The sequence below is a fragment of the Mycobacterium nebraskense genome, assembly GCF_002102255.1.
GTDB lineage: Bacteria > Actinomycetota > Actinomycetes > Mycobacteriales > Mycobacteriaceae > Mycobacterium > Mycobacterium nebraskense.
Window position 1 is genome coordinate 1 of the sequence record NZ_LQPH01000071.1, and the last position, 55,894, is coordinate 55,894.

The following is a 55,894-nucleotide window of genomic DNA, read 5'->3' on the forward strand; positions in this document are numbered from 1 at the left end:
CATCCCGCCAACCGGACTCACACCAGCAAAATCCACACCGACCAGCGTAAGTCCACTTAAGCAGATAAGCAGTACATGCGTTCGATAACAAGCCGCAGAGCGCGGCTTTGTGGATGAATCGCCGACTGTGGATAACCGGCGGCCTGACGTGCCAGGATGAGACAAGGCCAGTGCCGCAACAACCGGTCGAGTGGTGTGCCAATGCCTGGTATGGACAAGCCCACGGGGCGGGTCGTCGCCCTGATCGTGCTGCTGCTCGTCGTCTCCGCCGCCCTGCGCGGCTATCTGCCGGCCTCGCACCACGCCGTGCACGGCGAGCCAACCAATAACCCGGCGGCGCTGGTACTCGTCGTAGCCGCCCTTGGAGTGACTCTCGCGCTGGTGGCCGTCGCGGTCATCGCGCGGTTGCGCGACCCGCGCGCGGCGGCGCCGCAAGCCGGCCAGCTGTCCGAGATGCTTGGCACCGGCAGGGGACGGCCGAGCTGGCGCGTGTTGCTGATCGGGCTGGCAATCATCGTTGCCTGGCTGCTGATCGTCTTGGTGGCGTCCCGCCTGTTGGGACCCCACGGTGTCGGTCAGGCGCAGCCCCCGCCGGCGACCGGCGCTCCGCCGGCCGAGCACGCCAACGCCCCGGCGTTGGGGCGGCCACATCCGCAGAACGGGGACATGTTCGGCATCCTGCTTGCCGCCACCGTCCCAATGATGCTGATCATCGTCACCGGAACGGTCGTCATGTCACGGCGACGGTGGCGCGCGGCTACGCCGGGCCCCGTCGCCGATGATCACGCCGAATCCCCGGCGCCGCCGACCCGTTCGGAATCACTGGCGCGGGCGGCCGAACGCGGGCTGGCCGAGATGACCGACCTCAGCCGGGAACCCCGCGAGGCGATCATCGCCTGTTATGCGGCGATGGAACGTGAACTCGCCAATGTGCCCGGCGCCGTCCCGCAGGACTTCGACACCCCGACCGAGGTGTTGGCCCGGGCGGTCGAACACCATGCGCTGCACGCCGATAATGCCGTGGAATTGGTGAACCTGTTCGCCGAGGCGCGATTCAGCCCGCACGTGATGAACGAGGGCCACCGCGACGTGGCGGTGCGCGTTCTCCAGGTGGTCCTTGACGAACTGGGCTCACGGAGCCTCGTATGAAAAAAACGCTGGCCCTTGGCATCTGCCTCATCGTCGGGATCGAGCTGCTGGCGCTGATACAGCACGATCGGCGGTTCGTGCTGGCCGCATCGGGCGGTGCCCTGGCTCTGGTGCTGCTCACCGTCCGTCGCGTCGTGGGGCGCGGAATCCGACCCGAGACCGAAGCGGATCCCGACGATCTCGGGGATTCGTTGCGCCGCTGGCTTTCCAACACCGAAACGACGATCCGGTGGTCGGAGTCCACCCGGGTGGACTGGGACCGGCATCTGCGCCCGATGCTCGCACGCAGATACGAGATGGCGACCGGCCAGAGACGATCCAAAGACCCCATGGCATATCAGGTGAGCGGCCAAATGCTCTTCGGGACCGAATTGTGGGAATGGGTTAATCCGAACAACGTCGCGCGGACCGGCGACCGGCGGCCCGGTCCCGGCCGTGCGGCGCTGGAAGAGATTCTGCGAAAGTTGGAACAGGTATGACGCTGCCGGCGGCAACAACCACAGCGCACTGCGAGGCGGTGCTCGACGAGATCGAGCGCGTGGTGGTGGGCAAGCGCTCCGCGCTCACTCTGATTCTCATCGCGGTGCTCGCCCGCGGCCATGTCCTGATCGAAGACCTGCCCGGTCTGGGCAAAACGCTGATCGCCAGATCGTTCGCCGCCGCGCTGGGGCTGCAATTCACTCGCGTGCAATTCACCCCGGATCTGCTGCCCGCGGACCTGCTCGGCTCGACGATCTATGACATGCAATCGGGCCGTTTCGCTTTCCGGTCCGGACCCGTCTTCACCAACTTGTTGCTGGCCGACGAGATCAACCGCACGCCGCCCAAGACGCAGGCGGCGCTGCTCGAGGCGATGGCCGAAGTCCAGGTGAGCATCGACGGCGAAACACACCAGCTGCCAAAGCCGTTCATCGTGCTCGCGACGGACAATCCGATCGAGTACGAGGGCACCTATCCGCTGCCGGAAGCGCAGCTCGATCGGTTCGCGATCCGCCTGGAACTGCGCTACCTCTCCGAGCGCGACGAGACCGCGATGCTGCGCCGGCGGCTGGACCGCGGGTCGGCGGAGCCGACCGTCAATCAGGTCGTGGATGCGCACGACCTGCTCGCGATGCGCGAATCGGTCGAGCAGGTGACCGTGCACGAAGACGTGTTGCACTACGTGGTGTCGCTGGCCAACGCCACGCGGCACCATCCGCAGGTGGCGGTGGGCGCCAGCCCGCGCGCCGAGCTCGATCTGGTTCAACTCGCCCGCGCCCGTGCGTTATTGCTCGGCCGGGACTATGTGATCCCCGAAGACGTCAAGGCGCTCGCGGTCCCGGCGGTCGCGCACCGGATCACCCTGCGCCCGGAGATGTGGGTGCGGAAAATTCAGGGTGCCGACGTCGTCGGGGAGCTGCTGCGCCGCTTGCCCGTGCCCCGAACCAGCGGGGGTCCCGGGGGCGCCGGATGAGTGCGGCATGACCCAGTCCGCAGTCGAGTTCCGCTGGCGCGCATCGCACTTGACCCGCGCCATCGCCAGTTGCGCGGGGTTTGCGCTCGCGGTCGCGGTGATCGGCGCGCGGTGGCAGCTGATCGCCTTCGCGGCGCCGCTGCTCGGCGTGCTCTGCTCGATCAGCTGGCAACGGCCCGTGCCGACGATTCGCGTGCACGGCGATCCCGATTCGCAGCGGTGCTTCGAAAACGACCGGGCGCGGGTGCGTATCTGGGCGACGGAAGAGGGCGAGGCAACGGGGTTTTCGGCGGTCGAGGTCACGGCCCCGCCCGTCGAGGGGATGCAGCTGGAAATTCTCGACTCGGAGTCCCGCCACGCCAAAGCCGTTGCGGTAACCGCGCAACGCTGGGGTCGGTACTTCATCCGGGCCCGGGTCGACGCGGTCGCGCGCGGTGGGCTGCTGTCGGGGACGGCGACCGTTGACGCCGCGGAAGTGATCGTGTTTCCTCTCACGCCTCCGCAGTCGACGCCGATCCCGCAGACCGAGCTGCTCAACCGCCTGGGAGCCCACCTGACCCGGCATATCGGCCCCGGCGTCGAATATGCCGACATTCGCGCCTACGTGCCCGGAGACCAACTGCGCGCGGTGAACTGGCCGGTGAGCGCGCGGCGCGGCCAACTGCACGTCACGCAGCGCCTGACCGACCGCGCCGCCGACGTGGTGGTGCTGATCGATACGTATCGGCAACCGGCGGGCCCGGCCACGGACGCGACCGAGCGCGTCGTACGCGGCGCTGCGCAAGTCGTACAGACCGCGTTGCGGCACGGGGACCGCGCCGGGATCATAGCCCTGGGCGGCAATCGCCCGCGCTGGCTGGGCGCCGACATCGGGCAGCGCCAGTTCTATCGGGTGCTCGACACGGTGCTCGGGGCCGGCGATCGATTCGAGAACACAACGGGCACTTTGGCGCCCCGCGCGGCCGTTCCGGCGGGTGCGATCGTCATCGCGTTCTCCACGCTGCTCGATACCGAATTCGCGCTCGCGTTGATCGATCTGCGCAAGCGTGGCCACGTCGTCGTCACCGTCGACATCCTGGACAGCTCTCCTTTCGAGGGCGAGCAGGATCCCCTGGTGGAGCGGATGTGGGCGCTGCAGCGCTCCTCCATGTATCGCGACATGGCCACCGTCGGTGTCGACATCGTGTCGTGGCAAGGAGATAGCGGGTTGGAGCAGTCCATGGGAGTACTGCCGGACCGCCGCCGGCGGGTGCGGGGACGGCTCCGTGGCTAGCGATGACACGGCAACGCCGCCGCGGCTGTGGGCCCTGGTGTTCTCTGTCGCGTTCGGCCTGCTGATGGTGGGCTTGGCCGCCGACGGTTCGCACGGGCTCGCCGTGGCCGCGTGGGCGGCGGCTCTGGGCGCGGTGGCAGGGGCAACGGTATTTCGTCCTGCCGCAACGCTTGCCGTGTTGCTGTCAGTGGTCACCATCGGGCTGTCCGACCCGCCGCTGGTGTTCGTCGCACTGTCCGGCCTGTGCGCCGCCGCGTACCTGGTCTGCCGCCACGCGTTCGGCGCGTCGGCCGCCGTCGTGATGGGGAGCTGGCCGACAGCCGTTGGCGCCGTTGGCTTTACGTTCGCCGGGTTGGTCGCGACGTCGTTCCCGCTGCAACTGCCGTGGCTGCCGTTGGCCGCGCCGCTGGCGGCGCTGGCCGTTTATGTGCTCGCCGTGCGGCCGTTCCTGAGCTGACTTTCAGTGCAGCAGCTGGGCGGCCTGATCGGCCAGGTCGAGCAGCGGCTGCGGGAAGATGCCCAGCACCACGGTGACCGCGGCGCATACGGCAATCGCGGCCTTGCTCAGAATCCCCGGCGCCACCACGTGTGGGGTGTCGTCGGTTGCCTCGGTGAAGAACATCGACACGATCACCCGCACGTAGAAGTAAGCGGCGATTCCGCTGGCGACCACACCGATGATCACCAGCGGCGCAGCGCCGCCCTGGGCGGCGGCCTTGAACACGGCGAGCTTGCTGACGAACCCACTCGTCAACGGGATGCCGGCGAAGGCCAGCAGGAACATCGAAAACATCACGCCCACAATGGGGGAGCGCTGCCCGAGCCCCGCCCAGTGCGACACGGTGGCGTCTTCGACGCCGTCGGCATCGCGGATCAGGCTGACGATGGCGAACGCCCCGACGGTGCTGAAGCTGTAGGCGAGCAGGTAGAACAGCGTGGACGAAAGGCCCGCCTGGTTGTCGGCGATCACGCCGGTGAGGATGAACCCGACGTGGGCGACCGACGAATAGGCCAGCATGCGCTTGACGTCGGTCTGGTTGACCGCGGTGATGGTACCCACCGCCATGGTGAGAATCGAGATGGTCCACAGCACCGGCCGCCATTGATCGTGCAGTGGCGGCAGCGCGACGTAGACCACCCGCAGCAGCGCGCCGAAGGCCGCGACCTTGGTGGCCGCCGCCATGAACCCGGTGATGGGAGTGGGCGCACCCTGGTAGACGTCCGGAATCCACGAATGGAACGGAACCGCACCCACTTTGAACAACAGGCCGACCGACAGTAGCGCGACTCCCACCAGCGCCATCGAGGTGTCTCCGTGCGCCGCCAGCGCGTCCCGGATGCCGGTCAGCAGCAGCGTGCCGGTCGCGCCGTACAGCAACGCCACGCCGTACAGGAAGAACGCCGACGAGAACGCACCCAGCAGGAAGTACTTCATGGCCGCCTCCTGCGACAGCAGGCGCCGATGACGGGCCAGGCCGCACATCAGGTACAGCGGCAGCGAAAGAACTTCGAGCGCAACGAACATCGTCAACAGGTCGTTGGAGGCCGGGAAGACCATCATGCCGCCGACGGACAGCATCGCCAGTGGGAACAGTTCCGTCTGCGCGGCCCCGGCCCGCTCCGCGTCACGCTCGGCGTCGCTGCCGGGAACCGCGGACGCCTGCGGGGTGAAGGAGTCCAGTCCGACCGATCCGGCGGCTCCCACCCCCGCGGCGACCTTGCTGTCCGCCTTGGCTTGCGTGCGTTCGGCGATGAAGATGACCGACAACACCGCGACCAGCAGCACCGTGCCCTGCAGGAACAGAGTGGTTCGGTCAATGGCCATCGCGCCCAGCACCGCCGCGCGGCCGGAGGCCGGAATCGACTCGGCCACTTCCACGGTCGCCACGAATGCCGCGGCCAGACCGGCCAGGGCGAGGGTCACCTGGGCGCCGTAGCGAACCCGCCTGGGCAGAAACGCTTCCGCGAGGACGCCGACGACCGCGACGCCGAACACGATGAGCGTCGGGCAGAGCAGAAAGTACTCGATGCTCGGGGTGGGAAGGGTCATTATCGCGGTCCTTCGGCTGTCCGGGGTACGCGGTTGACTGCCGGCACGCTCGGCGCGGGATCGTGCTGACCGATGGTGGTCATGGTGTTCTCGACGGCGGGGTTGATGATGTCGAGCACCGGCTTGGGGTAGACGCCGAGGACGAGCAGCAGCGCGATCAGTGGTGCGACGACGATCAATTCGCGCGCCCGCAGGTCACCGATCTTCTCGTTGCCGGTGGCCACCGGTCCGGTCATCATGCGTTGGTAGAGCCACAGCATGTAGATGGCGGACAGCACCAGCGCGGTGACACCGAAGGCGGCGGCCAGCCAGTACCGGTTGAAAGTGCCTAGCAGGACCAGGAATTCGCTGATGAATGGTGCCAGGCCGGGTAGCGACAGGGTGGCCATGGCAGAGACGAGGAAGGTCCCCGCCAGGATGGGCGCCACCTTCTGCACCCCGCCGTAGTCGGCGATCGCCCGGCTGCCGTGCCGCGATATCAGGAAGCCCGCGATCAGGAAAACCGCTGCCGTGGACAGGCCGTGGTTGAGCATGTACAGCGTCGACCCGCTCTGCCCCTGGCTCGTCATCACGAAGATGCCCAGGATGATGAACCCGAAGTGGGAGATGGAGGTGTAGGCGATCAGGCGCATGATGTCGGTCTGCCCGATGGCCACGACCGCGCCGTAGATGACCCCGATGACGGCCAGCACGATGATCAGGGGGCGGAAATAGGTTGAGGCGCCGGGGAACAGCTGCAGGCAGTAGCGCAGCATGCCGAAGGTGCCGACCTTGTCCATTACCGCCATCATCAGCACTGCGGTCGCCGGGGTGGCCTCGACGGCGGCGTCGGGCAGCCACCGGTGGAACGGCCACAGCGGCGCTTTGATGGCGAACGCGAACATGAAGCCCAGGAACAGCGCCTTGAACACCGCGGAGTCCGCACCGTAGCGGCCGGAGGCGACGCCGGCCACGATCTCGCGGAAGTCGAAGGTGCCCGAACCGTGCTCCGCGGTCACCACGTAAAGCCCGATCACCGCGGCCAGCATGATCAGCCCGCCGAACAGGTTGTACAGCAAGAACTTCACCGCCGCGCGTGACCTGCCGGCCCCGCCGCCGAAGCCCCCGATCAGGAAGTACATCGGGATGAGCATGGCCTCGAAAAACACGTAGAACAGCAACACGTCCAGCGCGACCACGGAGATCAGCACCATCGACTCGATGGCGAGCGTCAGGGCGACGTAGGCGTGCACGCCCCGGGGGCTGCGTTCGCCGCCGTCGTTCCAGCCGGCCACCTGCAGCACCGGGATCAGCACCGCGGTCAGCAGTACCAGCACCACGGCGATGCCGTCCACACCGAGGGAGTAGGTGGCCCCGAACGCCGGTATCCAGGAATGGCTTTCGACGAATTGGTAAGCGCTGCCACCGGTCTTGAAGCCGAGGGTGATGACGATCGCCACCGCCAGCGTCAGGATGCCGAAGACAAGGCCGGTCCACTTGGCGAGCCGGCGCAGCCCCGGTGGCAGCAGGATGACGAGCACCGAGCCGGCCAGCGGCACCAGCCACAGGATGCTCAGCCACGGAAGGTTGTTCACCACAGTTTCACCGCCAGGATCAGCGCGATCACCAGGACCGCGCCCGTCAGCATCGACAATGCGTAATTGCGGGCGAAGCCGGTTTGCAGCCCCCGCAGGCGATTCGAAGTCCGGCCGACCAGCGCGGCCAGTGCGTTGACGGAGCCGTCCACGCCCGCGTTGTCGACGTCGACAAGCGCCTGAGTCAGTTCGGCTCCGGGGCGCATGAACACCTCCTCGTTGAAGGCGTCGCCGTAGAAGTCCCTGCGGGCGGCCGTCGTCACCGGCGACACCGAGAGCGGCGCCACCCTGGGGATTTCCGCGGTCGCGTACAACCGGTAGGCCACCGCGATCCCGATCGCGACGACGCCCAGCGCGAGGGCGGTGCTCACCCAGGCCGGCAACGCCTGGGTGACCTCTTCGTGCTTCCCGACGACCGGCTCGAGCCAGCGCTGCAGGGTGCCCCGCCACGCCAGCAGCCCGCCGGAGACCACGGAGCCGACGGCGAGCAGGATCATCGGCCACGTCATCAGGCCGGGCGCCTCGTGGGGATGGGTGCCAGGGGCCCAACGCTTTTTGCCGAAGAAGGTCATCAGCATCACGCGGGTCATGTAGAACGCGGTGACGCCCGCGCCCAGCAGCGCGGCCCCGCCCAGCACGTAGCCGCGGGCGTCGCCGGCGCCCAGCGCGGCCTCGATGATCGCGTCCTTGGAGAAGAAGCCCGCGAACGGCGGCACGCCGATGATGGCCAGATAGCCGAGGCCGAAGGTGGCGAAGGTGATTGGCAGCGCGGCGCGCAAGCCGCCGTAGCGACGCATGTCCTGTTCCTCGTGCATCGCGTGGATCACCGCGCCGGAGCCGAGGAACAAGCCGGCCTTGAAGAAGCCGTGGGTGAGGAGATGCATGATCGCGAACGCGTAGCCGGCCGGGCCGAGGCCGGCGGCCAGCACCATGTAGCCGATCTGGCTCATCGTCGACGCCGCCAGCGCACGCTTGATGTCGTCCTTGGCGCAGCCGATGAACGCCCCGAGCAGCAACGTGACTGCGCCGACGATGACCACGGCGGTTCGAGCATCGGGCGCCAGGTTGTAGAGCGGGTTGGACCGCACGATGAGGTACACGCCGGCGGTCACCATGGTGGCGGCGTGGATCAGGGCGGACACCGGGGTGGGGCCCTCCATGGCGTCACCCAACCACGCCTGCAACGGGACCTGCGCGGACTTTGCGCAGGCACCCAGCAGCAGCAGCAACCCCATCGCCGTCAGCGCACCCCGGCCGGCACCGGGCGCACCGGCGAACACCCCGGCGTAGGACAGCGTGCCGAAAGTGCTGAACATCAAGAACATTCCGAGAGCGAGCCCGGCGTCCCCGACCCGGTTCATCACGAACGCCTTCTTGGCCGCGGTAGCCGCCGTCGGCTTGTGGTACCAGAACCCGATGAGCAGGTAGGACGCCAGGCCGACGCCTTCCCAGCCGACGTAGAGCACCACGTAGTTGTCGGCGACCACCAGCAGCAGCATCGAGGCCAGGAACAAGTTGAGGTAGCCGAAAAACCTTCGGCGGTCCGGGTCTTCGGCCATGTAGGCGACCGAGTAGATGTGGATCAGCGACCCGACCCCGGAGATCAACAGCACGAAACACACGGACAGCTGGTCGATCTGCAGGCCGAGGTCCACCTGCAATTGGCCGACCGGGATCCAGGTGAACAACGTCTGGTGGATGACCCGGTCGTCAGCACCGCGACCGAGCAACTCGTTCAGCAGGCTCAGGCCCACGCCAAATGCCCCGAGGGCGGCGGCGCAACCCAGCCAATGGCCCCAGGGATCGGTGCGTCGCCCGCCGAACAACAGGATCGCGGCACCCGCCAGCGGCAGTGCCACCAGCAGCCAGGTGTAGTGAGTCATGTTGGCGTTGTCAGCCTTTGAGTAGGTTCGCGTCGTCGACCGACGCCGATTTGCGGGCCCGGAAAATCGTCATGATGATGGCCAGGCCGACGACGACCTCGCACGCGGCCACCACCATCGTGAAGAACGCGATCATCTGGCCGTCCAGGTGGCCGTGCATCCGCGCGAACGTGACGAACGCCAGGTTGACCGCGTTGAGCATCAGCTCGACGCACATGAACATCACGATGGCGTTGCGTCGCAACAACACCCCCGAGGCCCCGATGGTGAACAGCAAGGCCGAAAGGTACAGGTAATTCGCCGGATTCACGACGCACCGCCTTGTGACAAACTCGGGCTGGGTGGACGAGAGGGAGTTTCCTTGCCGTCGGCGCCGCGGCTGCGCAGGATCGGCGACACCGACAGCTCCGAGTACGACCCGTCTGGCAGCAGGGCCGCCACATCGACGGCGTTGTGGCGCGCGTAGACGCCGGGGCTGGGCATCGGGGTGGGGTGCCCACCGGGCTGGAACCGCTCCTGCGAGAGCTCCCGCTGCGTCTTGCGGCGCTCGAAACGCTCGCGGTGTGCCAGCACCATCGCCCCGACCGCCGCGGTGATCAGCAGCGCGCTGGTGAGTTCGAACGCCCAGACATACCGGGAGAAGATCAGCGCCGCAAGCCCTTCCACATTGCCGTTGGCGTTGGCGGTCGTCAGCCCCGCGAAGCCACCCGTCGCGGCGGTGCCGATCGCGGCGATCAGCAGAACGCCGAACCCGACACCGGCCAGCACCGCGGCGATGCGCTGTCCGTGCAGCGTCTCCTTCAAAGATTCCGCGGAGTCCACGCCGATCAGCATCAACACGAACAAGAACAACATCATCACCGCGCCGGTGTAGACCACGACTTGGACGACACCCAGAAACAGCGCGTCCTGGATCATGTAGAACACCGCGAGGATGATCATCGTCATCGCCAGGAACATCGCCGAGTACACGGCGTTGACCGCCAGCACCACCCCGACCGCGCCGATCAACGCCAGCGCCCCCAGCACCCAGAACGCCACCGCTTCGCCGGTGGAGGTGCGGACGATCGTGTCGGAAGCCAGATTGGAAGCCAGGAGCTGGCCCGTCACCGCAGTCACCGGGAGTCTCCGACCGTATCCGTCTCAAGCACGCCGTCCGCCGTCACATTGCCTTGGTAGTAGTCCTTGTCGGTGGCGCCGGGTGCCCGGGGGTGCGGCGGCGCGGTCATGTCGGGGAGCAGGGGGGCCAGCAGCCGGTCCTTCTCGTAGATCAGGTCGGCGCGGTTGTCGTCCGCCATCTCGTAGTCGTTGGTCATCGTCAGCGCCCGGGTCGGGCAGGCCTCGATGCACAGACCGCAGCCGATGCAACGCAGGTAATTGATTTGATAGACCCGGCCGTAGCGTTCACCCGGCGAATACCTGAGCTCCTCGGTGTTGTCCGCGCCCTCGACGTAGATCGCGTCGGCCGGGCACGCCCAGGCGCACAGCTCGCACCCGATGCACTTCTCCAGGCCGTCCGCGTAGCGGTTGAGCTGGTGACGGCCGTGATAGCGCGGCGCGACGGGGCCCGGCTTCTCCGGATACTCTTCGGTGACATGTTTTTTGAACATCGATCCGAACGTCACGCCGAATCCGGCCACGGCGTCCAAGAACTTAGCCACGTGCTTTCTCCTTGCTCGCAGTCGCCAGGGACTTCATCGGCAGCGGCGGTGTCGGGAATACCGGTGTGGAGGTCTCTCCGGCCGGGAGTTGCTTGGCCTGGCGGCGGAGCTGTCGCTCCAGCGCACGAATACCGGGCGCGCTGAACGGTTTTCGCAGCAACAGCACCAGTGCCGTGGCGAACACGATGCTGCTGACCACCAGCAACGGGGTCCAATGCGCGTAGCCCTGGTTCTGCAGCGTGCGAATCACCGCCGCGATCAGCACCCAGACCAGCGAGGCCGGGATCAGCAGCTTCCAGCCGAGCCCCATGAACTGGTCGTAGCGCAGCCGAGGCAATGAGGCCCGCAGCCAGAAGTAGATGAACAGGAAGGTCCACATCTTGGCCGTGAACCAGAGCACCGGCCACCACCCGGTGTTGGCGCCGGCCCACATGTCGATCGGCCATGGCGCATGCCAGCCACCAAAGAACAACACGGTGGCCAGCGACGAAACCGTCATCATGTTGACGTACTCGGCCAGCATGAACATCGCGAACTTCAGCGACGAGTACTCGGTGTGGAATCCGGCGACCAGCTCACCCTCGGCCTCGGGCAAATCGAATGGCGCCCGGTTGGTTTCACCGACCATGGAGATCAGGTAGATCACGAACGACGGCAGCAGCAGGAATACGTACCAGACCCGGTCTTGCGCGGCCACGATCTGCGATGTCGACATGGTGCCGGCGTAGAGGAACACCGCCGCGAACGACAGCCCCATCGCCACCTCATAGGAGATGACCTGGGCGGTGGAGCGCACCCCGCCGAGCAGAGGGTAGGTGGACCCGGACGCCCAGCCGCCGAGCACGATTCCGTACACGCCGATCGCCGACAGCCCCAGGATGAAGAGCACCGCGACCGGAAGATCGGTGAGTTGGAGCGGTGTGCGGTGGCCGAACACCGAGACCACCGGGCCGAACGGGATGAAGGCGAAGGCGGTGAACGCGGGGATGGTGGAGATGACCGGCGCCGCGAAGTAGACGAACTTGTCGACGCCGCCCGGGGTGATGGTTTCCTTGAGCGCCAACTTGATTCCGTCGGCCAGGCTCTGCAGGACGCCCCACGGTCCCGCCCGGTTGGGCCCGGGGCGCAGCTGCATCCAGCCGAGGATCTTGCGTTCGAGCAGGATCGCGACCAGCACGTTGAGCATGAGGAACACGAAGATGGCCAGCGCCTTGCCCAGCACCAGCCACCAGGTGTCGTGTCCGAAGGCGGTCAAACCGGTCATGAATGCACTCCGATTTTCACTGTGCTGCCCAGCGTTACGCCCAGCTGCCGGTGTACGGCCGAACCCGGCGAGTTCAGCGGAAGCCACACCACCCGGTCGGGCATGTCGGTGATGATCAGCGGCAGGCTGATCGATCCGCGCGGCGTACTGATGGTGACCGCGTCACCGTCGGCGGCGCCGATCTCGGCCGCCGTGTCGGCCGACAGCCGCACCGCGGGTGTGCGCGCGGTGCCGGCCAGATGCGGTTCGCCGTCTTGCATTCGGCCGTTGTCCAGCAGCATCCGCCAGCCGGTCAACACAGCTTGTCCCTTTTCAGGCCCTGGCCGGGCCTGGTCCGCCTGCGGGGTCGCGACGGCGGGCCCGGCGGCCCAGTCGCCGTCCCAGGTGCCCAGCGCGGACAGCTCCGCGCGGGCCGCTTCGACAGTCGACAGCCCCAGATAAACGCCCATTTCGTCGGCCAGCGCGTCGAGCACCTGGTGGTCGGATTGGCTGGCTTGCTGGGCGCTACCGCGCAGGGCCGGTTCGAACGGGCGATAGCGGCCCTCCCAGTTGACGAAAGCGCCGGCCTTCTGCGTCGTCGGTGCGACCGGAAACACGACGTCGGCACGCTCGGTCACCGCGCTGTGCCGCAGTTCCAGGCTGACCACGAACCCGGCCGCGTCCAGCGCGGCCAGCACGGCTTCGGGGTCGGCGAAGTCGTCGGGTTCGACACCGCCGACCAGCAAGGCGCCCAGCGTCCCGTCGGCAGCGGCGGCCAGGATGCCGTCGACGTCACGCCCACCGGCGGAAGGCAATTCGGAGACGTGCCACGCCGCGGCGATCTGCGCGCGGGCGGTCTCGTCGGCAAGTGGGCGGCCACCCGGCAGCAGGGCGGGCAGCGCGCCGGCCTCCAGCGCCCCACGCTCGCCGGCCCGGCGCGGCACCCACGCCAGCCGCGCCCCGGTGGCGTCGGCGAGCCGGGCAGCGGCGGACAATCCGCCGGGCACGGTGGCCAGGCGCTCCCCGACCATGATGACCGCGCCGGGAGAGGACAGCAGGTCGCCCACCTCGCCGGTGGTCAGCCCGTCCAGCGCCGCAGCTTCAGCCCCCGGAACGGTTTTGATGAGCCGTCCGGACATCTTCACCAGTGCCCGGGTGGCGAACGGCGCAACCGCATACACCGGTAGCCGGTGCTTGCGGGCGGCCTTGCGCAGCCGCAGGAACACGATGGGCGACTCGTCTTCCGGCTCGAACCCGACCAGCACCACCACCGGCGCCGATTCCAGATCGGAATAGCTGACGTCGCGCCGGCCGGCGATGCGCGACGCCAGGAAGTCGGCCTCCTCGGCCGAGTTCGGGCGCGCGCGGAAGTCGATGTCGTTGCTGTCCAACACGATTCGGGCGAACTTGGAGTACGCGTAGGCGTCTTCCAAGGTGGCCCGCCCACCGACCAGCACCCCCGTACGCCCGCGGGCCGCATCGAGTCCCCGAATCGCCGTCGCCATCGCGTGCGACCACGACGCGGGCACCAGTGCGCCGTCAGCGTCGCGGATCAGGGGAGTGGTGATCAGGTCGTGCTGGGTCGCGTAGGTGAACGCCCACCGGCCCTTGTCGCAGTTCCACTCCTCGTTGACCTCGGGGTCGTCGCCGGCCAGTCGGCGCAGCACCTTGCCGCGCCGGTGGTCGGTGCGCTGTGCGCACCCGGACGCGCAGTGTTCGCAGACGCTGGGGCTGGACACCAGGTCGAAGGGGCGGGCCCGGAAGCGGTAGGCGGTTCCGGTCAGCGCGCCCACCGGGCAGATCTGCACCGTGTTGCCCGAGAAGTACGAGTCGAACGGCTCATTGGCGTAGATCCCGACCTGCTGCAGGGCGCCCCGCTCCTGCATGTCGATGAAAATGTCGCCGGCGATCTGCTCGGAGAACCGCGTGCAACGGGCGCACAGGATGCAGCGCTCACGGTCCAGCAGTACCTGGGCGGAGATGTTGATCGGCTTGGCGAACGTGCGTTTGACGTCGGTGAAGCGAGAATCCGCGCGGCCGTTGGACATCGCCTGGTTCTGCAGCGGGCACTCGCCACCCTTGTCGCACATCGGGCAATCCAGCGGATGGTTGATGAGCAGCAACTCCATCACACCGTGCTGGGCTTTGTCGGCGGCCTCCGACGTGAGCTGCGTGCGCACGACCATGTCGTCGGTGGCGACGGTGGTGCACGACGCCATCGGCTTGCGTTGCCCCTCAACCTCGACCAGGCACTGCCGGCATGCGCCGACCGGCTCGAGCAGCGGGTGGTCGCAGAACCGCGGGATCTGGATGCCCATCAACTCGGCCGCGCGGATCACCAATGTGCCCTTGGGCACGCTGATTTCGTTGTCGTCGATGGTCAACGTCACCATGTCCGGCGGACGCACCTCGTCGCCGGTTTGAGTCTTGGCGGCCTGGGTCATGAGCGCCGCTCCTTCCCCCACAAGTGGGTGGTGCCCCCACCCCCGCAAGTGGGTGGTGCCCCCACTGCATCGTCGCCGGTGCGTGTCATTCGGGCATCATGCCTTTCCGTTCGGCGTCAGCATGGAGTCTCGGGGGTCGAACGGGCATCCACCGCCTTCGACGTGAGCCACGTATTCGTCACGGAAGTACTCGATCGACGACATCACCGGGCTGGCGGCACCATCGCCCAACGCGCAGAACGCCTTTCCCAAGATCGAATCCGAGATATCCAACAGCTTGTCGATGTCCTCGGGAGTGCCCTTGCCGGTTTCCAGCCGCTCGTAGATCTTGTCCAGCCAGAAGGTCCCCTCCCGGCATGGTGTGCACTTGCCGCACGACTCGTGCTTGTAGAAGTACGTCCAACGCTGCACCGCGCGCACCACGCAGGTGGTCTCGTCGAAGATCTCCAGCGCCTTGGTGCCCAGCATCGACCCGACCCCGCCCACACCCTCGTAGTCCAACGGCACGTCGAGGTGCTCGTCGGTGAGCAGGGGGGTGGACGACCCGCCGGGCGTCCAGAATTTGAGCCGGTGCCCGGCCCGCACCCCGCCGGCGTAGGCGAGCAACTCGCGCAGCGTGATACCCAGCGGGGCCTCGTACTGGCCCGGGCGGGCGACATGCCCGGACAGCGAATACAGCGTGAAGCCAGGGGATTTCTCGCTGCCCATCGACCGGAACCACTCGACGCCGTTGAGGATGATGGACGGCACGCTGGCAATCGTCTCGACGTTGTTGATCACCGTGGGGCAGCCGTAGAGCCCCGCCACCGCGGGGAACGGCGGCCGGAGCCGCGGCTGGCCGCGCCGGCCTTCCAGCGAATCGAGCAGCGCGGTTTCCTCTCCGCAGATGTAGGCGCCGGCGCCGGCATGCACCACCAGCTCCAGGTCGAAACCCGAGCCGTTGATGTCGCGGCCCAGGTACCCGGCGGCGTAGGCCTCGGCCACCGCGTTCTGCAGGCGGCGCAACACCGGGAGCACTTCCCCGCGCACGTAGATGAACGCGTGGCTGGCCCGGATCGCGTAGGCGGCGATGATGACGCCCTCGACGAGCACGTGCGGCGTCGCCAGCATCAACGGAATGTCTTTGCACGTACCGGGTTCCGACTCGTCGGCGTTGACCACCAGGTAGTGCGGCTTGGCGGCCGCGCCGGTGTCGCCCTGCGGGATGAACGACCACTTGGTTCCGGTCGAGAAGCCGGCGCCGCCCCGCCCGCGCAACCCGGAATCCTTGACGGTGGCAATTACGTCGTCGGGCGCCATGGATAGCGCCTTCCTCATGGCCTCGTAGCCATCGTGACGACGGTAGGTCTCAAGGGTCCAGGACTCGGGGTCGTCCCAGAAGCGGCTGATGACTGGGGTGAGAGGCGTGGCCTGAGAGCTTGTCATGACTGGCTTTCTGGGGGAGTCGGCGCCTGCATGCCGAGTTCCTTGGCCACCTTCAGTCCGGCCAAGGTGGCCTCACCCGCGCCGCCCTGGCCTTGGTCGGGCCGCTGGTCGGGCAGGCCGGCCAGAATGCGCGAGGTCTCGCGGAAGACGCACAGCGGGGCACCGCGCGTGGGCGGCTTGGGCGTGCCCGAGCGCAGGGAGTCGACGAGCTCGCGGGCCGACTCCGGTGTCTGGTTGTCGAAGAATTCCCAGTTGACCATCACCACCGGCGCGTAATCGCAGGCGGCGTTGCACTCGATGTGTTGCAGGGTGACCGAGCCATCTGAGGTGGTCTCGTCGTTGCCGATGCCCAAATGCTCCTTCAGGGCGTCGAATACGGCGTCGCCGCCCATGACGGCGCACAGCGTGTTGGTGCAGACACCGACCAGGTAGTCGCCGGTGGGTCCGCGTCGGTACATCGTGTAGAAGCTCGCCACCGCCGACACCTCGGCGCCCGTCAGTCCCAGCTGCTCGCCGCAGAACTCCAAACCCGCCGGCGTCAGGTAGGAGTCCTCGGCCTGCACCAGGTGCAGCAACGGCAACAGCGCCGAGCGCTTGTTGGGGTAGCGGCCGATGATTTCCTTGGCGTCGACTTCCAGCCGTGCCCGCACCTCCGGTGAATACGATTGCGGCGCACCCTCGACGACGAACGCGTTGGGTTCGTCGGGCGGTGGTCCGAGCCGGATGAAGACCGGCTGTCCTTGCGGGCCGGTCATCGGTCCACCCCACCCATGACCGGGTCGATGCTGGCGACCGCGGTGATCAGGTCGGCCACCATTCCGCCCTCGCACATCGCGGCGACCGACTGCAGGTTGGTGAACGACGGGTCGCGATAGTGCACCCGGTAGGGGCGGGTACCCCCGTCGCTCACCATGTGCACGCCCAGCTCCCCGCGCGGCGACTCCACCGCGGTGTAGACCTGGCCGGCCGGAACCCGAATGCCCTCGGTGACCAGCTTGAAGTGGTGGATCAATGCCTCCATCGAGCTGCCCATGATCTTGGCGATGTGCTCGGGTGAGTTACCCATGCCGTCCGGGCCGACCTTCAAGTCGGCCGGCCAGGCGATCTTGCGGTCCTCGACCATGGTCGGGCCCGGCTTCAACTTGTCCAGACACTGCTCGACGATCTTGATCGACTCCCACATCTCCTTGACGCGAATCATGTAGCGCCCGTAAGCATCACATGTGTCCGCGGTGATCACGTCGAATTCGTAGTTTTCATATCCGCAGTAAGGTTCGCTCTTGCGCAGGTCGTGCGGCAACCCGGTGGCACGCAGGATCGGCCCGGTGATGCCCAGCGCCATGCAGCCGGTCAGGTCCAGGTAGCCGACGTCCTGGGTGCGGGCCTTCCAGATGGCGTTTTCGTTGAGCAGATCGCCCATTTCGCGCAGCACCTGGCGCAGCGGCTTGAGGGCTTCGGTGATGTCGGACTCCGCGCCCGGCGGCAGGTCCTGCGCCACGCCTCCCGGCCGGATGTAGGCGCTGTTCATCCGCAACCCGGAAATCTTCTCGAACAGGGTCAGGACGATCTCGCGGCCGCGGAAACCGACGAACATCGGGGTCATGGCGCCTAATTCCATGCCGCCGGTGGCCAGCGCGACCAGGTGCGAGGAGATCCGGTTGAGTTCCATCATCATCACCCGGATGACGTTGACCCGCTCCGGTATCTGATCGGTGATGCCGAGCAGTTTCTCCACGCCCAGGCAGTACGCGGTCTCGTTGAAAAACGGTGACAGGTAATCCATCCGGGTCACGAAGGTGACGCCCTGGGTCCAGTAGCGGTATTCGAGGTTCTTTTCGATCCCGGTGTGCAGGTAGCCGATTCCGCAGCGGACCTCGGTGACCGTTTCGCCCTCGATCTCGAGGATCAGCCGCAGCACCCCGTGCGTGGAGGGGTGCTGCGGCCCCATGTTGACGACGATCCGTTCGCCGGGGTCCGCTTTGCGCGCGGCGTCGACGATCTGGTCCCAGTCCTGGCCGCCGGCGACCAAGACGGTCTCACCGGCGCCACCATCGTGCGTCGAGTCAGTGATTGTGCTCATCAGTTGTACGCTCTCCGCTCGTCGGGCGGGGGTATCTGCGCTCCCTTGTATTCCACCGGGATGCCGCCCAGGGGATAGTCCTTGCGTTGCGGATGGCCATGCCAGTCGTCGGGCATCTCGATGCGGGTCAGCGACGGGTGTCCGTCGAAAATGATGCCGAAGAAGTCGTAGGTTTCGCGCTCGTGCCAGTCGCTGGTCGGGTAGACCCCGTACAGCGAGGGGATGCGCGGATCACCGTCCGGCGCAGCCACTTCCAGGCGGACGCGACGATTGTGCGTGATCGACTGCAACGGGTACACCGCGTGCAGTTCGCAACCTGTCTCGTGGGGGTAGTGCACCCCGCTGACGCCCAGGCACATCTCGAAACGCAGCTCCGGCTCGTCGCGAAGGTGCTTTGCCACCCGGGGGAGTGCCTCGCGGCGCACGTGCAGGGTCAGCTCGTCGCGGTACACCACGACTTTTTCTATAGCGTCGGAGAATTCGACGTCGGTGTTTTTGAGCGCCTGGGCCAGTTTGTCGACCACGTCATCGAAGTAGCCGCCGTAGGGCCGGGGGCTGCTGCCCGGGAGCGTGACCTCACGCACCAGACGCCCGTAGCCGGACGTGTCGCCCGAGCCCTTGGCGCCGAACATGCCGCGGCGCACGTCGATCACTTCTTCGTCGGCCTGGCTGATTGCCTCTTTGGGGTCTTGGTCCGGCGAGCTCATCGCAGCAGCCCGCGCATCTCGATCGTGGGCCTGGCCGACAGCGCCGCCTGCTCGGCCTCGGCGATGGCTTCTTCGCGGTTGACGCCCAGCGGCATCTCTTGAATCTTCTCGTGCAGCTTGAGGATTGCGTGCAGCAACATCTCCGGGCGCGGCGGGCAACCGGGCAGGTAGATGTCCACCGGAACCACGTGGTCCACGCCCTGCACGATCGCGTAGTTGTTGAACATCCCGCCGGACGACGCGCACACGCCCATGGCCAGCACCCACTTCGGCTCGCCCATCTGGTCGTAGATCTGGCGCAGCACCGGTGCCATCTTCTGGCTCACCCGCCCGGCCACGATCATCAGATCCGCCTGCCGCGGCGTCGCCGAGAACCGCTCCATGCCGAACCGCGCGATGTCGAATCTTGGCCCGGCCGTTGCCATCATCTCGATGGCACAGCAGGCCAACCCGAACGTCGCCGGCCACAACGAGTTCTTGCGGACATAGCCGGCCACCTTCTCGACCGTTGACAGCAGAATCCCACCGGGCAGCTGTTCCTCGAGACCCACGTCTACCTCAATCCCACGTCAGGCCGCCGCGGCGCCACACATAGGCGTACGCCACAAAGACCGTGAGCATGAACACCACCATCTCGACCAACGCGAACGTTCCCAGCGCGTCGTAACTGACCGCCCAGGGATACAAGAACACGATTTCGATGTCGAAGACGATAAAAAGCATTGCGGTCAGGTAATACTTCACCGGGAACCGCTGCCCGGGCGTCGCATGCGGGCCACTCACCGACGTTTCCGTGGGCTCGATGCCGCATTCGTATGGGGCCATCTTCGACTTGTTGTAGCGCGACGGGCCGGCCAGGCTCGCGATGGCAACCGATCCCACGGCAAAGGCCGCGGCTATCGCTCCGAGCACCAGGATGGGTATGTAGACGTTCAACTGGCTCCAAGATCTCCTCGTACGGGCCGCCGGTGCGGCGGCCGGGCGGGGGCCGGGCTGCTGTGACATACCCGGGCCGCGGGCCATCACAGTGACCTCCACAACATAGCGTCGCGAAGACGAGGGTGTTTTGTCGGGGTGGGGGTATTCGTTTCGTTTTTGTGTCGCCGCAACCGGGCAGCTCGTGGCCGCGTGCGGCCGGCGTCGCATCAAGGGGGGCTTCGCGCCCGCCGGTGGGGCGGTGATCGCGGTATTACCGCAGCTAGAAAGCGCTAGCGAGTGGGCGTGCGGAGCAGTCCGAGCACCGTGCGGCCGAGGACGATGGGATCCAGGGGATGCGGCACCGCGGCCTCGGCCCGCGACCAGTTGGCCAGCCAGGCGTCGTCCGGGCGGCCGGTGAGCACCAGGATCGGCGGGCACGTCGCGAGTTCGTCTTTGAGTTGTTTGGCGATTCCCATGCCGCCGGTGGGCGTGGCCTCCCCGTCGAGAATGGCCAAGTCGATGCCGCCCTCGTCCATCTGCCGCACCACCATCGGGGCGGTCGCCACCTCGAGGTAGGTCAGCTCGGGCAGGTCCGGATGCAGATGCTTGCCCAGCGCCCGGATCACTTGTTCGCGGGTTTTGGCGTTATCGCTGTAGACCAGGATCCGCAGGGCAACGCTGGATTCGGGGCTGGAGTCCGACACGGTGCAGATGCTACTGGTGTCGCGCCGGCTTTACTGGGCAGCCCGCGCGAAGACGGCTTCCGCCGCGGCCGTCGCCGTCGAGCCGATCATGCCGAGCCGGTTCCAGCCCAGGTCGAACTGGGTGCGATCGACCTTGGTCTGCCCGGCGATCCGAATCGAGCCGTCGTCGAGCTCGGTGATCGTGGCGGACAGTGGCAGCGGCGCGGTGACGCCTTTGATGGTGAAGGCGGCCCGGAGGTCGGCGGCTTTGCCTTTGGTCGGGTGCACCGCGGTGACGACGACGCTGATCTCATCGAAGCGTTCGACGTCGAAGAAGTCGGCCGAGCGCAGGTGCTTGTCGCGACGGCCGATCCCGGTGTCCAGGGACGCGGCGCGGATGTCGAGCCGGCCGAAAACCGCCCCCTTGCCCGTCAGTTGGCCGTCGCCGCTGAACTCGGTGAAGCGGCCCTTGACGTTCAGCAGGCCCCACATGTTTCTGACCTTGAAGGTGATGGTCGAGCGGTCCGGGACGAGGTTCCACACGCCGGCCAGGTCGGGATCGTTCAGAAGTGTTTCCAGAGTCGTCATCGTCACCCCCATCTGTCGTGCCGAATCTAACGCCTAGTCCATCAATGGCGCGATCTCGGCGGGGTCGAAGTACTCGTCGATCCGGTCGAGCTCGCCGTTGCTGCCCACCCTGATCACGATGCAGACCCGCATCGAGATCGATTGGCCGGCATGGCCGGTGGCGTGCAGGATGTGCTGCTGGACGAAGCCGCCCTCGAAGAATCGCCGGTCCAGAATTTCATAGCGGCGCTCGATGGTCGCGGTGATGAACCAGTCGATGACGCGTAGCGCGCGGGCCTTGCCGTCATTGCGGCGCGCGCCGACTCGCCAGACCGCGATGCCGTCGCTCCACATCCGGTCAACCGCCGCGAAGTCGCCCTTCTCGATCGCCGTGAACAGGCGGTCTGCCGCTTCGGCAACGATTTCCGCACTCGCAGCGGGCATGCGCTCCTATTCGCTGTCGTATCCCGGGTGGGCGGCCGCCAGCCGGCGCCGCACCAACGTGCGCAGGCAGGCGGTGACTTCCAGGTCCCGCCCGTCCATCTCGCCGGCCCGTATCGCGGCGGCCAGCTCTTCCTCGTCGGCGAACCCGAGGTCGGCCAGCGCGGCGCGGGATTCGGCCTCGCTCTCGTCGAGCAGTTCGCGCTCGACGATCCGCAACGCGTTGGCGGCCACCCTCGCGTGGAAGTTGACCTGCCCGCTGGTCGCCGTCCGCACGTCGGTCTCCAGGAATTCGGCCACCGCGGCCACCAGTTCGGCGGCCAGCGGGCGGCCGTACGGGCCGATCATCACGCGGCCCCTTCGAGCAGGTCGAGCAGGTCCCACTCGGTCTCGCACACGCGGCGACCGATGGTGGCCAGCTCCACCGAGCGGAACTGACCGGTCAAATGCCGCTCCGCCTGATAGCGGCAGATGACGCCCCAGCGCAGCGTGGCCAGTATCAGCCACCAGTGAAACGCCACCCGGTCGACGCTAGTCCCGCTGGCTTGCTCGTAGTCGCGCAGGAAGCTCTCGATGCTGCCGAGGCCGCCGGCGCCGAGGCTGGCGGGGGCGCCGAAGCGCCAGGCCCGGATGCAGAACCAGGCCAGGTCGTCGTACGGGTCGCCGCGGTGCACCAGCTCCCAGTCGAGGACGGCGGCGAGGCGGGACCCGTCGACGATGAGGTTGCCCATCCGGTAGTCCCCGTGCACCAGAACGTCCGCCGACGGCTGGGACCTTTGAGGCCGGTTGCCTTCGAGCCAGCGAAACGCCCATTCGAAGGTGGCCGTGGTGTCACCCATGGCGTCGAGCCGCTCGCGCCATTGCGCGAGCGGATCCTCGCGGACCAGACCGGGGATGCGCGGGTCGGCTCGGTGGATGGCCGCCAGCGCCTGCGCGCATTGCCGCAGCAGTTCCGCGCGGGCCGCGTGCCCGCCCGCGGCGTCGAGCTGACGTTGAATGCGCCGGACGATGGTCTCGCCCGCGATCGCGTCGCAGATCAGAAACGGATTGCCCAGTGCGGCAGGCGAATCGTCGGCGACGAGGACGTGGGGGACCGGTGCGCCGGCGGCCGCGGCGGCGGCTTGGGCGCGTGCCTCCAACTCCATGCCGGCATGCACGTCGTCGGGCGCGCCGGTACGCAGGATCAGGGCTTGCCGTCGGTCGCCGGCGACGGCGTCGAACGCCCACGTGGAGCGGCTGGCGCCCCCGGTCAGCCCGCGCAGGTTTTCCACCGCGACGTCGGCGCCGAGGACCGGCGCCAGCACGCTGGCCAGTTGAGGGGCCAGCTCCTCGGTCGGCGTCACCTGCCAAACTTAAACAGCCGCTGCGCCACCCGGCGAATCTGGATCTCTTCGGCTCCCTCGGTGATCCGGTAGCGACGGTGGTGGCGATAGATGTGCTCGAACGGCTCGTGACGGCTGTAGCCGAGCCCACCGAAGATCTGCATGGCCCGGTCCGCGGCGTCGCAGACGAGTCGGTTGGCCCGATAGTTGGCCATCGACACCTTGTCCGAGACCTCCATGTGGTGGTCGCGGTCCAGATGCCAGGCGGCATAGGCCACCAGCAGCCGCACCATCTGGGCTTCGGTCTGCAGTTCGGCCAGCGGCCATTGCACGGCCTGGTTGACCGACAGCGGCTTGCCGAAGACGGTCCGCCTGCCGGCGTATTCGGCGGCGCGATCGATGCAGTATTGGGCCGCACCCAGGCTGCTGGCCGCCTGCCGAATCCTGTTCTCGTGCAAGAAGGTTTGCGCAACCTCCAGGCCGCGGTCCACCTCGCCCAGCACCGCATCCGCGGGCACCCGGACGTCGGTCAACTGGACTTCGCCGTGGTCGGTCGGCATGTTGAACGTCCACCAGTAGTAGGGGACGGTGAACCCGGGCGCATCCGTCGGCACCAGAAACGCCGTGATGCCCCGCGCCTGGCCGGGCTCACCGGAGGTGCGGGCGAAGACCAGGTCGTGGGTCGCGCGGTGGACGCCGGTGTTGAACCGCTTGGAGCCGTTGATCACCCAGCCGTCGCCATCGGCTTGCGCGCGCGTCTCCAGCCAAGTGGCGTCCGAACCGTGCTGCGGCTCGGTCAGTCCGAACGCCATGGAGCGTTCCCCGGTGATCAGCGCTTCCGACCAGAGCCGTCGTTGCTCCTCGGTGCCAAAGCGCTCCATCATGATCACCTGCGGGAAGTTCCCGACGATCGAGGATTCGTTCTGCAAATCGTTGTGCAGACCAAGGCCTTTGTGCGCCAGGTGCTCCCGGATGACGGCCATGTCGACGTTGGTGCCGTCACGGCCGCCCAGCGAGGCCGGCAGCCCGTACCGCAGCCAGCCCGCTTTGTCGGCTCGCCTGCGCATCTCGGCGAGCAGGTCCTCCCACTCGCGCGTCGGGATGCCGTCGTTGTCCCAGTCGGTGCGGGCATGTTCTCGACGCTTGTCGAAATACTGGATGTGTTCGCGCTCCAACGGTTTGATCTCGGCCTCGATGAACTCGTCCATCTGGGCAAGCAGACCCGGAAGGTGCTCGGGGAGTGTGAAATCCACAGTTGTCTCCTTATACGCCGTAGAGGGTTTTCTTCCAGATCGTCGACAGGGTGACGATGGCGTCCTTATCGCTGATCTTGAGGCCCAGGTTGGAGGGGCCGACGAAGACGGTGGTGAAGTTCTCGAACAACAGGGCGATGGCCGCCGCGGTGTGTTGCGGGTCCAGCTCGGTTCCGTAGCCCTGCTCCTGGGCGCGGCGGACCGAGGCGGCGACGATATCCATGCCGAACCGGCGGAATTCGTTCTGGACGGTCGCGAAGCGTCGCTGCGTGGCGGCCAGCTGCGCCACGGCGATCATGATGCCGATGTTCTGCTTGAACATGTTCCAATACCCGGTGACCACCGCGGTGAAGAACGCGTCGTCATCATGCGATTCCGGTAGTTCGAGGCTCAACCCGGACGGCGTCAGGACATCGTGCAGGAACGATTCCGCAAGGGCGGCGAGCAGGTCTTCCTTGTCGGCAAAATACCGGTAGAACACGGCCGGTGACTTGCCCGCCGCAGAGGTGATGTCGGCCAGCGTGGTACCGTGAAAGCCGCGTTCCGCAAACAGCTTTCGGGCCGACTGCTCGATGGCCTGCCTGGTCTGGCGGCCCTTGGCGGTCAGCGCTTCCGGGGCTGGCATCAGGTCCGCATCCGGTCGCCGGCGCGGAGCAGCGCGCTCGGCAGGTCGTGGCCGATAACTGATTTGGCGACGTCGGCCGCGGTGATGGCCGCCTGCAGGTCCACGTCGACGTCGATGCCGCTGTCGCGCAGCAGGTACACCAGGTCTTCGGTGGCGATGTTTCCGGTGGCGCCCGGGGCGAACGGGCAGCCGCCCAACCCGCCGACCGAAGCGTCCAGCCGGGTCACGCCGGAGCTGACCGCGGCGTAGGCGCTCGCCAGCCCGGAGCCGCGGGTGTTGTGGAAATGACCGCCCAGCGGCAGGTCGCCGATCACCGGACGCAGTTGTGCGATCAGCGAATTCACGCGGCCCGGGGTGGTGGTGCCGATCGTGTCGGCGATCGACAGGCGGTCGACGCCGCGGTCGCGAGCGGCCGCGGCGATGTCGAGCACCCGCTGGGGCGGGGTGGGACCCTCGAACGGGGAGTCCCACGCGGTGGCGATGACCACTTCGACGGTGACATTGCTGCTATGCGCGATGGCGACGATCTCGTCGATCTGGTTGGTGGCCTCGGCGCTGGTGCGCCCGACGTTGGCCTTGCTGAACGTGTCGTCGGCGGCCACCACGTACTCGATCGAGCGCAGCCCTGCCGCGACGGCACGCTTGGCTCCGTTGGGGCTGGCCACCAGGGCGGAGAACTCGATGTCGGGGTAGTCGTGCAGGTGAGCGGCGAGTTGGGCGGCATCGGCCATCGACGGCACCTTCGACGGCGAGACGAACGCGGTGGCCTCCACCTCGCGGACCCCGGTCGCGGCGACCGCGGCCAGCAGTTCGAGCTTGGCCGACAACGGGATTGGCGCTTCGATCTGCAGACCATCGCGCAGCGCCACTTCCCGGATGGCCACATGTGTGTTCACAGCACCTCCTCGGCCCGCAACTTCTCGAGCTGCTCGGCAGTCTTGCCCAGCAGCCCGATGTAGACGTCGTCGTTGTGCTGGCCCGGACGCGCGGGCCCGGCGTTGCGCAGGCGGCCCGGGGATTCCGAGAGCACCGGCACGATGCCCGGCCCCAATACGTCCCGCTCGAGCCTTTCATCGAAGTGTTCGACCAGCATGCCGCGGGCCCGCAGCTGCGGGTCGTTGACCACCTCCGCGACCGTGTTGATCGGCCCGGCGATCACTCCTGCGGCACTGAGGGTTTCGATGATGTCACCGGGCTGGCGCTCCGCGGCCCACGCGCTGATGATCTCGTCGAGTTCATCCTGGTTGCGGCCGCGGGCGACGTGCGTGGCGAACCGGTCGTCGGTGGCCAGCTCCGGGCTGCCCATCGCCTTGCACAGCCGGACGAAGACGGTGTCCTGGTTGGCGGCGATCACCACCCACGAGCCGTCGGCGCTGCGATAGATGTTCGACGGCGCGATGCCCTCCAGTCGGGTGCCCGACGGGCCGCGCACCACGCCGCCCACGTCGTAGTCCGGGATGGTGGATTCCTGGACGGCCAAACAGGATTCGGTCAGCGCGACGTCCACCACCTGGCCGCGCCCGGTGACGGTGCGGCGGTACAGCGCCGCCAGCGCGCCCTGGGCGCCGAACATGCCGGCCAGGGTGTCGCCGAGCGAGAGCGCCAGCCGGGGCGGCGGGCCGCCGGGGAAGCCGTTGAGGTAGCGCAGCCCGCTGGCCGCCTCGGCCACCGAAGCGTAGCCGGCCTTGTGCGCGTCGGGGCCGGTCTGCCCGTAGCCGGACACCCGAACCAGGATGATGCCCGGGTTGCGGGCGCTGAGCACGTCGTAGCCCAGGTCCCATTTCTCTAGCGTCCCCGGGCGGAAGTTCTCCACGATGATGTCGGACTTCTCGACGAGCTCGCAGAACAGCTCGCGGCCGCGCGGGCGGCGCAGGTCGAGGGTGATGGCTCTCTTGTTGCGCGCGTGCACGGTCCAGAAGACGTGCTGCCCGTCGACCTCGGCCTGGCCCCAGGTGCGCAGCGGGTCGGGGGCACCGGGGGGTTCCACCTTGATGACGTCGGCGCCCATGTCACCGAGCAGCCGGCCGGCGAAGGGGCCTGCGATCAACGTGCCGAGTTCGAGCACCCGGACGCCGTCCAGCGGTCCCGCCAAACCGGGAGCGGTCATTCTTTGCCCGCGAAGTCGTGGCGGATCAGCCAGTCGGTGACGATGTCGACGGCCGCGCGCAACTTGTCGCGCTGGTCGGGGCCGGCGTAATAGTGGGTGGCCCCGGGGATTTCGTGCATCTCCTTGTCATGGTGCCCGATCGCATTGAACAGCCGCCGGGTGTGGCTGGGTGTGCAGGCGTCGTCCGCCAGGTTACCGATGACCAGCGCCGGGATCGCGATGTCGGCCCCGCAGGCGACCCCGTCGCCGCGGGCGTCGTCGTAACTCCATTGCGAGAGCCAGCCGCGCAACGTGGAGAAGCGGGCCAACCCCACCGGGCTCATGTTCACCACTTGAGGATCCCCCAGGTAGCAGGTCCCCGGGATGCGTTCGTTGGGATCGACGGTCGGGTCCAGCCAGCGCGGGTCGGCCATGGTGCCGTGCACGACGAATCCGAATTCGTCATCGGGGCGCCCGGCCGCCTTCAACTCGGCGAGCTTGTCCCTGACCCACGCGGTGATGCGCCGGTTGCGTTCGACCTGTGCGCTGCGGTACCGGGCCAGGAATTCCTGGCTGTAGGGCGGCTGGTTCGGATTGTCCGGGTTGTACAGGTCCAGCTCGGGATCGCGCTTGGTGGGGTCGGATTCGTCGAGGATCGACGCGTCGAGCCATTCGGTCAGCGTGCCGTGCCGGCTGATGTGCGCCGCCAACAGCATGATGCCGTCGGCGGCGGGCAGGTCCAGGGCGGTCAGGTCGGGACCGTCGCCGGATGGGCTCGACGTGATCGTCGGGTGCTGGGCCTGCTGCTGATAAAACATCGACAGCGAGCCGCCGCCACTCCACCCGGCCAGCACCACCTTCTGATAGCCCAGCCGCTTCTTGGCGTCCTTGATGCACTCGCCGAGATCCTCGACCACCTTCTCCATCAGCAGCGCCGAGTCGGTGCCGCGGAACCGGCTGTTGCAGTAGATGACGTGATGGCCGGCCCGGGCCAGCGCGTTGATCACCGGCAGGTAGGCGCCGCCGCCGATCGGGTGCATGAACACCAGCACGGTGTCCGACGGCTTGTCCTTCGGCTTGAGCAGGTAGCTTTCCAGCACGGTGATCTCAGCCAGCCCGCCGTAGACGTCGCGGACGGCGGAATTGTTCTGGAAGGCAACGAGATAGGGGATTCGTTCGTATTCGTGGCGGGTCGTCATGGTCAGTGTTGTCCTAGGTCGTGCGCCAGCACCTCGGCCGACGGGTTCAGGCGCCGGCGGGTGTCGACGGCGATAACTTGCCAATCGACGCGGGAGTACTCGTCGAACTTGCGGCGCGCCCGTTCCCGCGCCTTCTCCGGTGCGCCGTGGTGAACGCCTTGCGGCGCATGGGAAATCAGACCGGGCGGCATCGGGATGCCATAGAGCGAGCCGCCGTGGAAGAAGGCGATCTCGTCATAGTCGACATTGCGGTGGTACCACGGTGTGCGCTCGGTGCCCTGAACACCTTCAGCCGGCTTCGGCAAGAAATTCATCACGTAGACGCCGGTGGCCTGCATGAACAGGTGCACCGTCGGCGGTAGGTGGACACTGTCGGAGGTGACCACGTTGTAGTCCGCGATGTTGAACGTGAACGCGAAGTTGTCACCGCGCCATCCCTCCACGTCGAGCGGATTGTGTTGGTAGAACAGCGTTGTCGGGCCGCCATCCTCGATAGGCCGGTGGATGAGCCGGACCTCGTACTCGTCCCGGCCGTCGTCGTCGATGGGCGCCGGGTCGGGGATGGTGGCCTGCGACGGGTCGAACGGGAAGTGGCGGCCCAACGGCCCGGGCGGCGGCACCCGGAACTCGTCGGTGGCCTCGACCATCAACATCGTCGTCTGGCCGTCGGGCACCTGACGCCACGTGCATGCCTTCGGCAGGTAGACCCAGTCGCCGTCCCGGTAGCGCAGCGGGCCGAACTCGGTTTCGAGCAGGCCGGCGCCCTGGTGGACGAAGCACAGCAGGTCGCCGTCGACATGGCGGGTGTAGTACGGCATCGGCTCGTGGCGACGGCTCAACAGGATTCGGCAGTCGGCGTTGCTGAACATCAGCAGGGGGCCGCCGTTGGCGTCGGTGGCGTCACTGGGCTTGAGCTCGCCGGCCAGCACGTCGACGGGGCGCAGCGGGCCGACCGAACGGTAGGCGGTGGGGTCGTGGCGGCGGTAGAGGTTCGCCGTGCGGCCCGTGAATCCGCCCCGGCCCAGCTCGTCGTCCTTGAGCCCGTCGAGGTCGGCGTGCAGGCGCCGCGGGGTCGTGCCTTTTCGCAAGTGGACGAAGGATTCCATGGCTGACCCCCGGCTCGGGTGGCGGACAAAACTGAAAGTGACATTACTTTTTGTTTCCAGGCCGCACAAGGGCCAGCGGATCTGCTGACCAAGCGCGGCTTCCAGGTTTTGATATCGCCCGCGCTATCAAATCCTGCGAAGGCCGCACGACCGGGCGGGTCCGGTTCGGCCCGGGCCCGTCAGTCGCGGACGCGCACCACGACCTTGCCTTTGGCGGTGCGGTTCTCCAGGGAGGCCACCGCGGCGGCAGCCTGCTCCAGGGGGTAGACCTCCGGGTTCGGGGCGGCCAGCCGGCCCGAGCTGAGCAGCTTCTCGAGACCGGCCCACTGCTCGGCCAGCGCGTTCGGATGCGTCGCCGTCCAGGCGCCCCAGCCCACGCCGACCACATCAATGTTGTTGAGCAGCAACCGGTTCACCTTCACGGTCGGAATGTCTCCACCGGTGAAGCCGACGACCAGCAGCCGCCCGCCCGGTGCGAGCGAGCGCAGCGAATCGGTGAACCGGTCGCCGCCGACCGGGTCGAGTACGACGTCCACGCCGCGGCCGCCGGTCAGTTCCTTGACCGCGTCCTTGAACCCGTCCGCCAGCACCACATCGGTGGCCCCGGCGGCCGTCGCGACGTCCGCCTTCTCTTCCGTGCTGACGACGGCGATGGAGCGGGACGCCCCGAGCAGCGACGCCAGCCGCAGCGTCGACGTCCCGATGCCGCCGGCGGCGCCGTGCACCAAAACTGTCTCGCCTTGGGCCAGCCGGCCACGCACCGTCAGGGCGAAGTAGACAGTGAGGTCGTTGAACAGCAGGCCCGCGCCCGCCTCGAAACTCACGTTGTCGGGGAGCTTGAACACCCGGTCCGGCTGCAGGATCGCGACTTCGGCCATGCCACCGCTGAGCATGGTCAGTCCGACGACGCGGTCGCCGGCCTTTACGTGCGCGTTGTCCGGCGCTGAGCGAACCACCCCGGCGATCTCGGCGCCCAGCACGAACGGCGGCTCCGGGCGGTACTGGTAGAGCCCCCGCGTCAGTAGGGCATCGGGAAAGGCGGCGCCGGCGGCGTGCACCTCGACGACCACGCCGTCACCCGACGGTTCGTCGACCTCCGCCACTTCGATCGCGTCCGGACCGTCTAGCCGAATCACCCGTGCAGCCCGCATGGTCGGACAGCCTACTGCCGGGTCAAAATCCGCCGGCGACCCGCACCACCGCCCGGCCGGTGAACTTGCCGGCGCGCACCTGATCCAGCACATCGACCACGTCCCTGACGTCGACGTCGCTGGTGAGTGAGTCGAGATGACGCGGGCGCAACGAATCGCCCAGCAGCGCCCACAGTTTGCGGCGCGGGCCGATCGGCATCTGCACCGAATCCATCCCCAGCAACGCGACGCCGCGCAGGATGAACGGCATCACCGTGGTGTGCAACGCCGGACCGCCGGTCAGGCCGCTACAGGCCACCGCCCCGCCGTAGTCGACGGCGCTGAGCACGTCGGCCAGCGTCGCGCCGCCCACGCAGTCCACCGCGGCCGCCCAGCGCGCCTTGGCCAGCGGCCGCGGTTTGGCATCGGGATCTTCCGGCAGCCGGCCGATAACCTCCGCGGCGCCAAGCTCTTTCAGCAGCCCGGCCGCCCCCTCCTTGCCGGTCGAGGCGACCACCCGGTAGCCCTTGGCGGCCAACAGGTCCACGCTGACCGAGCCGACACCGCCGGAGGCGCCGGTGACGACCACCGACCCGGCGCCGGGTTGGACACCCCAGTCGATCAGCGCCTGCACGCTCATCGCGGCGGTGAAGCCGGCGGTCCCGATCGCGGCGCCCTCGTGCGGGCTCAACGCGCCGAGCGCGACGACCTGGTCGGCCGGGAGCCGCGCGTATTCGGCGTAGCCGCCGTGGTGGCCGGTGCCGATCTGGTACCCGTGGGCCAGCACCTTCTCGCCGAGGGTGAAGTCGAGTGATTGCGACTCGACGACCTCGCCGGTCAGGTCGATGCCCGGCACCACCGGGTAGCTGCGCACCACCCCGCCGCCCGGGGTGAGCGCGAGCGCGTCCTTGTAGTTCACGCTCGAATAGAGCACCCGGATCGTCACGTCGCCGGGCGGCAGGTCGGAGTGGCTCAAGGTCTCGACCGACGCGGTTATCCGGTCACCATCTTCGCGAGCGACGAGCGCCTGAAATGTGTCCATGCCTCGACGCTAACCTCACCGTATGGATTCCTTTCCACTCGGTCACTTTTCGGTCTCGCGGGTCGGCTTCGGCGCCATGCAGTTGCCGGGCCCGAACGCGTTCGGACCGCCCCGGGACCGCGGCGAGGCGCTGGCCGTCCTGCGGCGGGCGGTCGAACGCGGCGTCGACCACATCGACACCGCACAGTTCTACGGTCCCGATGTCGCCAACGAGCTCATCCGCGAGGCGCTGCATCCGTATCCGGAGAACCTGGCGCTGGTGAGTAAGGTCGGCGGGCGTCGCGACGACAACGGTGGCTGGATACCGATCGATGGGCCGGCCGACTTGCGGCGCGACATCGAGACCAACCTGCGCGCCCTCGGCGTCGACCAACTGGCCGCGGTCAACCTGCGCGTGTTCGAAAGCGACGGGCCGGATCAGCTCTTCGACGACCAACTTTCGGTCATGATCGAAGCCCGCGACGAGGGACTGATCGGCGGGATCGGGCTGAGCAACGTCAGCCGTGAACACCTACTGCGTGCGTGTGATCGCACCGAAATCGCCTGTGTGCAAAACGCGTTCAACCTCATTCACCGCGATTCGGCGCCGGTGTTGAAGGAGTGCACGGCGCGCGGTATCGCATTCGTCCCGTTCTTCCCATTGGGGGCCGCCTTCATGCAGCCGAACCCGGTGCTCACTCACCGACTGGTGGTCGACGCCGCCGAGCGGCTCGGGCGTACGCCGGCGCAGGTCGCGTTGGCGTGGACGCTCAGCGTGGCGCCCAATGTGCTGCTGATCCCCGGCACGTCGTCAGTCCGGCACCTGGACGAGAACTTGGACGTCGCGTCCATCGGGCTCGACGACGACGTCCGCGAGCAGCTCAACGCGGTCGCTGCGTAGATCCCGGCGGACGTGCACCCACTGCGAAAAACAGGCGGATCTGTCGCAGTGTTTGCACGTTCGGCGCAAACGGTGGCTGCAAGACCTATTTGAGCTCGGCCGACGACAGGCCCAGCAAGCGGCGCGCGACCACCAACTGCTGGATCTGCTGAGTGCCCTCGAAGATGTCCAGGATCTTGGAGTCGCGAGCCCACTTTTCCAGCATCGATTGCTCGGAATAGCCTGCGGTGCCCGCTAATTCGACTGCCTTGAGGGTGACGTCGCTGGCCATCCGGCCAGCCTTGGCCTTGCTCATCGACGCCTCTTTGGAGTTGGGGATCTTGTTGTCGGCCTGCCACGCCGCGCGCAGCGCCAGCAGGTAGGCGGCTTCCCAGTCGGCCTCCATCCGCAGGAACTCGGCCGCCGCGGCGCTCTGGGCGTGCGACGGTTTGTCATAGGAGATCTCGACCCCGGCCTCGGTGAGGATCTTGCGGATTTCCTCCAGGGCGGCGCGGCCTATCCCGATGGCCATGGCGGCCACGATCGGCCGGGTGTTGTCGAAGGTCTCCATCACGCCGGAAAAGCCTTTGCCGACTTCGATTTCCGGGTTGCCGAGCAAGTTCTCCTTCGGAATGCGGACGTTGTCGAACCTGATCGCGGCGGTGTCGGAGCCTTTGATGCCGAGCTTGCGTTCGAGCCGTTCGACCGTGACGCCGGGGTGCTCGCGCGGAACGATGAACGACTTGATCGCCGCACGGCCTTGCGACTTGTCCAGCGTCGCCCACACCACGATGTGGGTGGCGCGCGAACCGGCGGTGACATAGATCTTTTCGCCGTTGATCACGTACTCGTCGCCGTCCAGCTTGGCGGTGGTCGACACCGCCGCCGAGTCGGAACCGAAGCCCGGTTCGGTGATGGCCATCGCCGCCCACACCTTGCCCAGGCGTTCCAGCTGTTCGTCGGTCGCGACGGCGGAGATGGCCGCGTTGCCCAACCCCTGATAGGGGACCGACAACATCATCGCGACGTCGCCCCAGCAAGCCTCCAAGGTCTGCAGCAGCGCAGCCATGTTGGCGCCGTTGTGGTTTTGGTCCCTGTCTTGGTTCTCGTCACCCAGATTGTCGGCTCCGGCGAATTCGATCGACTCCGAGGCGCCCGCGAACAGGTTGTACAGCGTGTCGAGTTCGACCGGGTAGGCGTGTTCCTTGAGGTCGTACTTGCGGGCGATCGGCCGCATCAGCTCCGCGGCGCCCTGATGGGTCTTGACCACGACCGCTTGCAGCTTGCGGGGCAGTTCCAGATTGATTGCCATGATTGGTCTTTCGGTAGTCCGGGTCAGTGACGGCCTAGATAACTACGACGCCCTCGGCCACGCCGATGGCCCGCAGGTCGCGATACCAACGCTCGACCGGGTGTTCTTTCGTAAAGCCGTGGCCGCCGAGCAGCTGCACGCCGTCCAGGCCGATCTGCATGCCCTTGTCGGCGCCCAGCCGCTTGGCCAGCGCCGCCTCGCGAATGAAGGGGAGGCCCTGTTCGGCGCGGGCGGCGCCGCGCCAGGTGATCAACCGCAGCCCGTCCAGCTCGATGGCGATGTTGGCGCACATGAACGCGACGGCCTGACGATGGGCGATCGGCTCGCCGAAGGCCTCGCGCTCCTTCACGTAGGGCACGACGTAGTCGAGCACCGCGTGCGAGGTCCCCACCGCCAGCGCCGCCCAGCCGAGCCGAGACAGCGCGATCGCCTCGGAGTAGTCCTCGTCTGTTGCCTCATCCTCGCCGAGCCGTGCGCTCAGGGGGACCGTGACGCCGGAGAGCCCCACGTGGCCCAAGGCCGCCGCGCGGATGCCCATGCTCGGATCCGTCTTGACCGCAAGGCCTTTCGTCGACGACTCGACGATGAACAGGGCCGGCTTGCCGTCCAGCTGCGCGCCGACGACGAACAGCTCCGCGTCGGCCGCAGCGGGGACCAACGACTTCACGCCGTCGAGGCGGAAGCCACTCGGTGTGCGCACCGCGGTGGTCGTCAATCGGGTGGGATCGAACAGCGGTTGCGGCTCGGCGATGGCGACGCAGGCCTGGGGCACGTTCTCACCGGCGAACTCGGGCAGATAGGTGGCCTGCTGGTCCGCGCTGCCCCAATGGGTCAGCGCGGAGGCCACGCCCCCGGGAGCCAGGATCGGCAAGGCGAGACCCATGTCGCCGTAGGCCAGCGCCTCGGCCACCAGCACGTTGGTCACGCTGGAGCGGTGTGCGGCGATGCCGTCAAAGTCCTCGGGAATGTTGATCGCGGTGATGCCCAACTCGGCGGCCTTGGCGATCAGGTCGGACGGGTAGGTCGCCGCCTCGTCGGCATCGTGCGCCGCAGGCCGGAGCACCTCCTCGGCGAATTCGTTGAGGGTCTCGACGATCATCTTCTGGTCGTCGTCGGGCGTCAGGTCGAAGTAGTCCTTGCCGCTCGACTTCAGCCGGGTCGGCCCGCTGCGCAGGTTCTGCAGTCGTTTGAACTGCCGCGAGGCGGTGGCGGCCGTGGAGAAGACGGTCTTGGTGCCGTACTGCAGCCCGCGGTTGACCGGATCGCGCAGCCGGTATTTGTCCAGGAATTCCTGGCCCATGAGCGGGGTGAGCAGCGCGATGGCGATGTCGACGCCCGTGCGCTTATGGGATTGCAGTCCGACCCCGCTCGGGCTGTCTTTCCGTTTGCGACGGGAGCGGGCCGATTTTGAGGTCTTTGGTGAACCGGAACGAGTGTCGGTCATGTCGGCAGCCTCGGTAGTTGGGGCAATGCGGATAACCCTATCTTACTCCGGAGTAAGATCACAGAGAACACTTGTTAACTAATTCACAGCGCTATCGAGGATGCCGAGCACCTGCGCATGCAGCGGCCCGTTCGTCGCCACGGCGCTGCCTCGATGCGGACCCGCGACGCCGTCCAGGCCGGTCATCGTCCCGCCCGCCTCGCGCACCAGGATGTCGAGGGCGGCGAGGTCCCATACCGACACCTCGGGTTCGGCGGCGATGTCGACGGCGCCCTCGGCCACCAAGCAGTAGGAGAGGAAGTCGCCGAAGGCGCGCACTCGCCAGACGGCGTCGGTCAGCGCGATGAAGCGATCCCGCAGACCACGCTGCGCCCAACCGGACAGGCTGGAGAAGGACAGGTTGGCCGAATCCAGTTGCGCCACAGAGGAAACCGATAGCCGGCGTGGCGGTGCGTCATCGACCGCGACGAAGGCGCCCCGGCCGCGCGCCGCCCACCATCGGCGCTGCAGCGCGGGCGCGCTGACGACGCCGACCGCGGGCACACCGTCTTCGAGCAAGGCGATCAGACTGGCCCAGACCGGCACGCCGCGCACGAAGTTCTTGGTGCCGTCGATGGGGTCGATGATCCACTGGCGTCCGGTGAAAGTGGTGGTTCCGCCGAACTCCTCGCCGACGATGCTGTCGTGCGGCCGTTCGCGTCCCAGCACCTCGCGCAACTCGGTTTCCGCCGCGCGATCGGCGTCGGTGACCGGCGTCAGGTCTGGTTTGGTGTCAACGCGCAGGTCGAGCGCCCCGAACCGGGCAAAAGTCAGCGCGTCCGCGCGGTCGGCCAGCGTCAGCGCCAACGTCAGATCGTCCGGACTCATGACGCAGTCCTATCACGGCCCTACCATGGCGGCGTGTGGGAATTCGGTGTGCTGATCCTGTTGGTGGCCGTCTTGGCAGTTGCTCTTGCCCAGCGGTTCCTTCCTCGCGGGCCCCGCGGCGAGATGCTGAACGGGACGCTGCTGGTGACCGGGGTGAGCCCGCGACCGGACACCACCGGTGAACAGTTCGTCACCATCGCCGGTGTGATCAACGGGCCCACCGTTAGCGAACACGCGGTGTATCAGCGCATGGCGGTCGATGTCGACCACTGGCCGACCATGGGCCAGTTGTTTCCGGTGGTGTATTCGCCGAAGAATCCCGACAACTGGAGGTTGGCACCGCCCGAGCCGCCGCCGGTGTAGCGCGAGTAACCGGTGCGGCGGCAATCACCCCCGATTGTTGAAGTTGTCGACGACGCCCTGTAGTACCTCCGGGTGCCGCAAGAACGGAGTGATGATGTCGACCGGCAACGGGAAGACGACGGTCGAATTCTGGTCCGCCCCCAACTCCAACAGCGTTTGCAGATAACGCAATTGCAGCGAGGCGGGGCTCTTCGAGAGGGTCTCTGCTGCTTGACGCAGCTCTTCGGAAGCCTGCAATTCCCCGCGGGCGTTGATGACTTTCGCGCGGCGTTCGCGTTCGGCTTCGGCTTCGCGGGCCATCGCCCGCTGCATCGACTCAGGAATCTCGACGTCTTTGATCTCCACGACCCGGACCTGCACGCCCCACGGCTCGGTCTGTTTTTCGATGATCGTGCGCAGATCGCTGTTGAGGTCCTCCCGGTGTGCCAGCAGGGTGTCCAGGTCGGCCCGGCCGAGCAGCGAACGCAGCGTCGTCTGGGCGATCTGCGAGGTGGCCACCGCGTAGTTTTCCACCGCCAGAATCGCTTTCAGCGGCTCCATCACCTGGAACATGACGACGGCGTTGACCCGGGCCGGCACGTTGTCGCGGGTGATCACCTCCTGCGGCGGAATGGTCAGCGTCACCAGCCGCTGGTCGACGCGGATCATCTTGTCCACAAAGGGGATAAGGAAACGAAGGCCGGGACCGTACAGCGGGCGCACATGGCCCATCCGGAAGACGACTCCTCGTTCGTACTCGCGCAGCACGGCCAGCGACCAGATCGCGAGCACGGCAAGCGCGACAATCGCGGCGATGACGACGACGATCACAACGGCGGTCATGTTGTCTTGCCCTCCTTGCTTTCCCAGCTGCCCCACCGGGTCGAATACTTGTCTATCGCCGCGGCCGCCTGGTCCTCGAGCGCGGTGCGGTGCGGGAGGTGCTCCGGCGCGTTGGACGGGGTGTTCCACAGGTGGCGGACTAGCGGCAGGCCGAGCAGCGCGACAACCAAAATGGTGCCCGTCAAGACCAACACATCGGCGGCCGAGTGGTTGGCGACCAACGTGGCCAGCGGCAGCACGATTCCGAATGCGGCCACGCAACAAGCGATCCCGCGGTGGAACCGTCCGGCGTCCGAATGCGGCCACGGGTCGACCTCGCGGCTGATCTCCCGGCCGTGATCGGATGTCGTACAGCTGGATTTGACGGGACAACTGTTGCACACCACCGGTAGGGAGCGATATCGCATGACCCGGTGCCGCGGATCGAACGAAGTCGGCCAGAGCCAGTGGTCCTGTGGACACAGCCAGGCGTCATGGTCGGGCCGGTAGGTGAATTGACCTGTGCGCCAACGGGCCGCGCGCGCCGACGCCCGTCGGGCCATCGAGTCGAAACTCCAGCCGATGGCCAGCAGGGCAAGGGAATACCCGGCGATCAGCCATACCGAGGCAACCGGTTGAGTCACCGGTCAGTCTTTCGCCGACACCGTGGCGCCGGTCTCCGGCTCGGTCGGGGCATCGACGTACAGCGGGTGTTCGGGCAATTCTTGAACCGTTGAACCCGTGCGGAAATGCCGCAACGCGGTCCAGGCGATCCAGACAAACGGCAGCACACCGCCGACGATCAGGATGATGTCGCCCGGCATCCGCAGCCATTCGATCACCGCATTGCCGGGTCTGGTGATGTAGCCCAGCGAACGAGCCTCGAAGTACCCATCGTTGACCGAGTGATACAGCTGCAGAACGCCCAGCGGCAGCAGGGTGACGAACACCATCCAGGCGAGACCAATGTTCATACACCAGAACGAAATTCGCGCTAACTTTTCCGGCCATTTGTCGGCCGGAATCACGTAGCGAAAAGCAAACATCGCCAGGCCGACGGCGAGCATGCCATAGACGCCCATCATCGCGCCGTGTGCATGGTTGGCGGTCAGTGCGGTGCCGATCTGGTAGTAGGACACGATCGGCAGGTTGATCAGGAATCCGAAGATGCCTGCGCCCAGGAAGTTCCAGAATCCGACGGCGACCAGGAACATCACCGCCCAGCGGTGCGGGAAGGGCTGGGAGTCGCCCGACTGCTGCCGCGAACCCAGCTGCAGGAACGCCCACGCCTCGACGGTGAGGAAGGTCAACGGAATGACTTCGGCCGCCGAGAAGAACGCGCCCAGCGCCATGTGTTCCACCGGGGTGCCCGAGAAGTACAGGTGGTGCATGGTGCCGATGACGCCACCCGCCGAGTACAGGATGACGTCAAGGAAGATCACGCCCAGCGCGATCCGTTCGCGCACCACGCCCAGCAACACGAACATGTACGCCACCATCACCGTGGTGAACAGCTCGAGGAAGTCCTCGACCCACAGGTGCACTACCCAGAACCGCCAGAATTCGGCGACGGTGTAATGCGTTCCGCTGCTGGCCAATAGCCCGACGGTGTAGAACGCGGGGATCGCCAGTCCGGAAAAGAAGAACAACCACGGCATGTTCATCTTCGATTCGCCTTTGAGCCGGGCACGCATGCCCCGGTAGATGATCGCGATCCACAGGAACATGCCGATGATCAGCAGGATCTGGAACAGCCGCGGCAGGTCGAGATACTCCCACTGCTGGGACAGCAGCCCGTGCGGGATCACTCCGTAGATGGAGAGTGCCTCGCAAATCAGCGAGCCGAACACCACCACCGCAACCGCGCCCAGCAACACGTAGGCCAGCAGGCCCTGACGGCGCGGCTCGCGGCGGGAGATGAACGGCACCAGGAAGATGCCACCGGCCAGAAAAGCTGCCGCGGTCCAGAACAGCGCCAGTTGCACATGCCAGGTGCGCGCCAGGTTGTACGGCAGCACCCGGGCCAGATCCAGCCCGAAGAAGTTCGACAAGTCGGCCCGGTAATGCTCGGCCGCGGCGCCCAGCAGCGTCTGCGCCAGGAACAGCACCGACACGATCGCGAAGAACCAGATCGTGGCCCGCTGTGCCGGCGTCAGGCTTACCTCGCCCGGTTGGCGGAACGACAGCGTGGAGCCCTCGGCGCCGTGCCAGCCGACCTTCTGGCTCCATCGCCCGTAGACCGCGAACATGATGCCGATACCGCCGAGCAACGCGATCAGCGACAGCGCCGACCACACGATCACCGGAGCGGTCGGGCCGTTGTCGACCCGCGGCTCGGCCGGCCAGTTGTTGGTGTAGCTGTACTTGTGGCCGGGGCGTTCTGCCGCGCCTGCCCAGGCCGTCCACGCGAAGAACGCCGTCAAGTCGTGGATCTGCGCCTTGTCGGTGATCATCCGGGGCAGCAGCCCATATTTGGTCGAGTTCTCACCGAAGTAGGCCGCGTAATGGCCTTGGATGTGGTCGAATGCCGCGGCCTGCCGGTCGGTGAACACCAGCGTCTTGGTGGCGGCGTTGTACCGGTTGGCCCGGAACTCGGTGACCACCCGATCGCGCGGATCGGTCACGCCCTGGGTCCGCAGTTGATTGGCAACGTCGTCGGTCGCCATCCGCAGGTATTCGGCGGTGTAGTCAGGTCCCAGGTATGCGCCATGCCCCAGCACCGAGCCGTATTCCATGAGGCCCCGAGCCTGGTAGAGCTCCTGCCCCCGGGTGATGTCGTCGCCGGTGAACAGCAGCTGGCCCGATTCGTTGACGACTTTGTCCGGCATCGGCATCGATGCCGAGTACGTGCGATAGGCCAGGATTCCCATGACCAGGAAGCCGAAGATCATCACCAGGGCGACGCCTTGGATCCAGCCTTTGCCTACCAGGGGCTGCGAGGATTGAGCGGTCTGTTGAGCGGCCATTGGCGAGTCTCCCGTCTGATGATGGGTGGTGGTGCCCGCTGTCCATCTGCGCAAACAGCTTGTATTCGGTTGTCGTCCTGGTCGAGACGCCAATTTTTGCCGTCGTCGGTCCCTAGGGGCCAATGGCCCCTATATCGGGACCAATGCCCCTGGGGCAATGCCATTCCCGGCCATAACGTCATGGCTGAGCGACGTGAAAGTTGGGCGTCTACAGCTCAGCAGAGGAGACGGCGATGAGCAATAGCCATCCAGCTCCGGCAGTCGTCGTGGGGGTGGACGGGTCGAGGGCGGCGGAGCGGGCGGCGCTGTGGGCGATCGATGAGGCGGCCAGCCGGGACATCCCGATGCGATTGGTGTACGTCATCGATCCGCGGGACGCTTCCACCGCGCATGCCTGCGAGGCGCGCCTCGCCGCGGCACGGACGGCGCTGTCCGACGCTCATCGGTCCGTGGACGCCACCGGCGCTCCCGTCAAAATCGAAACCGACATTCTCTGCGGAAGGCCGCTCGCCAAGTTGATGGAGGAGTCGAGATCGGCGGCCATGATGTGTGTCGGTTCGATCGGACTCAACCATGCCCGTCACGGCGGGACCTCCGTCGCAACCTCCTTGGCCCGCTCGGCGCGGTGCCCGGTTGCCGTGATCCATCAGCCGGCCAGACGGTCAGCAGTCCCGAAGATCAGCAACGTCCTGGCCGAAGTCGACAATGGCATGGTGCTGCGGCACGCGTTCGAGGAGGCGAGGCTGCGCGGAGCCACGTTGCGCGCACTCTGGGTATGCCAGGGTGAGGACGCCGACGATGCCGGCGACGGAATGCGCTCGGCGCAAGCGCAATTGAGTCGACGCCTCGCGCGGTGGACGCGGCTGTACCCCGATGTGCGGGCGGAGTCCGCGATCGTGCGCGGCAGTGTGGAGCATTACCTTCGCGCCAGCCCCGAAGCAGGGCAGTTGCTGGTCACCGATTGTCATACCGCTGAGCAGGTTTGCAGCGCAGGGCATTCCGTGCTGGCGATACGGTGCAGCAACCTGTGACAGCGGGAACGAGTGTGTGGCTCGCGACCGTCGGACCGTGATCAGCCGTGGCTGATCCGCAACAGCTCGGTCAGGTTGGGCAGCTTGACGCGCGGGCGCCCGTGCGGCTCACCGGCGGCACGCTCGTGGCGGTCGATGATCTCCCAGTGCGCGGAGGTGACCAGCTTGGGCTGGCGTGAGGCGAGCCAGTCGCCCAACTTGTCGGCGTGGTCGTTGGGGAACCCCGCCAGATCGCCTTCCTTCGCGCGGCCCAGATCGGCGAGCAGGGTATCGACGGTGTCCTGAGAGTCCTTTTTATTGGTACCGATGACACCGGTCGGCCCGCGCTTGATCCAGCCGACGACGTATTCGTTGCGGCGCCCCTCAACCCGGCCTGCGGTGTTGGGGATCGTCGCACTCTTCTCGTCGAACGGCAGCCCGGGGGTCGGCACACCGCGGTAGCCGACCGACCGCACGACCAGCTGAACCGGCAGCTCCTCGCGCTCGCCGGTGTCCTTGGCAGAAACCCGCCCGTTCTCGTCGGTGACCAGTTCGTTGCGGCCCAGCACGATGCGCTCCACCCTGTCCTCGCCCTTGATCTCGATGGGGGAGGTCATGAATCGCAGCACGATCCGACGGTGGCCGGGGCGCGCGTCGCGCTTTGCGTAGTCCCGCAGCACGTTGATGTTCTGCTTGGCCGTTTTGCCGGCCGCGGCCGCGTCTTCGTCGGTGACGCCCTCCAGCTGGGCGGGGTCGACGATCACGTCGACCCCTTCGAGGTCTCCCAGCTCACGCAGCTCGAGCGTGGTGAAGGCGGTCTGCAGGGGGCCGCGCCGGCCGAGGACCACCACCTCCTCGACGCCGCATGGCCGCAGCGAATCGAGCGCGTGATCGGCGATGTCGGTGACCCCCAGCACTTCGGGATCGGTGACCAGGATGCGTGCCACGTCGAGCGCCACGTTGCCGTTGCCGACCACCACGGCGCGGGCGCCGGAGAGGTCGGGGGTGGCCTCCTCGAAATTGGGATGCGCGTTGTACCAACCGACGAAGTCGACGGCGGCGACACTGCCCGGCAGGTCCTCACCGGGAATGTTGAGCGCGCGGTCGGACTGGGCCCCGACGGCATAGACGACGGCGTCGTAGCGTTCGGCCAGCTCGCTGGCCTGCACGTGTTCACCGACCACCACGTTGCCGAAGAATCGGAAGCGGGGATCTTCGGCGGTCTTTTCGAACTGCTTGCTGATCGACTTGATCTTCGGGTGGTCGGGCGCGACGCCGGAGCGCACCAGCCCCCACGGGGTGGGCAGCATTTCCAGCATGTCGACGGCCACTTCGATGTCCTCGGACGCATCGGCCGCCTTGAGCAGCGATGACGCGGCGAAGAACCCCGATGGTCCGGAGCCGACGATTGCAACGTGGTATGGGCGCATTCTCGACCTTCTATTCGTGCCCGGTGAGCGCGCGGGGGCTGTAGGCGCGCAGGGCGGGGTGCACATGACCCGTGACTCGATGCTAAACGCATGACCGCTGGTCGTGGCCTGAGCACTCGCCGGGGACGGAGTGCTCGGGGGGCCCGGTAACGTTGTTCGCTGTGGACCCCGACCGTCAAGCCGACATCGCCGCCCTTGACTCCACCCTGACCACGGTGGAGCGGGTGCTCGATGTGGGCGGTCTGCGCAGCCGCATCGAGAAGCTCGAACATGAGGCGTCCGATCCCCAATTGTGGGATGACCAGGCCCGCGCGCAGCGGGTGACCAGTGAGTTGTCTCACGCTCAGGGGGAGTTGCGACGGATCGAGGAGTTGCGGGGGCGCCTCGACGACTTGCCGGTGCTCTACGAGCTGGCGGCCGAGGAAACCGAGGGTGCGGCCAGCAAAATAGAAGCGCTCGCCGAGGCGGACGCCGAGCTGAAGGCGCTGCGCGCCGACATAGAAGCCACCGAGGTGCGCACCTTGCTCTCGGGTGAATACGACGATCGCGAGGCGCTGGTCACCATCCGGTCCGGCGCCGGCGGGGTCGACGCCGCCGACTGGGCCGAGATGCTGATGCGGATGTATATGCGGTGGGCCGAGCAGCACAAGTATCCCGTCGAAGTGTTCGACACCTCCTATGCGGAGGAAGCGGGCATCAAGAGCGCGACGTTCGCGGTGCACGCTCCGTTCGCCTACGGCACGTTGTCCGTCGAGCAGGGCACCCATCGGCTGGTGCGGATCAGCCCGTTTGACAACCAAAGCCGACGCCAGACGTCGTTCGCCGAAGTCGAGGTCCTTCCGGTGGTGGACACCACCGATCACATCGACATTCCGGAAGGCGATGTGCGCGTTGACGTTTACCGCTCCAGCGGCCCCGGCGGCCAATCGGTGAACACCACTGACTCGGCGGTTCGTTTAACCCACATCCCAACGGGTATCGTCGTGACTTGCCAGAACGAAAAATCGCAACTGCAGAACAAGGTTTCGGCGATGCGTGTGCTCCAAGCAAAATTGTTGGAGCGCAAGCGTTCCGAAGAACGCGCGGAGCTGGACGCGTTGAAAGGCGAAGGCGGCAGTTCGTGGGGCAACCAGATGCGCTCCTATGTACTGCACCCGTATCAGATGGTGAAGGATCTGCGGACCGAGTACGAGGTCGGTAATCCGGCGGCCGTCCTGGACGGAGACATCGACGGGTTCCTGGAAGCGGGAATCCGGTGGCGCAACCGAAAAGATGACGACTAACACAACTCTTCTCGCCTCGACCGCCTTGACAAAGGCGCTGGGCTGGCACGACTTTTGGCGCGGTGACGTCGGGCAATGGATCATCACCCGCGGTCTGCGGATCGTCATGGTGCTGATCGCGGCGGTGCTGGCGGCCCGGTTCGTCAACTGGGTGGCGCAGCACGTGACCCGTCAGCTCAACGTGGGCTTCGCCGAAAGCGACGCGCTGGTGCGCTCGGAAGCGTCCAAGCACCGCCAGGCCGTGGCGTCGGTGATCTCCTGGGTGTCGGTGGTCATCATCGGCATCTGGGTCATGATGCAGATCGCCAGCGTGCTGCAGTTTTCGGTGGGGGGACTGGTCGCGCCGGCCACCGTGGTCGGCGCTGCGCTGGGTTTCGGCGCGCAGCAGTTGGTGAGAGACCTGCTGTCCGGCTTCTTCATCCTGGTGGAGAGGCAGTACGGTTTCGGGGATCTGGTCACCCTGACCGTCGTTTCCGCGACGGAAGCCAGCGGCACGGTCGAGAACGTGACGTTGCGGGTGACCCGACTGCGCTCGCCGGATGGCGAGGTGTTGACGATTCCCAATGGGCAGATCGTCAAGGTGGTCAACCTGTCCAAGGATTGGGCGCGCGCGGTGGTGGACATCCCGGTGTCCACGAACGCCGACCTGAACAGGGTCAACGAGGTCTTGCACCAGGAATGCGACCGCGCAATGGACAACCCGGTGCTGGGACCATTGCTGTTGGATGCGCCCACCGTGATGGGTGTGGAGAGCATCGAGGTCGACACCGTCACCCTGCGTCTGGTGGCGCGGACCCTGCCCGGCAAGCAATTCGAGGTCGGCCGGCAGTTGCGTGTCATGGTCATTCGTGCGCTGGCCCGCGTCGGCATCGTGACCGCGGCGGACGCGACGGTGGGCCTGGTGGAAGACCCGGCCGTCCCGGCCGCCGAGGCCACCGAAGACCGAATCGACGATGACGTGCAAGGTGCGGTGCAGAAGCGTTGAAGTTCACCCTGAGCATCCTCGAGAGGCGCAGCGAAGACTCGGATGCGGAACGCCGCTGGCCGCACTACATCTTCGGCGGCCGAGTCCGCACGTCGACCTTCGTGTTGATCATCGCCTTTTTCGCCGTGTGGTGGGTCTACGACACCTACCGCCCGGAACCGGCGCCCAAGCCACCGACGCAGCAAGTGGTGCCGCCGGGTTTCGTGCCCGACCCGAACTACACCTGGGTGCCGCGCAGTCGCGTGCAGCAGCCGCCGGCCACCGACACGTATACGCCGACCCCCACGAGCACGCCGCCGCCACCACCGGTGACGACGACCACGACAACGCCGCCGGTGCAGCTGCCGCAGCTGCCATGCCTGCTGCCGGCGCCGTTCTGCCCACCCAGCACGAGCCCGCCCACACCGCCGCCTCAGCTACCGCAGCCGGGGCCCGGTCCGGCGCCTGGTTCACCGCCGCCAGCCAGTTGACTTGGCTTGCCAGCGAAATTCACGGCTACACTGGCGTGCCGTGATGATCACCCTGGACCATGTCAGCAAGAAGTACAAAGCGTCGGCCCGTCCGGCGTTGGAGGACGTCAACGTCAAGATCGACAAGGGTGAATTCGTCTTCCTGATCGGCCCGTCGGGCTCCGGCAAGTCGACGTTCATGCGGCTGCTGCTCGGCGAGGAGAACCCGACCACCGGTGACATCCGGGTGTCGAAGTTCCACGTCAACAAGCTGCGCGGGCGTCACATACCGAAGCTGCGTCAGGTGATCGGGACCGTCTTCCAGGACTTCCGCCTATTGCAGCAAAAGACGGTGTACGAGAACGTCGCGTTCGCGCTGGAAGTGATCGGCAAACGGACCGACGCGATCAACCGGGTGGTGCCCGAGGTGCTGGAAACCGTCGGCCTGTCCGGCAAAGCCAACCGGCTGCCCCACGAGTTGTCCGGCGGCGAGCAGCAACGCGTGGCGATCGCGCGCGCGTACGTCAACCGGCCCCTGGTTCTGCTGGCCGACGAGCCGACTGGCAATCTCGACCCAGACACCAGTAAGGACATCATGGATTTGTTGGAGCGGATCAACCGCACTGGGACGACGGTGCTGATGGCCACGCACGACCACCACATCGTCGACTCGATGCGTCAGCGCGTCGTGGAGTTGTCTCTGGGGCGGCTGGTTCGCGACGAACAGCGCGGCGTCTATGGGATGGACCGCTAAGTGCGCTTTGGGTTCCTGTTCAACGAGGTCCTGACCGGTCTTCGGCGCAACGTCACGATGACGGCCGCGATGATCCTCACCACGGCCATCTCCATCGGCTTGTTCGGTGGCGGTCTGCTGGTGGTCCGGCTGGCCGACAACTCGCGGGAGATCTATCTCGACCGCGTCGAGACCCAGGTGTTCCTCACCGACGACATCTCCGCCAACGACGCGACGTGCGCGTCCGGTCCGTGTAAAGCGCTGCGGGACAAGATCGATGCGCGACAAGACGTCAAATCGGTGCGCTTCGTCAACCGGCAGGACGCCTACAACGACGCGATCAAGAAGTTCCCGGAGTTCAAGGACGTGGCGGGCAAGGAATCGTTTCCCGCGTCGTTCATCGTCAAATTGAACAACCCCGAACAGCACGCGGAGTTCGATGCCGCGATGCAGGGGCAGCCCGGGGTGCGCAGCATCCTCAATGAAAAGGAGTTGATCGACCGGCTGTTCGCGGTTCTGGACGGTTTGCGCGACGCCGCGTTCGCCGTCGCCCTGGTGCAGGCCGTGGGGGCGATCTTGCTGATTGCCAACATGGTCCAAGTCGCGGCGTACACGCGGCGCACAGAAATCGGGATCATGCGGTCGGTCGGTGCCAGTCGCTGGTATACCCAGCTGCCTTTCTTGGTGGAGGCGATGCTGGCCGCGGCTATCGGTGTGGCCATCGCGATCGCCGGCTTGGTTTTGGTTCGGGCGTGGTTCCTGGACAACGCGCTGAGTCAGTTCTACCAAGCCCATTTGATCGCGAAGGTCGACTATGCCGACATCCTCTACATCTCGCCGTGGTTGTTCCTGCTCGGCGTGTCGATGGCCGGCTTGACCGCCTACGCGACGTTGCGCCTCTACATACGGCGATAGCTATGGCCAAAGATTCCGGCCGGGCCAAGGGGGCGGGCGGCAAGCGTGGCAGCAAACAGATTGTGGCCACCAATCGCAAAGCGCGGCACAACTTTTCGATCCTCGAGGAGTTCGAGGCCGGAGTGGCTTTACAAGGCACAGAGGTGAAGAGCCTGCGCGAGGGCCATGCATCCCTGGCCGATGCGTTCGCAACCGTCGACGACGGCGAAGTGTGGTTGCGCAACTTGTACATTCCGGAGTATCAGCACGGTAGCTGGACCAACCATGAGCCCCGTCGCAATCGAAAGTTGTTGTTACATAGGCAACAAATCGACCGTCTGGTCGGAAAGATACGAGATGGTAACCTCGCCCTCGTGCCGATGTCTCTGTATTTCTCCGAAGGAAAGGTCAAGGTCGAGCTCGCTTTAGCGCGCGGCAAGCGAGCGCACGACAAACGTCAGGACATGGCCCGCCGCGATGCCCAGCGCGAAGTGATCCGTGAATTGGGTCGCCGAGCCAAGGGCATGAACTGATTGGGGCCGCTTACGCCCAGCTGTCGGCCGTTACTTACGGCGTCAGCGATTTTGTGGGCGGTGTAGCCGCTCGACGGGTAGCCGCGCTGCGCGTGATGCTGGTGGTCTACCCGATCGAGACACTCTTGCTGGGCGCGCTGGCCCTCGTCGTGGGCGGGCCGATTTCGCCCGGTGCCATCTTCTGGGGCTGCCTCTATGGCGTCGGCATGGCGGTCGGCATGTGGGCGTTCTTCGCGGCGCTGGGTGCCGGGCCGATCTCGGTCGTCTCACCGTTGGCGGCAGTCCTCAACGCGGCCGTGCCGGTCGCGGTTGGAGTGGCCCTGGGGGAGCGCCCGGGGCCAGGGGCTTCGGTGGGCGTCGTACTGGCCCTTGTCGCTGTCATGCTGGTGAGCCGAGAGGCCACTGCCCAAGGTGTCACGCCGTATCGATTCACCCCGAAGGTGGCGTGGCTCACGCTCCTGGCCGGCTCGGCGATGGGGCTGAACCTGGTGTTCCTCCATCAGGCGCCGCACGCATGCAAACTGTGGCCGCTGGTCTTCGCCCGGCTTTCTGCCACGGTGGTGATCTTCGTGATGGCTGCGGCCAGCAATAACCTGCGGGCGCCGCGCGGGAAGCCGATGAAGCTGGCGTGGGCCGTGGCCGTACTGGACATCTGCGCCAACGTGACCATGCTGCTGGCGCTGCACACGTGGTTGCTCTCGCTGGCCAGCATCCTTATCTCGCTCTACCCGGCGGCCACGGTCGTGCTGGCGATGGTCGTGCTGCGCGAGCGGCTGACGCGCTGGCAGGGGTTCGGCATGGTGATGGCCATGGGATCCGTGGCGATGATCGCCGCCAGCTGACGGCGGCGCCTGTCGATCGGGTAGTCGATCGGCCTACTATCCGACCATGGCCGATCGCCCCGTCACCAAGCTTGATAAGTCCGAGGTGCTCGCTGGTCTGTTCGCCGTGTGGGACGACATCACCGCACTGCTGGGCGGATTGCCGGAAGCGGAGTGGGAGGCGGCCAGTCCGCTACCCGGCTGGGACGTCAAGGCGCTGGTAGCGCACATGATCGGCACCGAATCGTTCCTCGCCGGAGTCCCCGCGCCCCAGCCCGACATCGACGTCTCGACGCTCGGGCATGTCCGCAACGACATCGGCGTGATGAACGAGTGCTGGGTGCGTCACCTCAGCGCGGAAACCGGCGCGGACGTGCTCAAACGGTTCAAGGACATCACCGACGATCGGCGCAAGGCGCTGACCAGCATGTCCGCCGACGAGTGGGACGCGGTGACGCTGACGCCGGTGGGCCCGGAGAGCTACGGGCGGTTCATGCGGGTCCGGGTGTTCGACTGCTGGATGCACGAGCAGGACATCCGCGAGGCGCTGCGCTGGCCGTCGTCCGATGATCAGCTTGTCGGGCCCGCGTCCGAGCTGTCCCTCGACGAGATCGCCGGCACGATGGGCTACGTGGTGCGCAAGCGGGCCAATGCGCCCGAGGGTTCGCGGGTCCTGTTCGAGCTGACCGGGCCGCTTTCCCGCAGCATCCGCGTCAGCGTCGATGGCCGGGCCCAGTTGGTCGACGACTTCGGCGGCCAGGAGCCGACGGCGACGATCCGGCTGGACGGCCTGCAGTTCACCAGGCTCGCAGGTGGGCGGCCGTTGTGCCCCGCCCGGTCGCAGGACATCGACCTGGGCGGGGATAAGGAAGTGGCCGCCCAGGTCGTCGAGCATCTGAACTTCGTGATCTGATCGCAGCGCCCGGCCGGAACATAACTCCGTTGCCGGGTGTTGATACCGGCGTACCATAGATTGTCCTGCCGAAAATCGGCAGGGATGCGAGGGGCTGAACGGTTTCGACTTCGCGCATCGAATCAAGGGAAGCGTGCCGGTGCAGGCAAGAGACCACCGTAAGCGTCGTTGCAACCAAATAAGCGCCGATTCACATCAGCGCGACTACGCTCTCGCTGCCTAAGCGACAGCTAGTCCGTCAGACCGGGAAAGCCCTCGACCCGGAGCCTGGCGTCAGCTAGAGGGATCAACCGGTGAGTTCGGTCGCGGGACTCATCGGGACACCAACAGCGACTGGGATCGTCATCCTGGCTAGTTCGCGTGACCAGGAGATCCGAGCAGAGGCATAGCGAACTGCGCACGGAGAAGTCTTGAGGGAATGCCGTAGGACCCGGGTTCGATTCCCGGCAGCTCCACAGAGAAGTAGCTGGTCAGAGCCACAAGCTTTGGCCAGTTTTCTTTTACGTCGGCTTTGGCTGACTATCTTCCATCAGAGTTCAATGCTGACAGGGGCTCTGGATAAAGGAGTGCTTATGATCTATCGCCTTGCTATCGGGGTGCTCGCCACTTTGGCGGTGGCGATCATCGTCCCTCCCCAGGGCCATGCCGATCCGCCGACGAAGTGTCTGACCAACACTCCTAAGGGCAAGCAGGTCTACGTGCCCTGCGATCTGCTCAACGCCGGCGCGAATTTCCCGCCGGGGCAGCGTTGTCCTCTACCGCTCGAGCAGTACCCGAAAGATGTGGCGGACTGGTGTGGCGAAGGCCCAGGTCTTGCGAGTTCCACGCCCGCGAGTCCTATGAGCCCGACAAGTCCCGCGAGCCCGACAAGTCCCGCGAGCCCGACGACTCCTGCGAGTCCGACAAGTCCCGCGAGCCCGACAAGTCCCGCGAGCCCTACGACTCCTGCGAGTCCGACAAGTCCCGCGAGTCCGACAAGTCCTACGAGCCCGACGACTCCTGCGAGTCCGACGACTCCTGCGAGTCCGACGACTCCTGCGAGCCCGACGAGTCCGACGCCGACCAGTCCGACGAACCCGACCAGTCCCACGAGTCCTGCGAGCCCGGGCAGTGGATCGTGAGCATTGACGCGACGCCGTCAAGACCCGAAAACGGAGCCGCAGGTAACGAGCGGCACTGAGTTGGACCGAAATGGAACGAAACCGCAGTTGAGCAACCAAATTGCCTGGTAGAGAATCGGGTTCGATTCCCGGCAGCTCCACTGCTGTTTGGTGAGCCGTTGAAGTTCGCCGTGTGCGACGACGAGTGGTCCGCGTTGCTGTCCGCGAACTCAACGATCCAGCCGGTGCGCCGCCGCGGGATTGGCAGCATGCCCGCCGGGCTGATTCCTTTGTATGCCCGACGAGACGTTCAGGGGGATGGGGATCCGTACAAACCCGGGCCTGTGATGCGCAGTTGCGCCAGGAACGAGCGAGCGGACACATACGCGGCCTCGATCAACGCTGCGGTGTGTGTGAAGTCAAGTGGCGACACCAGTCTGGGCGCGGGCCCGGGAAGGTACACGACCGGGATGCCGGCGGCGATGCCAGGAGCCTCGAGCACGGACTGTGCCCGCATCGCGACCATCGCCGTGTAGAGCAGAATGTCGGCGATGGTGTCAGTCGAACCCGGCAGTTGGCCAGGAAAGTTGCAGTCGAGCACCACCAACGAGCGTGCCCCCATCTCGACCGCTTGGCGCATCGGGACGTTCGCCACCAAACCGCCGTCGTAAAGCTGGTGGCCGTCGAGGTCGACGGATGGGAAGATGCCCGGGATCGCCGCGCTGGCCAGCAGAGCGGGGAGCAGCGGACCGTCACGCACAACGTGCGGCCGAGCCGTGGCGATATCTGTCGTGACTGCGGCGAACGGCAGTGTCAGATCGGCGAATATCGTTGCCTGCCCGACAAAGTCGGTGATCACCGCGGCCAATCCGGTGTTGGGGAACAGGTGCGTCTTGACCCTCTGCAGCAGCAAGGCTTGGGTGAGCAAACCGCCCGGGAACACCTGATCTCGCGTCATTCGTGCCCACACGTGCGAGAGCCGGTTCACAGCACCCTTCGGGTCCGCGGCGATGACCGCGCCGTTGAGCGATCCAACCGAGGTTCCGGTGACGAGATCGGGAGTGACTTCGTACTCGCTGAGCGCTTGAAGCATGCCCACTTGGATCGCGCCAAGGCTGGCACCTCCGCCAAGGACGTACCCAACTGGTCGGGGCAGCTCTTCCAGCGTACGCACGTCACCGTTCACCCAATCAGGCTAAAACGCCCATTCACAACAACCACTCGTCGTGGTCCGACAGCTGGCGGTAATGGCGCCATGGCGACTCACTGGGTTCGGGGTGATCCGTCCGCGCGGGAGAGGGATGACGCCAGGCTGGGGAGCAGTAGATCGAGGCCGCGGTCGAGTTCGGCGGCGCCGTCGTAGGAGGCCAAGGCCGGTGCCAGGGCACGCACCAGGGGAAACTCGGTAATCGCCAGCCGGTGCAGACCGAGCCGCAGTACGTGGTCGGTTTCCTCGGGTCGCTCAATGACCTCTTGCAACTCAGTGAGGACGTGGCCGTACAAGTAGGCGAATAGCACCCGGTAGATGTGCAGCGCATCATCGCCGGTGAACCCGGCGGAGGTGAGCAGCGCGAGGACGTCTTCGAGATGCCGCAGGGTTCCGGGCGGGCGCTGGCCGAGCGGGGTTGCCAACGGTCGAGTGACCAATAGCGGCACCACGTTCGGGTGGGCCAGGGCCAACCGTCGAAAGTCGTGTGCGACAACCCGCAGCTGGCCGGCCCAGTCCGGGTCTGCGGTGTCCACCGCGAGTTGCGCAAGGACGATCTCCGCGACACCGTCGAGCACTGCGGCTTTGTTCGGCACGTGCCGGTACAGCACCGCGGGATCGCGACCCACCGCATCGCTGAGGCGGCGCATGGACAAGCCGTCTACACCGTCGCGGTCGATAATTGCCAACGCGGTCTGCAGGATTAGCGGCGGCGTGACCTGGCCGCTATCGGGTCCCGCGGCCCCGTCGGAGGGGGTCATCGGCTCCATCGGCTCCGTCGGGCCCGGTGGGCTGGTTCGACATCGTGATAGCACTTCCCTTCTGGTCGTCACTGTAGACCACCGGTATGGGTCCACAGTGTTGACAGACGTACTAGCTCGGCGTTTACTCAAAGATCTGGCAGCAGAAATAGAGGCGCCATCATGCTTGTGATGCTTGGATTAGTTGTCCTGGTCGTCGCCATGATTGTCGCTATCGTCTGCGTGCTGAGCAATTCGGGGGCCGCCCACCCGTTGACCGAGAACTTCTCAGTATCCGGCTATCACGTCACCGGGTCGACCGGCACTTTGTTCCTTTTCGGGATCGTGATCGGTGCGGTGGCGATGCTGGGACTGAGCGTGCTGCTGGCCGGTGCCCGGCGCTCCGCGGGCCGCGGGCGAGACGCCCGACGCGAACTCGCGAGGTCCCAACGCGAAACGGCGTTTCTGAAGCAAGAACGCGACGAACGCCTCGAACACAGCCAGCAGGTCGGCGCAGCCGCGGGCGCACCGGTGAACTCGCAGCCAACCACGACCCGTTGGAACAGGGTTCCCCTGCTCGGTCGCTGGTCGCGGCGTCGGCAACCGACGGTTCGCACCGACGTCGGCGAACCCGGTGGGCACCGAAGCACGGTCGATTCTGTCAGCCCGCAGTCGCGGTCTGTGCTCACCGAAACCGATGGAAGGAAACCGCAATGAGCATTGGTAAGAAGCGCGCGCACAAGGCCGAAGCCATCAAGGGCGCCACCAAGAAATATTTCGGCCGCGCGACCGGCAACACCCGGCTGCGCACCGAGGGCCGCGCCGATCAGGCTAAGGCCAACGCAAAACAGGCAGGGGCCAAAGTCAAAGACGCCTTCAAGCACTGATTAACCGGCCCGGAACAGCTGCCTCGACATCGAAACTAAGGGAAACACCATGATCATCCTCGGAATCATCCTTCTCATCGTCGGGTTCGTGTTCAAAATCTCCATCTTGTGGACCATCGGCATCGTCCTCCTCGTCATCGGAGCGGTGCTGTGGATGTTGGGGGCGATGGGACACGCTGTCGGCGGCCGCCGCCACTACTACTGACCGGCCACCCGCAAACCACGCGACTGGTCCGATTCGACGGCACATGAATCGCCGCATTGCGAATACGGCCAGAACCACCGCCGCGGCCCGGCGACGGGATATCGAGCACACGCAACGGCAGTCACCAGATGACCCCGTCGCTCTTTCATGACTCACCGCCCGGGCCTCCCGGCGGTCGACTATCCAAGGAGACAGACATGATGCGTATCGTCGGACTGCTCGTGCTCGCATGGCTCGTCGTTGGCGCCATCGCGGCCGGCCAACGTGGGTATTTCACCCACGCCGCAGAAAACTGTGCCAGCGCCGGGACGATCGCGGTCACAGTGATCGCCGGACCGCTGAATTACTTCGGGGTCAACCCCAAAGTGACGAACTGCACAGTGCCTAAACCCAGCTGACGACGCACACCGTCACGTCGCCACCGAGGAACCCATCGACCGTGTTCAACCACCATAAGGAACCGATATGACTACCGGCGCTATGGTTTTGATTGTCGGCGTCGCGGTCGCGGCAATTCTGCTCATCGCAGGGCCGGTGTGGCTGGCGCGCACCAAACGCAACAAACACGGCCACGTCGAAGCCGACAAGATCCGCGGTGCTGCCAGGCAGGAAACACTCCACGTCAGGCAGCAGGAGGCGCTCGCCGACGAGACTGCCGCCAAGGCCCACGCCGCCAAGGCCGAAGCCGACGTCAACGCGGCCCAAGCCTCCGGTCTGCAACAGCAAGCCGCCGCCCACCGCAACGAGGCAGCCACCTCCCGTGGCCAACTCAACGGACGTGACCACGATGTTGCCGCACTCGAATCTCCGCAGCGTGTTCGTCGGCCCGCGAGTGGGGCGGCAAGCCACCTCGCCTGAATGTTGGTGAGGCGTCGATGGCAATCACAAACGTCGCCGAATACGCTCATCTGAGCGGGGCCGACCTCGATGCGCTTGCGGTCGCATTGGAGGCGATCCGCCGCGACATCGAGGATTCGCGCGGCGAAAAGGACAGGACATACATCCAGCGCACCATCGCTTTTCAGCGATGCCTCGACGTCGCCGCGCGGCTCGTTATCGGCGGGAGCCGGAGCAAGGTCGGCTGGGCGCTCGGAACCGCCGCACTCGCCGTGGCCAAGAGCATCGAAAATATGGAACTCGGCCATAACATCGGCCACGGCCAATGGGATTGGATGAACGACCCGGAAATCCATTCCAGTACCTGGGAATGGGACATGGTAGGTGTCTCGTCGCAATGGCGGTATTCCCACAACTACCGTCACCACGTGTTCACCAACATCGTCGGCGTGGACGACGACCTCGGATACGGTGTCCTGCGGGTCACCCGTGACCAACGATGGCAGCCCAGTAATCTGCTGCAGCCTTTGCGAAACCTGTTGTTGGCCATCACGTTCGAATGGGGCATCGCATTGCACGGCTTGCACTCGGAGCATGAGCGCACCGCGACCGACGCGGAGAAATCCACCCACACCAGGGCGCTGATCCGCAAGATTGCCCGGCAGGCTGGCAAGGACTATGTGCTCTTTCCCGCACTCGGTCCTCGACGGTGGCGCCGCACACTCACGGCAAACGCGGCGGCGAACCTGCTACGCAATGTGTGGGCGTATGTCGTGATCTGCTGCGGACACTTCACCGACGGCGCGGAGAAGTTCACTCCTGCCGCGCTCGGCGGTGAGACGAAGCCCGAATGGTATCTGCGACAAATGCTGGGTACCGCGAACTTTCGCGCCGGGCCGGTGTTGGCGTTCCTCAGTGGAAACCTGTGCTACCAGATTGAACACCACCTCTACCCCGATCTGCCGAGTAACCGCTATGCGGAGATCGCCCCACGGGTTCAGGCGGTGTGCGCCACCTACAACCTGCCGTATACCACCGGTCCGCTAGCCCGCCAGTACCTGCTGACCTTGCGCACCATTTCCAAGCTGGCGCTCCCGGACCACTTCCTCGCCGCCACCTCCGATGACGCACCAGAGACGTTGTCGGAGAACAGGTTCCGCAATGTCGGGAAACAATCGCACTTGTCGAGCGTGCGCGACGACAGCCGCCCGGCGGCGCGGATTGGATACAGCAATACTGGACCGAACAAATCGGTGTCAGCGGATTGATCAGCGCACCTGCGGCAAAGGCCACTGGGTGGCCGCGTCCACGGTCGACCGGTGAAAGCAGGGTACCGTTACCCTGCACCTACTTCTTTTTGAAGGCGTCCTTAACCTTCTCACCGGCGTCTTTGAGGTTGGACTTCGCCTGGTCGCGCTTGCCCTCATTTTCAGTGCTGGTGTCGCCGGTGACCTTGCCGACCGCTTCCTTGACCATTCCCGCAAGCTCTTCGAGCTTGTTCTTCGCCTTATCCATACCGCTCACAGTGTCTTCTCCTACTTTGGGGTCCTCAGGCCAGGTGTCTGATCAATCCGAGTTCGCGGGCACGGGCGACCGCATCGGCGCGATTGCACACCCAGCTTCTTGTAGGCACGCTCGGCGCGTTCTTTGGCGGCGGAGCGCGAGATCCCAAGCTTGTCGGCCACCAGCGCAAACGTCATCTTCGTCGGCAAGTAGCGCAGGACTTGCAGCTCGACCCGGCTGACCGAGGCGGCCACCGCGGCCTCGTCCGCCTTATGCGCAGCCGCCTCAATCGCCGCCGTCGACGCCGCCACCGCCTCGGTTTGCGCGGCGTACGCCTCGTCGATCACCCGGGCGGTGTCCTCCAGGGCCGCGAGTTGCACACCGACGAGCTTCTCGGTCTGTTCTCCGATGAAACCCTCGCTGAATACCACGCCACCC

61 protein-coding genes and 1 other RNA gene (1 of these 62 cut by a window edge) are annotated in these 55,894 nt (G+C 66.4%); 24 read left to right on the top strand and 38 right to left on the bottom strand.

The genetic code is table 11. The features are described from left to right. Positions 1-201 precede the first annotated feature (201 nt). The 5 genes from AWC17_RS07685 to AWC17_RS07705 all read left to right on the top strand — a co-directional run bounded on the left by AWC17_RS07685 (position 202) and on the right by AWC17_RS07705 (position 4,332). The gene (locus tag AWC17_RS07685) at positions 202-1,149 is read left to right on the top strand and encodes a DUF4129 domain-containing protein (RefSeq protein WP_046185763.1); all 948 of its coding nucleotides are present in this window, start codon (positions 202-204) and stop codon (positions 1,147-1,149) included. Beyond that, a complete protein-coding gene (locus tag AWC17_RS07690) occupies positions 1,146-1,628 on the top strand; it encodes a hypothetical protein (RefSeq protein WP_046185764.1) in 483 nt (160 codons plus the stop codon). The genes AWC17_RS07685 and AWC17_RS07690 overlap by 4 nt, the downstream gene beginning before the upstream one ends. Continuing rightward, the gene (locus AWC17_RS07695; protein ID WP_046185765.1) at positions 1,625-2,602 is read left to right on the top strand and encodes an AAA family ATPase; all 978 of its coding nucleotides are present in this window, start codon (positions 1,625-1,627) and stop codon (positions 2,600-2,602) included. The genes AWC17_RS07690 and AWC17_RS07695 overlap by 4 nt, the downstream gene beginning before the upstream one ends. 7 nt (positions 2,603-2,609) lie before the next feature. After that, positions 2,610-3,875, top strand: coding sequence for a DUF58 domain-containing protein (locus tag AWC17_RS07700; RefSeq protein WP_046185766.1), 1,266 nt, complete (start codon positions 2,610-2,612; stop codon positions 3,873-3,875). A gap of 64 nt (positions 3,876-3,939) precedes the next feature. After that, positions 3,940-4,332, top strand: coding sequence for a hypothetical protein (locus AWC17_RS07705; protein WP_231588645.1), 393 nt, complete (start codon positions 3,940-3,942; stop codon positions 4,330-4,332). Between the two features lie 3 nt (positions 4,333-4,335). On the opposite strand, the gene nuoN is transcribed toward AWC17_RS07705, so the two are convergent. The 27 genes from nuoN to AWC17_RS07840 form a co-directional block, all read right to left on the bottom strand. Then, a complete protein-coding gene (gene nuoN / locus AWC17_RS07710) occupies positions 4,336-5,925 on the bottom strand; it encodes an NADH-quinone oxidoreductase subunit NuoN (RefSeq protein WP_046185768.1) in 1,590 nt (529 codons plus the stop codon). Then, on the bottom strand, positions 5,925-7,499 hold the full coding sequence (locus tag AWC17_RS07715) for an NADH-quinone oxidoreductase subunit M (RefSeq protein WP_167385556.1): 1,575 nt from the start codon (positions 7,497-7,499) through the stop codon (positions 5,925-5,927). The genes nuoN and AWC17_RS07715 overlap by 1 nt, the downstream gene beginning before the upstream one ends. Next, the gene (nuoL, locus tag AWC17_RS07720) at positions 7,496-9,382 is read right to left on the bottom strand and encodes an NADH-quinone oxidoreductase subunit L (protein ID WP_047323221.1); all 1,887 of its coding nucleotides are present in this window, start codon (positions 9,380-9,382) and stop codon (positions 7,496-7,498) included. Before nuoL ends, AWC17_RS07715 begins: the two co-directional genes overlap by 4 nt. A gap of 10 nt (positions 9,383-9,392) precedes the next feature. Further along, positions 9,393-9,692 (bottom strand): NADH-quinone oxidoreductase subunit NuoK, encoded by a 300-nt coding sequence (nuoK, locus tag AWC17_RS07725; RefSeq protein ID WP_007168303.1) that lies wholly within the window; start codon positions 9,690-9,692, stop codon positions 9,393-9,395. Continuing rightward, a complete protein-coding gene (locus AWC17_RS07730; RefSeq protein WP_141224550.1) occupies positions 9,689-10,477 on the bottom strand; it encodes an NADH-quinone oxidoreductase subunit J in 789 nt (262 codons plus the stop codon). The genes nuoK and AWC17_RS07730 overlap by 4 nt, the downstream gene beginning before the upstream one ends. 20 nt (positions 10,478-10,497) lie before the next feature. Further along, entirely contained in the window at positions 10,498-11,043 is a 546-nt protein-coding gene (gene nuoI / locus AWC17_RS07735) for an NADH-quinone oxidoreductase subunit NuoI (protein WP_046186666.1), read from the bottom strand. Next, positions 11,036-12,298 carry an NADH-quinone oxidoreductase subunit NuoH gene (nuoH, locus tag AWC17_RS07740; protein WP_046186669.1) on the bottom strand — a complete coding sequence of 421 codons (1,263 nt, stop codon included), beginning with the start codon at positions 12,296-12,298 and terminating at the stop codon, positions 11,036-11,038. Before nuoH ends, nuoI begins: the two co-directional genes overlap by 8 nt. 5 nt (positions 12,299-12,303) lie before the next feature. Next, positions 12,304-14,730 (bottom strand): NADH-quinone oxidoreductase subunit G, encoded by a 2,427-nt coding sequence (locus tag AWC17_RS07745; RefSeq protein WP_085164484.1) that lies wholly within the window; start codon positions 14,728-14,730, stop codon positions 12,304-12,306. Between the two features lie 96 nt (positions 14,731-14,826). Further along, positions 14,827-16,155: an NADH-quinone oxidoreductase subunit NuoF gene (gene nuoF / locus AWC17_RS07750; protein ID WP_046185378.1), complete on the bottom strand. Its 1,329-nt coding sequence runs from the start codon at positions 16,153-16,155 to the stop codon at positions 14,827-14,829. Then, positions 16,152-16,910 carry an NADH-quinone oxidoreductase subunit NuoE gene (gene nuoE / locus AWC17_RS07755; RefSeq protein WP_046185377.1) on the bottom strand — a complete coding sequence of 253 codons (759 nt, stop codon included), beginning with the start codon at positions 16,908-16,910 and terminating at the stop codon, positions 16,152-16,154. Before nuoE ends, nuoF begins: the two co-directional genes overlap by 4 nt. Beyond that, positions 16,907-18,235 (bottom strand): NADH dehydrogenase (quinone) subunit D, encoded by a 1,329-nt coding sequence (gene nuoD / locus AWC17_RS07760; protein WP_046185376.1) that lies wholly within the window; start codon positions 18,233-18,235, stop codon positions 16,907-16,909. The genes nuoE and nuoD overlap by 4 nt, the downstream gene beginning before the upstream one ends. Beyond that, the gene (locus AWC17_RS07765) at positions 18,235-18,942 is read right to left on the bottom strand and encodes an NADH-quinone oxidoreductase subunit C (RefSeq protein WP_046185375.1); all 708 of its coding nucleotides are present in this window, start codon (positions 18,940-18,942) and stop codon (positions 18,235-18,237) included. Before AWC17_RS07765 ends, nuoD begins: the two co-directional genes overlap by 1 nt. Then, complete coding sequence (locus AWC17_RS07770; RefSeq protein WP_046185374.1) at positions 18,939-19,493, bottom strand: NuoB/complex I 20 kDa subunit family protein; 555 nt, start codon at positions 19,491-19,493, stop codon at positions 18,939-18,941. Before AWC17_RS07770 ends, AWC17_RS07765 begins: the two co-directional genes overlap by 4 nt. A gap of 7 nt (positions 19,494-19,500) precedes the next feature. After that, complete coding sequence (locus AWC17_RS07775) at positions 19,501-19,878, bottom strand: NADH-quinone oxidoreductase subunit A (protein WP_046185373.1); 378 nt, start codon at positions 19,876-19,878, stop codon at positions 19,501-19,503. Positions 19,879-20,150: 272 nt separating this feature from the next. Beyond that, complete coding sequence (locus tag AWC17_RS07780) at positions 20,151-20,564, bottom strand: Rv3143 family two-component system response regulator (protein WP_046185372.1); 414 nt, start codon at positions 20,562-20,564, stop codon at positions 20,151-20,153. 30 nt (positions 20,565-20,594) lie between these two features. Continuing rightward, positions 20,595-21,131: a YceI family protein gene (locus tag AWC17_RS07785; protein WP_046185380.1), complete on the bottom strand. Its 537-nt coding sequence runs from the start codon at positions 21,129-21,131 to the stop codon at positions 20,595-20,597. 33 nt (positions 21,132-21,164) lie between these two features. Then, entirely contained in the window at positions 21,165-21,554 is a 390-nt protein-coding gene (locus AWC17_RS07790) for a nuclear transport factor 2 family protein (protein ID WP_046185371.1), read from the bottom strand. Positions 21,555-21,560: 6 nt separating this feature from the next. Beyond that, positions 21,561-21,899, bottom strand: a complete 339-nt coding sequence (locus AWC17_RS33065; RefSeq protein ID WP_046185370.1) for a DUF6285 domain-containing protein — start codon at positions 21,897-21,899, stop codon at positions 21,561-21,563. Then, positions 21,899-22,894 carry a phosphotransferase family protein gene (locus AWC17_RS07800; RefSeq protein ID WP_047323224.1) on the bottom strand — a complete coding sequence of 332 codons (996 nt, stop codon included), beginning with the start codon at positions 22,892-22,894 and terminating at the stop codon, positions 21,899-21,901. The genes AWC17_RS33065 and AWC17_RS07800 overlap by 1 nt, the downstream gene beginning before the upstream one ends. Beyond that, complete coding sequence (locus AWC17_RS07805) at positions 22,891-24,126, bottom strand: acyl-CoA dehydrogenase family protein (protein WP_046185850.1); 1,236 nt, start codon at positions 24,124-24,126, stop codon at positions 22,891-22,893. Before AWC17_RS07805 ends, AWC17_RS07800 begins: the two co-directional genes overlap by 4 nt. Positions 24,127-24,136: 10 nt before the next feature. Next, the gene (locus AWC17_RS07810; RefSeq protein WP_082123145.1) at positions 24,137-24,751 is read right to left on the bottom strand and encodes a TetR/AcrR family transcriptional regulator; all 615 of its coding nucleotides are present in this window, start codon (positions 24,749-24,751) and stop codon (positions 24,137-24,139) included. Then, a complete protein-coding gene (locus AWC17_RS07815) occupies positions 24,751-25,647 on the bottom strand; it encodes a hydroxymethylglutaryl-CoA lyase (RefSeq protein WP_046185849.1) in 897 nt (298 codons plus the stop codon). Before AWC17_RS07815 ends, AWC17_RS07810 begins: the two co-directional genes overlap by 1 nt. Next, a complete protein-coding gene (locus AWC17_RS07820) occupies positions 25,644-26,858 on the bottom strand; it encodes a CaiB/BaiF CoA transferase family protein (protein ID WP_046185848.1) in 1,215 nt (404 codons plus the stop codon). The genes AWC17_RS07815 and AWC17_RS07820 overlap by 4 nt, the downstream gene beginning before the upstream one ends. Continuing rightward, complete coding sequence (locus AWC17_RS07825) at positions 26,855-28,036, bottom strand: alpha/beta hydrolase (RefSeq protein ID WP_046185847.1); 1,182 nt, start codon at positions 28,034-28,036, stop codon at positions 26,855-26,857. The genes AWC17_RS07820 and AWC17_RS07825 overlap by 4 nt, the downstream gene beginning before the upstream one ends. A 2-nt stretch (positions 28,037-28,038) precedes the next feature. Continuing rightward, positions 28,039-29,142 (bottom strand): homogentisate 1,2-dioxygenase, encoded by a 1,104-nt coding sequence (locus AWC17_RS07830; protein ID WP_046185846.1) that lies wholly within the window; start codon positions 29,140-29,142, stop codon positions 28,039-28,041. Positions 29,143-29,321: 179 nt separating this feature from the next. Further along, on the bottom strand, positions 29,322-30,293 hold the full coding sequence (locus tag AWC17_RS07835; RefSeq protein ID WP_046185845.1) for an NADPH:quinone oxidoreductase family protein: 972 nt from the start codon (positions 30,291-30,293) through the stop codon (positions 29,322-29,324). A 22-nt stretch (positions 30,294-30,315) separates the two neighbouring features. Then, positions 30,316-31,314: an acrylyl-CoA reductase family protein gene (locus AWC17_RS07840; RefSeq protein WP_085164486.1), complete on the bottom strand. Its 999-nt coding sequence runs from the start codon at positions 31,312-31,314 to the stop codon at positions 30,316-30,318. A 22-nt stretch (positions 31,315-31,336) separates the two neighbouring features. Here AWC17_RS07840 and AWC17_RS07845 point away from each other — a divergent pair, with 22 nt between their 5' ends. Continuing rightward, entirely contained in the window at positions 31,337-32,194 is an 858-nt protein-coding gene (locus AWC17_RS07845; protein ID WP_046183176.1) for an oxidoreductase, read from the top strand. Positions 32,195-32,279: 85 nt separating this feature from the next. Here AWC17_RS07845 and AWC17_RS07850 read toward each other — a convergent pair whose 3' ends face one another. The 3 genes from AWC17_RS07850 to hisN all read right to left on the bottom strand — a co-directional run bounded on the left by AWC17_RS07850 (position 32,280) and on the right by hisN (position 35,796). Then, entirely contained in the window at positions 32,280-33,485 is a 1,206-nt protein-coding gene (locus AWC17_RS07850) for an acyl-CoA dehydrogenase family protein (RefSeq protein WP_046183175.1), read from the bottom strand. A 34-nt stretch (positions 33,486-33,519) separates the two neighbouring features. Continuing rightward, on the bottom strand, positions 33,520-34,929 hold the full coding sequence (locus tag AWC17_RS07855) for an acyl-CoA dehydrogenase family protein (RefSeq protein WP_046183174.1): 1,410 nt from the start codon (positions 34,927-34,929) through the stop codon (positions 33,520-33,522). A 78-nt stretch (positions 34,930-35,007) separates the two neighbouring features. Beyond that, entirely contained in the window at positions 35,008-35,796 is a 789-nt protein-coding gene (gene hisN / locus AWC17_RS07860; RefSeq protein WP_046183173.1) for a histidinol-phosphatase, read from the bottom strand. Positions 35,797-35,829: 33 nt separating this feature from the next. Between hisN and AWC17_RS07865 the strand changes: the two genes are divergently transcribed. Further along, positions 35,830-36,159, top strand: a complete 330-nt coding sequence (locus tag AWC17_RS07865; protein WP_046183172.1) for a hypothetical protein — start codon at positions 35,830-35,832, stop codon at positions 36,157-36,159. A 24-nt stretch (positions 36,160-36,183) separates the two neighbouring features. Here the strand turns inward: AWC17_RS07865 and AWC17_RS07870 are convergent, their stop codons facing one another. From AWC17_RS07870 to AWC17_RS07880, 3 genes are read right to left on the bottom strand one after another with little or no spacing between them, the layout of a single operon-like run. Beyond that, on the bottom strand, positions 36,184-36,981 hold the full coding sequence (locus tag AWC17_RS07870) for a slipin family protein (protein WP_046183171.1): 798 nt from the start codon (positions 36,979-36,981) through the stop codon (positions 36,184-36,186). Then, positions 36,978-37,604: a hypothetical protein gene (locus tag AWC17_RS07875; RefSeq protein ID WP_046183170.1), complete on the bottom strand. Its 627-nt coding sequence runs from the start codon at positions 37,602-37,604 to the stop codon at positions 36,978-36,980. Before AWC17_RS07875 ends, AWC17_RS07870 begins: the two co-directional genes overlap by 4 nt. Before the next feature lie 3 nt (positions 37,605-37,607). Further along, entirely contained in the window at positions 37,608-39,926 is a 2,319-nt protein-coding gene (locus AWC17_RS07880; RefSeq protein ID WP_046183169.1) for a nitric-oxide reductase large subunit, read from the bottom strand. A 233-nt stretch (positions 39,927-40,159) separates the two neighbouring features. Between AWC17_RS07880 and AWC17_RS07885 the strand changes: the two genes are divergently transcribed. Then, positions 40,160-40,957 carry a universal stress protein gene (locus AWC17_RS07885; RefSeq protein ID WP_046183168.1) on the top strand — a complete coding sequence of 266 codons (798 nt, stop codon included), beginning with the start codon at positions 40,160-40,162 and terminating at the stop codon, positions 40,955-40,957. A gap of 41 nt (positions 40,958-40,998) precedes the next feature. Here the strand turns inward: AWC17_RS07885 and AWC17_RS07890 are convergent, their stop codons facing one another. Then, complete coding sequence (locus tag AWC17_RS07890; protein WP_046183167.1) at positions 40,999-42,366, bottom strand: FAD-dependent oxidoreductase; 1,368 nt, start codon at positions 42,364-42,366, stop codon at positions 40,999-41,001. A gap of 161 nt (positions 42,367-42,527) precedes the next feature. Between AWC17_RS07890 and prfB the strand changes: the two genes are divergently transcribed. The 10 genes from prfB to AWC17_RS07940 all read left to right on the top strand — a co-directional run bounded on the left by prfB (position 42,528) and on the right by AWC17_RS07940 (position 50,157). Further along, positions 42,528-43,649, top strand: a complete 1,122-nt coding sequence (gene prfB / locus AWC17_RS07895) for a peptide chain release factor 2 (RefSeq protein WP_046183166.1) — start codon at positions 42,528-42,530, stop codon at positions 43,647-43,649. Further along, a complete protein-coding gene (locus tag AWC17_RS07900) occupies positions 43,639-44,634 on the top strand; it encodes a mechanosensitive ion channel family protein (protein ID WP_046183165.1) in 996 nt (331 codons plus the stop codon). Before prfB ends, AWC17_RS07900 begins: the two co-directional genes overlap by 11 nt. Next, positions 44,631-45,104: an Rv3103c family proline-rich protein gene (locus AWC17_RS07905; RefSeq protein WP_046183164.1), complete on the top strand. Its 474-nt coding sequence runs from the start codon at positions 44,631-44,633 to the stop codon at positions 45,102-45,104. The genes AWC17_RS07900 and AWC17_RS07905 overlap by 4 nt, the downstream gene beginning before the upstream one ends. Before the next feature lie 43 nt (positions 45,105-45,147). Beyond that, complete coding sequence (ftsE, locus tag AWC17_RS07910; protein ID WP_046183163.1) at positions 45,148-45,837, top strand: cell division ATP-binding protein FtsE; 690 nt, start codon at positions 45,148-45,150, stop codon at positions 45,835-45,837. Then, positions 45,838-46,731, top strand: a complete 894-nt coding sequence (gene ftsX, locus AWC17_RS07915) for a permease-like cell division protein FtsX (protein ID WP_046183162.1) — start codon at positions 45,838-45,840, stop codon at positions 46,729-46,731. It abuts the gene before it with no gap. 2 nt (positions 46,732-46,733) lie between these two features. Continuing rightward, positions 46,734-47,243 (top strand): SsrA-binding protein SmpB, encoded by a 510-nt coding sequence (smpB, locus tag AWC17_RS07920; RefSeq protein WP_046183161.1) that lies wholly within the window; start codon positions 46,734-46,736, stop codon positions 47,241-47,243. After that, positions 47,240-48,085, top strand: a complete 846-nt coding sequence (locus AWC17_RS07925) for an EamA family transporter (protein WP_141224547.1) — start codon at positions 47,240-47,242, stop codon at positions 48,083-48,085. The genes smpB and AWC17_RS07925 overlap by 4 nt, the downstream gene beginning before the upstream one ends. A 46-nt stretch (positions 48,086-48,131) precedes the next feature. After that, positions 48,132-48,977, top strand: a complete 846-nt coding sequence (locus AWC17_RS07930) for a maleylpyruvate isomerase family mycothiol-dependent enzyme (protein ID WP_046183159.1) — start codon at positions 48,132-48,134, stop codon at positions 48,975-48,977. A 90-nt stretch (positions 48,978-49,067) separates the two neighbouring features. Then, positions 49,068-49,435: a transfer-messenger RNA gene (gene ssrA, locus AWC17_RS07935) on the top strand. 335 nt (positions 49,436-49,770) lie between these two features. Beyond that, entirely contained in the window at positions 49,771-50,157 is a 387-nt protein-coding gene (locus AWC17_RS07940) for a hypothetical protein (protein ID WP_046183158.1), read from the top strand. 230 nt (positions 50,158-50,387) lie between these two features. On the opposite strand, the gene AWC17_RS07945 is transcribed toward AWC17_RS07940, so the two are convergent. Further along, positions 50,388-51,263 (bottom strand): patatin-like phospholipase family protein, encoded by an 876-nt coding sequence (locus tag AWC17_RS07945; RefSeq protein WP_231588422.1) that lies wholly within the window; start codon positions 51,261-51,263, stop codon positions 50,388-50,390. A 77-nt stretch (positions 51,264-51,340) separates the two neighbouring features. After that, complete coding sequence (locus tag AWC17_RS07950; protein ID WP_231588415.1) at positions 51,341-52,045, bottom strand: TetR/AcrR family transcriptional regulator C-terminal domain-containing protein; 705 nt, start codon at positions 52,043-52,045, stop codon at positions 51,341-51,343. Positions 52,046-52,216: 171 nt separating this feature from the next. Here AWC17_RS07950 and AWC17_RS07955 point away from each other — a divergent pair, with 171 nt between their 5' ends. The 6 genes from AWC17_RS07955 (at position 52,217) to AWC17_RS07975 (ending at position 55,221) form a co-directional block, all read left to right on the top strand. Further along, positions 52,217-52,741, top strand: coding sequence for a hypothetical protein (locus AWC17_RS07955; protein ID WP_372517375.1), 525 nt, complete (start codon positions 52,217-52,219; stop codon positions 52,739-52,741). Beyond that, positions 52,738-52,911, top strand: coding sequence for a CsbD family protein (locus tag AWC17_RS07960; RefSeq protein ID WP_082122938.1), 174 nt, complete (start codon positions 52,738-52,740; stop codon positions 52,909-52,911). The genes AWC17_RS07955 and AWC17_RS07960 overlap by 4 nt, the downstream gene beginning before the upstream one ends. Positions 52,912-52,960: 49 nt before the next feature. Next, complete coding sequence (locus tag AWC17_RS32600) at positions 52,961-53,116, top strand: DUF6131 family protein (RefSeq protein WP_167385555.1); 156 nt, start codon at positions 52,961-52,963, stop codon at positions 53,114-53,116. A 200-nt stretch (positions 53,117-53,316) separates the two neighbouring features. Next, entirely contained in the window at positions 53,317-53,514 is a 198-nt protein-coding gene (locus tag AWC17_RS07965; protein WP_046183179.1) for a hypothetical protein, read from the top strand. A gap of 67 nt (positions 53,515-53,581) precedes the next feature. Next, positions 53,582-53,974 (top strand): hypothetical protein, encoded by a 393-nt coding sequence (locus AWC17_RS07970; RefSeq protein ID WP_141224548.1) that lies wholly within the window; start codon positions 53,582-53,584, stop codon positions 53,972-53,974. Positions 53,975-53,991: 17 nt separating this feature from the next. After that, positions 53,992-55,221: a fatty acid desaturase family protein gene (locus AWC17_RS07975; protein ID WP_141224549.1), complete on the top strand. Its 1,230-nt coding sequence runs from the start codon at positions 53,992-53,994 to the stop codon at positions 55,219-55,221. A 79-nt stretch (positions 55,222-55,300) separates the two neighbouring features. Here the strand turns inward: AWC17_RS07975 and AWC17_RS07980 are convergent, their stop codons facing one another. Both AWC17_RS07980 and AWC17_RS07985 read right to left on the bottom strand, forming a co-directional pair. Next, positions 55,301-55,477: a CsbD family protein gene (locus AWC17_RS07980; RefSeq protein ID WP_046183155.1), complete on the bottom strand. Its 177-nt coding sequence runs from the start codon at positions 55,475-55,477 to the stop codon at positions 55,301-55,303. Between the two features lie 11 nt (positions 55,478-55,488). After that, positions 55,489-55,894, bottom strand: the 3' portion of a protein-coding gene (locus tag AWC17_RS07985) for a helix-turn-helix transcriptional regulator (protein WP_085164488.1). The gene runs 107 nt beyond the window's last position; only the last 406 of its 513 coding nucleotides appear in the window; the start codon falls outside the window, past its right edge — the gene reads right to left on this strand; the stop codon is at positions 55,489-55,491.

Excerpts from the sequence above, each read along its gene's own strand:
- AWC17_RS07790 (WP_046185371.1), bottom strand. The coding sequence starts at position 21,554 with ATGCCCGCTGCGAGTGCGGAAATCGTTGCCGAAGCGGCAGACCGCCTG.
- AWC17_RS32600 (WP_167385555.1), top strand. The coding sequence starts at position 52,961 with ATGATCATCCTCGGAATCATCCTTCTCATCGTCGGGTTCGTGTTCAAA.
- hisN (WP_046183173.1), bottom strand. The coding sequence starts at position 35,796 with ATGAGTCCGGACGATCTGACGTTGGCGCTGACGCTGGCCGACCGCGCG.
- AWC17_RS07840 (WP_085164486.1), bottom strand. The coding sequence starts at position 31,314 with ATGGACACATTTCAGGCGCTCGTCGCTCGCGAAGATGGTGACCGGATA.
- nuoN (WP_046185768.1), bottom strand. The coding sequence starts at position 5,925 with ATGACCCTTCCCACCCCGAGCATCGAGTACTTTCTGCTCTGCCCGACG.
- AWC17_RS07960 (WP_082122938.1), top strand. The coding sequence starts at position 52,738 with ATGAGCATTGGTAAGAAGCGCGCGCACAAGGCCGAAGCCATCAAGGGC.
- AWC17_RS07955 (WP_372517375.1), top strand. The coding sequence starts at position 52,217 with ATGCTTGGATTAGTTGTCCTGGTCGTCGCCATGATTGTCGCTATCGTC.
- AWC17_RS07880 (WP_046183169.1), bottom strand. The coding sequence starts at position 39,926 with ATGGCCGCTCAACAGACCGCTCAATCCTCGCAGCCCCTGGTAGGCAAA.
- smpB (WP_046183161.1), top strand. The coding sequence starts at position 46,734 with ATGGCCAAAGATTCCGGCCGGGCCAAGGGGGCGGGCGGCAAGCGTGGC.
- AWC17_RS07820 (WP_046185848.1), bottom strand. The coding sequence starts at position 26,858 with ATGACCGCTCCCGGTTTGGCGGGACCGCTGGACGGCGTCCGGGTGCTC.
- AWC17_RS07685 (WP_046185763.1), top strand. The coding sequence starts at position 202 with ATGCCTGGTATGGACAAGCCCACGGGGCGGGTCGTCGCCCTGATCGTG.
- AWC17_RS07900 (WP_046183165.1), top strand. The coding sequence starts at position 43,639 with ATGACGACTAACACAACTCTTCTCGCCTCGACCGCCTTGACAAAGGCG.
- AWC17_RS07700 (WP_046185766.1), top strand. The coding sequence starts at position 2,610 with ATGACCCAGTCCGCAGTCGAGTTCCGCTGGCGCGCATCGCACTTGACC.
- AWC17_RS07975 (WP_141224549.1), top strand. The coding sequence starts at position 53,992 with ATGGCAATCACAAACGTCGCCGAATACGCTCATCTGAGCGGGGCCGAC.
- AWC17_RS07695 (WP_046185765.1), top strand. The coding sequence starts at position 1,625 with ATGACGCTGCCGGCGGCAACAACCACAGCGCACTGCGAGGCGGTGCTC.
- AWC17_RS07965 (WP_046183179.1), top strand. The coding sequence starts at position 53,317 with ATGCGTATCGTCGGACTGCTCGTGCTCGCATGGCTCGTCGTTGGCGCC.
- AWC17_RS07970 (WP_141224548.1), top strand. The coding sequence starts at position 53,582 with ATGACTACCGGCGCTATGGTTTTGATTGTCGGCGTCGCGGTCGCGGCA.
- AWC17_RS07765 (WP_046185375.1), bottom strand. The coding sequence starts at position 18,942 with ATGAGCTCGCCGGACCAAGACCCCAAAGAGGCAATCAGCCAGGCCGAC.
- nuoL (WP_047323221.1), bottom strand. The coding sequence starts at position 9,382 with ATGACTCACTACACCTGGCTGCTGGTGGCACTGCCGCTGGCGGGTGCC.
- AWC17_RS07785 (WP_046185380.1), bottom strand. The coding sequence starts at position 21,131 with ATGACGACTCTGGAAACACTTCTGAACGATCCCGACCTGGCCGGCGTG.
- AWC17_RS33065 (WP_046185370.1), bottom strand. The coding sequence starts at position 21,899 with ATGATCGGCCCGTACGGCCGCCCGCTGGCCGCCGAACTGGTGGCCGCG.
- nuoD (WP_046185376.1), bottom strand. The coding sequence starts at position 18,235 with ATGAGCACAATCACTGACTCGACGCACGATGGTGGCGCCGGTGAGACC.
- nuoE (WP_046185377.1), bottom strand. The coding sequence starts at position 16,910 with ATGACCGGCCCGCAAGGACAGCCGGTCTTCATCCGGCTCGGACCACCG.
- AWC17_RS07825 (WP_046185847.1), bottom strand. The coding sequence starts at position 28,036 with ATGACGACCCGCCACGAATACGAACGAATCCCCTATCTCGTTGCCTTC.
- AWC17_RS07705 (WP_231588645.1), top strand. The coding sequence starts at position 3,940 with ATGGTGGGCTTGGCCGCCGACGGTTCGCACGGGCTCGCCGTGGCCGCG.
- AWC17_RS07835 (WP_046185845.1), bottom strand. The coding sequence starts at position 30,293 with ATGCGGGCTGCACGGGTGATTCGGCTAGACGGTCCGGACGCGATCGAA.
- ftsE (WP_046183163.1), top strand. The coding sequence starts at position 45,148 with ATGATCACCCTGGACCATGTCAGCAAGAAGTACAAAGCGTCGGCCCGT.
- AWC17_RS07690 (WP_046185764.1), top strand. The coding sequence starts at position 1,146 with ATGAAAAAAACGCTGGCCCTTGGCATCTGCCTCATCGTCGGGATCGAG.
- AWC17_RS07890 (WP_046183167.1), bottom strand. The coding sequence starts at position 42,366 with ATGCGCCCATACCACGTTGCAATCGTCGGCTCCGGACCATCGGGGTTC.
- AWC17_RS07855 (WP_046183174.1), bottom strand. The coding sequence starts at position 34,929 with ATGACCGACACTCGTTCCGGTTCACCAAAGACCTCAAAATCGGCCCGC.
- AWC17_RS07810 (WP_082123145.1), bottom strand. The coding sequence starts at position 24,751 with ATGCCAGCCCCGGAAGCGCTGACCGCCAAGGGCCGCCAGACCAGGCAG.
- AWC17_RS07850 (WP_046183175.1), bottom strand. The coding sequence starts at position 33,485 with ATGGCAATCAATCTGGAACTGCCCCGCAAGCTGCAAGCGGTCGTGGTC.
- AWC17_RS07830 (WP_046185846.1), bottom strand. The coding sequence starts at position 29,142 with ATGGAATCCTTCGTCCACTTGCGAAAAGGCACGACCCCGCGGCGCCTG.
- AWC17_RS07885 (WP_046183168.1), top strand. The coding sequence starts at position 40,160 with ATGAGCAATAGCCATCCAGCTCCGGCAGTCGTCGTGGGGGTGGACGGG.
- AWC17_RS07745 (WP_085164484.1), bottom strand. The coding sequence starts at position 14,730 with ATGACCCAGGCCGCCAAGACTCAAACCGGCGACGAGGTGCGTCCGCCG.
- AWC17_RS07870 (WP_046183171.1), bottom strand. The coding sequence starts at position 36,981 with ATGACCGCCGTTGTGATCGTCGTCGTCATCGCCGCGATTGTCGCGCTT.
- AWC17_RS07950 (WP_231588415.1), bottom strand. The coding sequence starts at position 52,045 with ATGACCCCCTCCGACGGGGCCGCGGGACCCGATAGCGGCCAGGTCACG.
- AWC17_RS07930 (WP_046183159.1), top strand. The coding sequence starts at position 48,132 with ATGGCCGATCGCCCCGTCACCAAGCTTGATAAGTCCGAGGTGCTCGCT.
- nuoF (WP_046185378.1), bottom strand. The coding sequence starts at position 16,155 with ATGACAAGCTCTCAGGCCACGCCTCTCACCCCAGTCATCAGCCGCTTC.
- AWC17_RS07845 (WP_046183176.1), top strand. The coding sequence starts at position 31,337 with ATGGATTCCTTTCCACTCGGTCACTTTTCGGTCTCGCGGGTCGGCTTC.